The sequence below is a fragment of the Streptomyces sp. Z423-1 genome, from assembly GCF_013009255.1.
Taxonomy (GTDB): Bacteria; Actinomycetota; Actinomycetes; order Streptomycetales; family Streptomycetaceae; genus Streptomyces; species Streptomyces gossypiisoli.
In genome coordinates this window covers 2,729,734-2,787,404 of the sequence record NZ_CP053109.1, presented here as the reverse complement: position 1 = coordinate 2,787,404, position 57,671 = coordinate 2,729,734, and the positions used below count along the sequence as shown (strand labels likewise).

General features: G+C 69.3%; 49 protein-coding genes, 1 tRNA gene and 5 pseudogenes (2 of these 55 only partly in view). 41 read left to right on the top strand and 14 right to left on the bottom strand.

Features of this window, described 5'->3' with window-relative positions; genetic code table 11:
- From HJD23_RS12450 to HJD23_RS12415, 8 genes are all read left to right on the top strand, one after another.
- Window positions 1-41, top strand: partial view of an LLM class flavin-dependent oxidoreductase gene (locus HJD23_RS12450; RefSeq protein WP_171118145.1) — the 3' portion only. 1,045 nt of this gene lie to the left of the window's left edge; 41 of the gene's 1,086 nt are visible here — the last part of the coding sequence; its start codon lies beyond the left edge, outside the window; it ends in the stop codon at window positions 39-41.
- A complete protein-coding gene (locus HJD23_RS12445; protein WP_171118143.1) occupies window positions 38-655 on the top strand; it encodes an FMN reductase in 618 nt (205 codons plus the stop codon). The genes HJD23_RS12450 and HJD23_RS12445 overlap by 4 nt, the downstream gene beginning before the upstream one ends.
- Window positions 656-838: 183 nt before the next feature.
- Window positions 839-3,679, top strand: coding sequence for a LuxR family transcriptional regulator (locus HJD23_RS12440; RefSeq protein ID WP_171118141.1), 2,841 nt, complete (start codon window positions 839-841; stop codon window positions 3,677-3,679).
- 82 nt (window positions 3,680-3,761) lie between these two features.
- Window positions 3,762-4,838, top strand: a complete 1,077-nt coding sequence (locus tag HJD23_RS12435; protein WP_240980693.1) for a helix-turn-helix domain-containing protein — start codon at window positions 3,762-3,764, stop codon at window positions 4,836-4,838.
- Window positions 4,839-4,898: 60 nt separating this feature from the next.
- Window positions 4,899-5,342 (top strand): SsgA family sporulation/cell division regulator, encoded by a 444-nt coding sequence (locus HJD23_RS12430; protein ID WP_171118139.1) that lies wholly within the window; start codon window positions 4,899-4,901, stop codon window positions 5,340-5,342.
- A 43-nt stretch (window positions 5,343-5,385) separates the two neighbouring features.
- Complete coding sequence (locus HJD23_RS12425; RefSeq protein ID WP_240980692.1) at window positions 5,386-8,205, top strand: LuxR family transcriptional regulator; 2,820 nt, start codon at window positions 5,386-5,388, stop codon at window positions 8,203-8,205.
- Window positions 8,206-8,316: 111 nt separating this feature from the next.
- Window positions 8,317-9,312, top strand: a complete 996-nt coding sequence (locus HJD23_RS12420; protein ID WP_171118137.1) for an alpha/beta hydrolase — start codon at window positions 8,317-8,319, stop codon at window positions 9,310-9,312.
- 155 nt (window positions 9,313-9,467) lie between these two features.
- On the top strand, window positions 9,468-10,316 hold the full coding sequence (locus tag HJD23_RS12415) for an AraC family transcriptional regulator (RefSeq protein WP_171118135.1): 849 nt from the start codon (window positions 9,468-9,470) through the stop codon (window positions 10,314-10,316).
- A 96-nt stretch (window positions 10,317-10,412) separates the two neighbouring features.
- On the opposite strand, the gene HJD23_RS12410 is transcribed toward HJD23_RS12415, so the two are convergent.
- The 7 genes from HJD23_RS12410 to HJD23_RS12380 all read right to left on the bottom strand — a co-directional run bounded on the left by HJD23_RS12410 (window position 10,413) and on the right by HJD23_RS12380 (window position 17,544).
- The gene (locus HJD23_RS12410; RefSeq protein WP_171118133.1) at window positions 10,413-10,751 is read right to left on the bottom strand and encodes a GNAT family N-acetyltransferase; all 339 of its coding nucleotides are present in this window, start codon (window positions 10,749-10,751) and stop codon (window positions 10,413-10,415) included.
- A 30-nt stretch (window positions 10,752-10,781) separates the two neighbouring features.
- A complete protein-coding gene (locus HJD23_RS12405) occupies window positions 10,782-11,771 on the bottom strand; it encodes a pirin family protein (protein ID WP_240980691.1) in 990 nt (329 codons plus the stop codon).
- Window positions 11,768-13,435 (bottom strand): MFS transporter, encoded by a 1,668-nt coding sequence (locus HJD23_RS12400; RefSeq protein ID WP_171118129.1) that lies wholly within the window; start codon window positions 13,433-13,435, stop codon window positions 11,768-11,770. Before HJD23_RS12400 ends, HJD23_RS12405 begins: the two co-directional genes overlap by 4 nt.
- Window positions 13,436-13,574: 139 nt before the next feature.
- The gene (locus tag HJD23_RS12395) at window positions 13,575-14,312 is read right to left on the bottom strand and encodes a YoaK family protein (protein ID WP_171118127.1); all 738 of its coding nucleotides are present in this window, start codon (window positions 14,310-14,312) and stop codon (window positions 13,575-13,577) included.
- Window positions 14,293-14,820: a DoxX family protein gene (locus HJD23_RS12390; RefSeq protein ID WP_171118125.1), complete on the bottom strand. Its 528-nt coding sequence runs from the start codon at window positions 14,818-14,820 to the stop codon at window positions 14,293-14,295. The genes HJD23_RS12395 and HJD23_RS12390 overlap by 20 nt, the downstream gene beginning before the upstream one ends.
- Window positions 14,821-14,863: 43 nt before the next feature.
- The gene (locus HJD23_RS12385; protein ID WP_171118124.1) at window positions 14,864-15,526 is read right to left on the bottom strand and encodes a hydrolase; all 663 of its coding nucleotides are present in this window, start codon (window positions 15,524-15,526) and stop codon (window positions 14,864-14,866) included.
- A 125-nt stretch (window positions 15,527-15,651) separates the two neighbouring features.
- Complete coding sequence (locus HJD23_RS12380) at window positions 15,652-17,544, bottom strand: amidohydrolase (protein ID WP_171118122.1); 1,893 nt, start codon at window positions 17,542-17,544, stop codon at window positions 15,652-15,654.
- Between the two features lie 373 nt (window positions 17,545-17,917).
- Here HJD23_RS12380 and HJD23_RS12375 point away from each other — a divergent pair, with 373 nt between their 5' ends.
- Both HJD23_RS12375 and HJD23_RS12370 read left to right on the top strand, forming a co-directional pair.
- Window positions 17,918-18,889 carry an alpha/beta hydrolase gene (locus HJD23_RS12375; RefSeq protein WP_171118120.1) on the top strand — a complete coding sequence of 324 codons (972 nt, stop codon included), beginning with the start codon at window positions 17,918-17,920 and terminating at the stop codon, window positions 18,887-18,889.
- Window positions 18,890-18,909: 20 nt separating this feature from the next.
- Window positions 18,910-19,628: pseudogene (locus tag HJD23_RS12370) on the top strand (alpha/beta hydrolase).
- 60 nt (window positions 19,629-19,688) lie between these two features.
- Here the strand turns inward: HJD23_RS12370 and HJD23_RS12365 are convergent.
- The 3 genes and pseudogenes from HJD23_RS12365 to HJD23_RS43740 all read right to left on the bottom strand — a co-directional run.
- Complete coding sequence (locus HJD23_RS12365) at window positions 19,689-20,834, bottom strand: low temperature requirement protein A (protein ID WP_171118118.1); 1,146 nt, start codon at window positions 20,832-20,834, stop codon at window positions 19,689-19,691.
- A gap of 74 nt (window positions 20,835-20,908) precedes the next feature.
- On the bottom strand, window positions 20,909-21,325 hold the full coding sequence (locus HJD23_RS43745; protein ID WP_240980984.1) for a hypothetical protein: 417 nt from the start codon (window positions 21,323-21,325) through the stop codon (window positions 20,909-20,911).
- Window positions 21,326-22,276: pseudogene (locus tag HJD23_RS43740) on the bottom strand (NAD(P)/FAD-dependent oxidoreductase); the annotation flags it as partial.
- A gap of 290 nt (window positions 22,277-22,566) precedes the next feature.
- Between HJD23_RS43740 and HJD23_RS12355 the strand changes: the two are divergent.
- From HJD23_RS12355 to HJD23_RS12345, 3 genes are all read left to right on the top strand, one after another.
- Complete coding sequence (locus HJD23_RS12355) at window positions 22,567-22,824, top strand: DUF1876 domain-containing protein (RefSeq protein ID WP_171118116.1); 258 nt, start codon at window positions 22,567-22,569, stop codon at window positions 22,822-22,824.
- Window positions 22,825-23,531: 707 nt separating this feature from the next.
- Window positions 23,532-24,107 carry a DNA starvation/stationary phase protection protein gene (locus HJD23_RS12350; RefSeq protein WP_171118114.1) on the top strand — a complete coding sequence of 192 codons (576 nt, stop codon included), beginning with the start codon at window positions 23,532-23,534 and terminating at the stop codon, window positions 24,105-24,107.
- A gap of 331 nt (window positions 24,108-24,438) precedes the next feature.
- Entirely contained in the window at window positions 24,439-25,155 is a 717-nt protein-coding gene (locus tag HJD23_RS12345) for a GPR1/FUN34/YaaH family transporter (protein ID WP_171118112.1), read from the top strand.
- A gap of 562 nt (window positions 25,156-25,717) precedes the next feature.
- Here HJD23_RS12345 and HJD23_RS12340 read toward each other — a convergent pair.
- Window positions 25,718-26,312 (bottom strand): annotated as a pseudogene (locus HJD23_RS12340) (hypothetical protein); the annotation flags it as partial.
- Window positions 26,313-26,438: 126 nt separating this feature from the next.
- Here HJD23_RS12340 and HJD23_RS12335 point away from each other — a divergent pair.
- Window positions 26,439-27,002 carry a helicase gene (locus HJD23_RS12335; protein WP_232108010.1) on the top strand — a complete coding sequence of 188 codons (564 nt, stop codon included), beginning with the start codon at window positions 26,439-26,441 and terminating at the stop codon, window positions 27,000-27,002.
- A 317-nt stretch (window positions 27,003-27,319) separates the two neighbouring features.
- On the opposite strand, the gene HJD23_RS12330 is transcribed toward HJD23_RS12335, so the two are convergent.
- Entirely contained in the window at window positions 27,320-27,733 is a 414-nt protein-coding gene (locus HJD23_RS12330) for a PIN domain-containing protein (protein ID WP_171118109.1), read from the bottom strand.
- Window positions 27,730-27,992 (bottom strand): annotated as a pseudogene (locus HJD23_RS12325) (CopG family transcriptional regulator). The gene HJD23_RS12330 and the pseudogene HJD23_RS12325 overlap by 4 nt, the downstream one beginning before the upstream one ends.
- Before the next feature lie 183 nt (window positions 27,993-28,175).
- Between HJD23_RS12325 and HJD23_RS12320 the strand changes: the two are divergent.
- Window positions 28,176-29,480, top strand: coding sequence for a site-specific integrase (locus HJD23_RS12320; RefSeq protein WP_197973900.1), 1,305 nt, complete (start codon window positions 28,176-28,178; stop codon window positions 29,478-29,480).
- A 144-nt stretch (window positions 29,481-29,624) separates the two neighbouring features.
- On the top strand, window positions 29,625-30,845 hold the full coding sequence (locus HJD23_RS12315; RefSeq protein ID WP_171118107.1) for a hypothetical protein: 1,221 nt from the start codon (window positions 29,625-29,627) through the stop codon (window positions 30,843-30,845).
- Window positions 30,846-31,202: 357 nt separating this feature from the next.
- Here the strand turns inward: HJD23_RS12315 and HJD23_RS12310 are convergent.
- A tRNA-Arg gene (locus tag HJD23_RS12310) sits at window positions 31,203-31,274 on the bottom strand.
- A gap of 120 nt (window positions 31,275-31,394) precedes the next feature.
- Here HJD23_RS12310 and HJD23_RS12305 point away from each other — a divergent pair.
- The 25 genes and pseudogenes from HJD23_RS12305 to HJD23_RS12185 form a co-directional block, all read left to right on the top strand.
- A pseudogene (locus tag HJD23_RS12305) lies at window positions 31,395-31,914 on the top strand (response regulator).
- 135 nt (window positions 31,915-32,049) lie between these two features.
- On the top strand, window positions 32,050-33,321 hold the full coding sequence (gene nrtL, locus HJD23_RS12300) for an ArgS-related anticodon-binding protein NrtL (RefSeq protein ID WP_171118106.1): 1,272 nt from the start codon (window positions 32,050-32,052) through the stop codon (window positions 33,319-33,321).
- A gap of 16 nt (window positions 33,322-33,337) precedes the next feature.
- On the top strand, window positions 33,338-34,729 hold the full coding sequence (gene lysA, locus HJD23_RS12295) for a diaminopimelate decarboxylase (RefSeq protein ID WP_171118103.1): 1,392 nt from the start codon (window positions 33,338-33,340) through the stop codon (window positions 34,727-34,729).
- A gap of 146 nt (window positions 34,730-34,875) precedes the next feature.
- A complete protein-coding gene (locus tag HJD23_RS12290; RefSeq protein ID WP_171118101.1) occupies window positions 34,876-36,168 on the top strand; it encodes a homoserine dehydrogenase in 1,293 nt (430 codons plus the stop codon).
- A gap of 6 nt (window positions 36,169-36,174) precedes the next feature.
- Window positions 36,175-37,233 carry a threonine synthase gene (gene thrC / locus HJD23_RS12285; RefSeq protein WP_171118099.1) on the top strand — a complete coding sequence of 353 codons (1,059 nt, stop codon included), beginning with the start codon at window positions 36,175-36,177 and terminating at the stop codon, window positions 37,231-37,233.
- A 277-nt stretch (window positions 37,234-37,510) separates the two neighbouring features.
- Entirely contained in the window at window positions 37,511-38,455 is a 945-nt protein-coding gene (gene thrB / locus HJD23_RS12280; protein ID WP_171118097.1) for a homoserine kinase, read from the top strand.
- A gap of 405 nt (window positions 38,456-38,860) precedes the next feature.
- A complete protein-coding gene (gene rho / locus HJD23_RS12275; RefSeq protein ID WP_171118096.1) occupies window positions 38,861-40,885 on the top strand; it encodes a transcription termination factor Rho in 2,025 nt (674 codons plus the stop codon).
- 187 nt (window positions 40,886-41,072) lie between these two features.
- A complete protein-coding gene (locus tag HJD23_RS12270; protein ID WP_171118094.1) occupies window positions 41,073-42,209 on the top strand; it encodes an LCP family protein in 1,137 nt (378 codons plus the stop codon).
- Window positions 42,210-42,373: 164 nt separating this feature from the next.
- Entirely contained in the window at window positions 42,374-42,598 is a 225-nt protein-coding gene (gene rpmE, locus HJD23_RS12265; protein WP_014675000.1) for a 50S ribosomal protein L31, read from the top strand.
- A gap of 108 nt (window positions 42,599-42,706) precedes the next feature.
- Window positions 42,707-43,774, top strand: a complete 1,068-nt coding sequence (gene prfA, locus HJD23_RS12260) for a peptide chain release factor 1 (RefSeq protein ID WP_171118092.1) — start codon at window positions 42,707-42,709, stop codon at window positions 43,772-43,774.
- Between the two features lie 71 nt (window positions 43,775-43,845).
- Window positions 43,846-44,685 (top strand): peptide chain release factor N(5)-glutamine methyltransferase, encoded by an 840-nt coding sequence (gene prmC, locus HJD23_RS12255; protein WP_171119212.1) that lies wholly within the window; start codon window positions 43,846-43,848, stop codon window positions 44,683-44,685.
- A 51-nt stretch (window positions 44,686-44,736) separates the two neighbouring features.
- Window positions 44,737-45,384: an L-threonylcarbamoyladenylate synthase gene (locus HJD23_RS12250; RefSeq protein ID WP_141313226.1), complete on the top strand. Its 648-nt coding sequence runs from the start codon at window positions 44,737-44,739 to the stop codon at window positions 45,382-45,384.
- Window positions 45,381-46,061, top strand: a complete 681-nt coding sequence (locus tag HJD23_RS12245) for a protein-tyrosine-phosphatase (protein ID WP_141313225.1) — start codon at window positions 45,381-45,383, stop codon at window positions 46,059-46,061. Before HJD23_RS12250 ends, HJD23_RS12245 begins: the two co-directional genes overlap by 4 nt.
- A 309-nt stretch (window positions 46,062-46,370) precedes the next feature.
- Window positions 46,371-47,618, top strand: a complete 1,248-nt coding sequence (glyA, locus tag HJD23_RS12240) for a serine hydroxymethyltransferase (protein ID WP_171118090.1) — start codon at window positions 46,371-46,373, stop codon at window positions 47,616-47,618.
- 129 nt (window positions 47,619-47,747) lie between these two features.
- Window positions 47,748-49,055, top strand: coding sequence for an MraY family glycosyltransferase (locus tag HJD23_RS12235; protein WP_171118088.1), 1,308 nt, complete (start codon window positions 47,748-47,750; stop codon window positions 49,053-49,055).
- Window positions 49,056-49,340: 285 nt separating this feature from the next.
- Complete coding sequence (locus HJD23_RS12230) at window positions 49,341-49,778, top strand: hypothetical protein (RefSeq protein ID WP_171118087.1); 438 nt, start codon at window positions 49,341-49,343, stop codon at window positions 49,776-49,778.
- A 273-nt stretch (window positions 49,779-50,051) separates the two neighbouring features.
- A complete protein-coding gene (gene atpB / locus HJD23_RS12225; RefSeq protein WP_171119210.1) occupies window positions 50,052-50,822 on the top strand; it encodes a F0F1 ATP synthase subunit A in 771 nt (256 codons plus the stop codon).
- Between the two features lie 75 nt (window positions 50,823-50,897).
- Window positions 50,898-51,134, top strand: a complete 237-nt coding sequence (atpE, locus tag HJD23_RS12220; RefSeq protein ID WP_171118085.1) for an ATP synthase F0 subunit C — start codon at window positions 50,898-50,900, stop codon at window positions 51,132-51,134.
- A gap of 38 nt (window positions 51,135-51,172) precedes the next feature.
- Window positions 51,173-51,721, top strand: coding sequence for a F0F1 ATP synthase subunit B (locus tag HJD23_RS12215; RefSeq protein ID WP_171118083.1), 549 nt, complete (start codon window positions 51,173-51,175; stop codon window positions 51,719-51,721).
- The gene (locus HJD23_RS12210) at window positions 51,718-52,533 is read left to right on the top strand and encodes a F0F1 ATP synthase subunit delta (protein WP_171118081.1); all 816 of its coding nucleotides are present in this window, start codon (window positions 51,718-51,720) and stop codon (window positions 52,531-52,533) included. The genes HJD23_RS12215 and HJD23_RS12210 overlap by 4 nt, the downstream gene beginning before the upstream one ends.
- Before the next feature lie 131 nt (window positions 52,534-52,664).
- Complete coding sequence (gene atpA / locus HJD23_RS12205; RefSeq protein ID WP_171118079.1) at window positions 52,665-54,257, top strand: F0F1 ATP synthase subunit alpha; 1,593 nt, start codon at window positions 52,665-52,667, stop codon at window positions 54,255-54,257.
- 21 nt (window positions 54,258-54,278) lie between these two features.
- Complete coding sequence (locus HJD23_RS12200; protein ID WP_171118077.1) at window positions 54,279-55,196, top strand: F0F1 ATP synthase subunit gamma; 918 nt, start codon at window positions 54,279-54,281, stop codon at window positions 55,194-55,196.
- On the top strand, window positions 55,196-56,632 hold the full coding sequence (gene atpD / locus HJD23_RS12195; protein WP_171118074.1) for a F0F1 ATP synthase subunit beta: 1,437 nt from the start codon (window positions 55,196-55,198) through the stop codon (window positions 56,630-56,632). Before HJD23_RS12200 ends, atpD begins: the two co-directional genes overlap by 1 nt.
- Window positions 56,633-56,750: 118 nt before the next feature.
- Window positions 56,751-57,128 carry a F0F1 ATP synthase subunit epsilon gene (locus HJD23_RS12190; protein ID WP_171118072.1) on the top strand — a complete coding sequence of 126 codons (378 nt, stop codon included), beginning with the start codon at window positions 56,751-56,753 and terminating at the stop codon, window positions 57,126-57,128.
- Between the two features lie 129 nt (window positions 57,129-57,257).
- Window positions 57,258-57,671, top strand: partial view of a DUF2550 domain-containing protein gene (locus tag HJD23_RS12185; protein ID WP_171118070.1) — the 5' portion only. Its footprint extends 33 nt past the window's final position; only the first 414 of its 447 coding nucleotides appear in the window; the start codon lies at window positions 57,258-57,260; its stop codon lies beyond the right edge, outside the window.

The following is a 57,671-nucleotide window of genomic DNA, read 5'->3' as shown; positions in this document are numbered from 1 at the left end:
ACGAGTCGCTGCGAGCCGTTCGCGAGGTGTCCGCCGCATGAAGCTCGTCGCTGTGTCCGCGGGGCTGAGCACCCCGTCCTCCACTCGCCTGCTCGCCGACCGTCTCGCCGAGTCGGCCCGCGGCGAGCTCGCTGCTCGCGGCCAGGACGTGGAGGCCGGGGTCATCGAGCTGCGGGAGCTGGCCGTCGCCGTCGCCAACAACCTCGTGACCGGATTCCCTCCGCTGCCGCTGGCCGCCGCGATCGACGCGGTGACGGGCGCCCACGGCCTGATCGTCGTGACCCCCGTGTTCACCGCCTCCTACAGCGGGCTGTTCAAGTCCTTCTTCGACCTGATCGACCCGGACGCTCTCACCGGTAAGCCGGTCCTCGTCGCGGCGACGGGAGGCACGGCCCGCCACTCCCTGGTCCTGGAACACGCCCTGCGGCCGCTCTTCGCCTACCTGCGCGCCACCGTCGTACCCACCGCTGTGTACGCGGCGTCCGAGGACTGGGGATCCGACGGCGACGAGTACACGGCGGGGCTGCCCGCGCGCATACGGCGGGCGGGCGGGGAGCTGGCCGCCCTGCTGGCCGCGCGACCGGCCGAGGAGGCGACGCCCGAGGACGACATCACCGCGCTTGAGCGGCAGCTCTCCGACCTGCGGTTCGACTGAAGCCGACCCCGGCGGGCCGCACCACTCCGAGGGCCGCCTCCGGCTCTGAGGAGGCGAGCACCTGGGTGAGGGAGGACATACTCACCCGCTCCGACGCGCATATGGCATGCTTCCTGCAGATTCACCCCGTCGCACGCCTGCCACAGATGCATTCCGTGCGGCCATGGCTTGTGAGGATGGCGCGTGGACCGGTTCAGCAAGCGGCCCCTTGTCGGCGGAACGGGTGCCGCGCAGGCACCGGTGCGAGGCCGGGACGAGGAACTGGCATTCCTCGACGCACGACTCGACGCCCTCGCCCGTGGCCACGGCGGGGTCGTGTGCGTCGAGGGTGCTCCGGGCAGCGGCAAGAGCCGGCTCCTGGCGGAGGGACACTCCGCAGCGGTGCGGCACGGCTTCCGCACGTTCCTGGGCGGCGCGGATCCCGACGAACACTTCGTGCCGCTCGGCCCGCTGCTGGACGGGCTGCAGTCCGGCGTCGAACCCCTGCTCGACGCCGACAAGCTGCGGGAGCTCTCCACGGCCCCTGACCAGCGGTTCTGGCTGCTTCAGGAACTGCAGGACCGGCTGGAGCAGATGGCCCTGGACCGGCCGCTGCTCATCGTCCTCGACGACCTTCAGTGGTGCGACGACCTGACACTTCTCGCTGTCCGCGCCCTCTCGGCCAGGCTGTCGTCGCACGCGATCCTTTGGCTGGTGGCCGTTCGCAGCGGGACCGCGACCCCGTTGGTGCGGGGGGCACTGGACCGACTGCGCCAGGCCGGCGGGTACGAGTTGCGCCTCGGGCCGCTCACGGACGAGGCGGTGGCGGAGATCGCCGAGGACGTCCTGGGCGCGGCGCCCGACTCCGAGGTCCTGAAGGTCGCCCGTCGCGCCGAGGGCCTGCCGCTGCTGCTGGTCGAGATGCTCGGCGGGCTGCGGGACGAGGACTTCGTCACGGTCGCGGGCGATGTGGCCCGGCTGTCGGGCCGAGCCATCCCGGCCCGACTGCTGTCCACCGTCGGGCGCCGACTCGATCTGCTGTCCGAACCGGCCCGCGACATTGTGCAGACCGCGTCCGCCGTGGGCCGCTCGGTCACCGTAGACCTGCTGGCCGAGCTGCTCGGGAGACCGGCAGCCGCACTGCTCACCGCGGTGCGGGAGTCCCTCGACTCCGAGATCCTGGTCGAACGGGACGGCCGTCTGTACTTCCGCCACGACCTGATCCGCGAGGCGGTCGAAGCCGGCCTGCCGATCTCCGTACGCCGGGCCCTGCGCCGCCATGCCGCCGACGTGCTGCTGGCACAAGGCGCGCCCGCGGTCGAGACCGCCACGCTTCTGGCCGACAGCGCGGAGGTCGGTGACCGCCTGGCCATCGAGCGGCTGCGCACCGCTGCGGCGGAACTCTCGGCCACCGCGTCCACACCGGCGGCCGAACTCAGCTGTCGGGCCCTGGAGCTCATCCCCGAGGACGCGCCGGAACGGCCCGCGATCGTCGCAGAAACAATCCTTCTGCTCTGGCAGAGCGGGCAGGCCGCGCGTGCCAAAGAGCTGGGCGCCTCGACCCTGCCCGGCATCCTCCGACCTGAGGACGAGGCACAGGTACGCATGGGGCTGGCGCGCCTGTCCAGCCAGTTCGACTTCACTGAAGCGGTGCGGCACGCCCGCACCGGGGCGGCGCTCCCCGGTATCCCGGCCACGCTGCGGGCCCAGCTGCTGGGGCTGCTGTGTCTCAACCTGTCGATGGTGGGTGACATCGAGGCGACCGCCCAGGCCGTGACCGAGGCACTCGAGACCGCCGGCCAGGCAGGGGACCGGGCCGCCGAGGCCACCGCGCTGGCCGTCGACTCGGTCGTGCTGTTCTACCGAATGGACTGGAAGGCGGCGTTCCGGCTGGCGGACCGGGCCGCCGCACTGGCGGCCGACCTCGGCATCGCCCACTCGCTGTGGGTGCCGGAAGCACTGTGGCAGGCGTTCCTGCTGAACGCCGCAGGCCGGGCCGGTGACGCGCTCGCGGAGTCCGAGGCCGGCGTCCGGGACACCCGGCGTCAGGGCCAGGCCGCCGCGATGCTCCTGTGGCTCATGAACCGCTCGCGCGTGCTCCTGGACGCCGGGCGGCTGGCGGACGCCCGGGCCGAGGCGGAAGCCGCGTCGGCGATGGTCGACGAGCTGGGCATGGGCAATTTCGCCGACGCCACGCTCCTGTACACGCTGGTGCGTGTCGCCGTCCACACCAACGATCAGGAGGCCGCACGCATGTACGCGGCCCAGGCGGAGCGGATGCTCAGCGACGAGGCGCCGCTCGTCCGCAATGTCGGCTCCTGGATGACGGCACTGGTGGCGGACTTCGAGGGCCGGCCCGACCAGGCCATGCAGGTACTCGACGAAGCGGCCGTGGCGCTCCCCGAGGAGAGACCCTCTCTCGCCAGCCCCGACGATCCCGCTGACGCTCCTGTCTTCGTCCGCATGGCACTGCGGGCCGGTGCCCACGAAAAGGCCGAAGTGGCCGTCTGTGTGGCGGAGCGACGCGCGAAGCTCAACCCCGACTTCACGGTTCTGGCAGCATCGGCCGCTCACGCTCGCGGTCTGCTCGACAACGACCTCGCTCACTTGCTGCGTGCCGTCCGCCTGTACGACGCCTGTCCCCGGCTCCTGCCCCGCGCGTCGGCGCTGGAGGACGCCGGGCGCAAGCTGGCCGCCACCCGTGCGTCCGAGGCCGTGCCCTACCTCGACACCGCCCTGGCCCTCTACACGGAAGCGGGCGCCGAGCGCGACGTCGCGCGTGTCCGCAGCCGCCTGCGGGCCGCGGGCGTCCGGCGGCGAACCACGTCCACAGGAACCGTGAAGGGGTGGCCCGAGCTGACGGTCTCGGAAGTCGGTGTGGTGCGGCTCGTCGCACAGGGACTGACCAACCGGCAGGTCGCCGAGCGTCTCTCCCTCTCACCGCACACGGTGAGCTCGCACCTGCGTCGCGCCTTCACCAAGCTCGACATCACCTCGCGCGTGGAGCTGGCCCAACTGGTCGCCGCCCGCGACAGCGGAGAGTAACCGCTTCATATCACACAGGGCCCGCCTCGCATCGCACGATCCGTGTGATGTCCGGACACCGGTTTGTCGTGATGCTGGAGTGGTGGCTCAGAAACTTGAAGGACTGGGGGAGGTGCCGGGCACCCCGGCACCCGACGAGGGAAGCTTCGTCGGCGACGTGCTCACCACGGCTACGGTGCCCGCCCACCAACGACGCGCCTACTGGCGTGAGGCCCTGTCCCGGACCTTCGGCGCCGTGGACATGTCGGTCCCCCGAGAGGTGAACTCGGGATCGATCCGCACGGCGCCGCTCGGCCGGCTCCAGGTCACCACGGTCGACGGTGATCCGCTGGAGGACCGGCGCATCCCGCGGCTCATCGTCCAGGGCGACGAGGAGCAGTACGTCGTAGTGACGCTGTTGAGCAAGGGCGACGCCCGGCTCGAGCAGGACACCCGCGATGTCGCCCTGCGGCAAGGGGAAGTCTTCATCTACGACATGGCGCGCCCGGTCCGGCTGATCTTCGGTGATTGCTTCCAGACCAAGTCCCTCGTGGTACCCCGGCAGATCCTGGGCCTGAGCGAGTCGGACCTGCGGCACCTCACGGCGTCTCCCGTCCGCTCCGGCACGACGCTGGGAGGGCTGCTGTCCACCTGCCTGGCGCGGCTCGCGGACGAGGCCGGGACGTACCCTGCCCACACCGGCGAGTCGATCGCCCGCAATGTCGTGGACATCCTGACCGTCCTGGCCGACGAGCGGCTCGGCAGGATCTCCACCGGGACCCCGAGCGGCGACGCGGCGCTACTGCTGCGGATCCGGGCGTTCATCGGGCGCCACCTCGAAGATCCGGATCTCACTCCGAAGAGCATCGCCCACGCCCACCACATTTCCGTGCGCTACCTGCACAAACTGTTCGAGCGCGAGGACACCACGGTCAGCCGGTGGATCCAGAGCCGCCGACTGGAGGCGTGCCTACGGGATCTGGGCCGCCGGGAGAATACGGGTCTCACCGTCGCTGCGGTGGCACACCGGTGGGGCTTTACCAGTGCCGCCCATTTCAGCCGAGTATTCCGGGCCGCTTATGGGATGTCCCCCAGCGAATGGCGGGACGCCCATCGACCGGAATCTGCTCTTCCTTCTCAGGTAACACCCCGTACGTTCCCGGAGAAGGTATTCGTATGAGCCGATTTAGGTTCTCTGCAGAGGAATCGCCTCTGAGGAAGCCCATGATCGGGGTACGAAATGAGCAAGCCGTTTTCCGATGCCGCCGACGAGATATCGGTCACCCACGACGTGGTGGTGCACGTCGCCGTCGCGGGTCAGCCTCCTGCATCACTGCCCGCGGAGCTGCGCTATGACAGGACCGATCCCTACGCGGTGTGCCTTTCCCTCGGAGCGACGTCGACGGGCACGGTCGACTGGGTGTTCGCCCGCAGCCTGCTGTCGGAGGGCCTGCACAAACCGGTGGGCGTCGGAGACGTCCTCGTCATACCCCGGCACCGCTGCCACCGGTACTCGGTGCGCGTGGTCGTCAGGTCCACCGCGGGAGCCGCGCTGCTGGACATCTCGGCCCCGGCGGTCACCGCGTTCCTGCGGCAGACCGACCTGCTCGTGCCACCGGGCACGGAGGGGCTTCACGTGGACTTGGACCGCGTCATAGCCGAGCTCATGGCGGGAAGCGAATGATCGCCCTCCGGGCAGGCCCGGACGAAACGAAGAAGGAGCCGTCGTGGCCGAACTGACCGTGGTCGAGCCGGGAGTCAGGCGCGGCACCACGCACTCCCCGGTATCCGGTATACGGCTGGTGGGCCGGCAGGCCGAGGTCGCCCAGGTCCTGAGCATCGTCGAAGGGGGGCGGACCGAACCACGGACGCTGCTCCTGCTCGGCGACCCCGGCACGGGCAAGTCGAGGCTGCTGGCGGACGCCGTGGACCACGCACGGGACAGGGGGACGCTCGTCCTGGCGTCTCAGGGCATCGAGGCCGAGTCGCCTCAGTCCTTCGCGTCCCTGCACCAGCTGCTCCTCCCCGTTCTGTCCGATGCCGCCGCGCTGCCCGACCATCTGCGGGGGGCACTCGAGACGGCGTTCGGTATCGCTCTCGAGGAGGGACCGCCCGACTCCATGCTGCTGCGCACGGCCGTCCTGGCGCTGTTGAGCGATGTCTCGAAGCGGCAGCGCGTCCTGCTGGCCCTCGACGACGTCCAGTACTTCGACCGGGATTCTCTCGACGTGTGCGGTTTCGTGATGCGCCGCATCACGGCCCAGGACGTGTCAGTGCTGCTGACCGCACGTGGCCACACGGCCCCCGCCGGGGTGCCGGCAGACCTGCCCACTGTGCTGTTGGGGCCGTTGACCGAACCGGCCGCGGCCGAACTTCTGGACGCCCAGCCGCACGCACCCACAGGCTGGACGCGGATCGAGCTGCTGCGGCAGGCCGGTGGAAACCCACTGGCCATCATCGAGCTGTGCCGCGCGGCCGGAACGGGCGGCGTGGGCGTGCTGCCCGGCAGCGGACTGCCGCGGACGGAGCGCATCCAGGAGCTGTACGCCGCCCGGCTTCGCGGTCTGCCGGAGATGACTCAGCGGTTGATCCTGTATGCCGCGGCGTCGCAGGGCGAAGACCTCGCCACCATCATGGCTGCCGTCGGCGCAGGGTCCGAGCTGTCGGCGTGGGCCCCGGCCGAGGAGATCGGCCTCGTCTCCGTCATGGACGGGCAGGTGCTCTTCCGGCATCCGCTGGTCCGCGCGGGCTCCTATCACGCGGCACCGGCACACATCCGGCAACAGGTTCACCGGGATCTGGCGGCCGCCCTCACGACCGACCCGGCCCGCCGCGCCTGGCACCTGGCCGCAGCATGCGTCGGCCACGACGAGTCCGTGGCGGCGGCTCTGGAGGACACCGCCGAACTCGCCGCGCGGCGCGGCGGTTTCTACGCGGCGGGCCAGGCGTTGCAACGTTCCGCCGAGTGCAGCCCCGCGATCGCCGACCGGGCCCGCCGGTACACGAAGGCACTGAGAGCCGCCCAGAGGGTCGGCGATCCCTTGTGGGTATGCGAATTGTTCGTCAAGGTCACCGCGCTGACCGAGGACCGGGAACTGCTGGGCGTGGCGGCCTGCGGCGTTGGCATGGGCATGTCCCTGTTCGGTCATCAGCGGCACGCGTTCCGGATACTGATGAGTGCGCTGGAGCCGAATCCACCCAGGAACGGCATGACGGTGGTCGCTCTGGCCAGCGTCCTCGCGGCAGTCGGCTACCAGTCCGGCCTGCCCGAAGTCAGGATCCCGGTCGCGGCTGTGCTGGACGGTGTGGATAGCGGGAACTCCGAAGCCCCCTACGCCGAGCTGGCGACGAGCGACAGCTGTGACGCGGTGCAGGCCGCCTCCCTGGCCGGAGCCGACCCCACCCGGGCCCCCGAGTTGCTGCGACGAATCCTTCGAGAGCCGGGGGCTTCCGAGGAGTCGGCCGACGTCGCGGCGACGACCCGTCTCCTGGGCCTGGGTGCGGTTGCCTGGTACGCCGACGAATCCGACCTGTGCATCGACGCCCACCGGCAGGGGTACGCCAAGCTCAGTGCGTGCGGTGCCCTGGGCTCGGCCGCAGCCTCGCTCGCGGCGGTGGCGGCGTCGCTGATCGACACCGGCCGATGGGCGGAGGCCGACGAGCATTTGGACAAGTCCGCGGCGTTGGCGGCTGTTCACCAGTGGCGGCATCTGCAGATCGACGTCGAGGCGTTGCGGGCAACCCTGCGGGCCCTGCGTGGTGCGACCGACGACATGCCGGCGGACCCGGCCTGGACGGCGGTCGGCCTGGAGGAGAACCGCGCCACCCACGCCCGCCTCCTGCGGGCCGCGGGTACCGCTGCCGCGGTGGCTGGCGACTTCGACGGCGCGTTCCGGCATTTCCGTCAGCTGTTCGGTGAGGACGGCACGCCTCTGCACTATTTCCTGTCACCCCGGTCGATCGCAGATCTCGCCGTGGCCGCCCAGCGGACGGGCCGGGAGAAGGAGGCAGCGCGCATCGTCGAGGCGGTGCGCGCCGCCATGGGGCCGCAGCCGACGATGCGGATGACCCTGCTGCTGCACCATGCCGCCGCGCTGACCGGCGAACCCAAGGACGCCGAGCACCACTTCCGGCTCGCCACGGTGAACCCGGCGGCCGATCAGTGGCCGTTGGCGCGTGCGCAGGCAAGGCTGCACTACGCGCAGTGGCTGCGCAGGCGACGGCGCCCTCTGGACGCCCGCCCGCTCCTGGCCACGGCGCTGGAGTCGTTCACTCGGCTCGGTGCGGCGGGCCTGGCAGAGGAGGCACGGGTGGAGCTGCGGGCCAGCGGCGTGGCCACCGAGCCCGCCAAGGCCGACCCACTGGCGGAGCTGACCGCCCAGCAGCGGGAGATCGTCCGGCTGGCGGCGCGGGGGCTGCGCAATCGGGAAATCGCCGAGCAGCTGATGCTGTCCCCACGCACGGTCAGTTCCCACCTTTACAACGTGTATCCGAAGCTGGGCGTCAGCAGCCGCAACCAGCTCCGCGGTCTTTTCGAGGATCTATGAGGCCGCAACGGTGAGCAGTACGGTAGAGGCACTCCTGCGGTTCGGCCTCACATGCCATGGCCTTCGGCATGAGGCCCAACAGCGAGCAACAGTGACGTTGCAGGGAGATGTGTGAACTTCGATCCCCCCACGGATGCCGGCGGACGCGACCGTCCTGCCGTCGTCCTCGATCCCGTCGTTCAGCGGCTCGTCGACGCCTGTGCCGCACCGCCGTACCTGCACCAGCTCGGTCCCGTCGACGGTCGGCAGGCACTGCTGGAGATGCAGGGCCACATGCCGGACGACTTCGCCGTGGGCGCCGAGTTCAGGGTGGCGCCGGTGGGTCCCTCCGGGCTCGTCGGCTTCTGGCTTTTCCGGCCGACGCGGCCGACCGGTCCCCTTCCCGTGGTCGTGTACCTGCACGGCGGCCGATGGATGCTCGGCGACGGCCGGACGCATGCGCGAATGATCAGCGAGTTGGCAGCCATCAGCGGCGCCGCCTTCGTGGTGCCCGAATACACCCGTACTCCGGAGGCCCGCTACCCGGTCCCGCTGGAGGAGTCGTACGCGGTACTGGCATGGGTGGTCGAGCAGGCGGCCGAACTGGCCCTGGACGACCGGCGGATGGCGGTGGCCGGCGACTGCGCCGGCGCGACCATGGCCACGGCCCTCACCATGATGGCCAAGCAGCGTGGCGGCCCCCGCATCCGCGCGCAGCTGCTCTACTACCCGATGACCGACCCGGACAGCGACACCGAGTCGGGAGAACAGTTCGAGTACGGTTACCTCCTGACGCGCGCGGCTGTCCAGTGGTACTGGCAGCAATACGTCGACGACGAGCGCGAGCTCGCGGAGCCGACGGCCGCGCCACTGCGGGCCACCCTCGAGGATCTCGCAGGACTGCCCCCTGCTCTGGTCGTGTCGGCGGAGGCGGATGTCGTACGGGATGAGGGCGAACAGTACGCTCGCTCGCTGCGGCTGGCGGGCGTGCCAGTGACCTCCGTTCGCTATCTGGGGACGGTGCACGACTTCGTCTCCCTGCACCCTTTGCGGAACAGCCCTCCCACGAGGGCCGCGATCGGCCAGGGCGGCCGCTTCCTCGGGGACGCCCTGGCCGACCGGCGCTGACGGCCGGCTCCGCCTCCGGCGGTGGTGACACGCCTGTCCGCGGGCCGTCAGAAATCGACCGTCAACTTACTGATGCCTGCGGAACAGGCTGTTGCCAGGCTGAAGAACGTGAGGCCGCCTACGGCGGCACGTCCTTCAGCCAAGGGAAGAGCAGCATGTCCACCGCCGAACCCGTGTCATCAGGAGGCATCCAGATCGTTTCCGCTGTGCCCGACGAGGAGGATGAGGAATTCCTCTACCTGGGAATGATCGACCGTCGCTCGGTCGCGATCACCCGGGAAGGGGACGAGGTTTTCCTGGATCCGAGTGACCTCCTTTTCTGCGATCCAAGTCGGCGGAATTCCCTGCGGTTCCGCGACGACTGCCAGATGACGGTCTTCCGTATACCCCGCTGCTATCTGGGAGTTTCGGAATCGGATCTGGACCGCGTCGTGGGGGTGACCGTGCGAGGCTGCCGGGGCTTGGGTGCGATGGTGTCGGACCTTCTCTCCGCGCTCGCCGCCGAGGCGGAGTTCCAGACGTCCATGATCGGTGACCGGCTCGCCCGCAGTGCCATGGATCTCGTCACTGTCCTTGTCATGGAACTCCTTGAGACGGAGACCGCAGCCGAGGCGTCGAGTGTGTCGAAGGCCGGCGACGAGATGCTGTCCCGGATCCGGGCCTATATCGAAGAGCACCTGATGGAGCCGGACCTGTCACCGGAATCGATCGCAAGCGCGCACCACATCTCGGTCCGCTACCTGCACAAGCTCTTCCAGAACGACGGCACCACGGTGAGCCAGTGGGTGCGGCGGAGGAGACTTGACGCCTGCAGGCGCGAGCTGAGCCGGACGCCGAACCGACGGATCACTGTGGCCGCTGTGGCGCACCGCTGGGGTTTCAGCAGCCCAGCGCATTTCAGCCGCACCTTCCGCGACGCGTACGGCATGTCCCCCAGCGAATGGCAGGCGCTGGCAGCGTCGCGCGTCGGCTCTCCGGTCACCGATGCACGGGTTACCGGCTGATTGCGCTGCACGACGGAGGGCCCGGCAGCCGACGCTGCCGGGCCCTTTCCCATCGGGCTCGGGACACCCGTAGGCGGGTGAGTACCAACCCGGCCGTCAGCCCAGCTCCGTGTCCAGCCACTCCAGGACCGCAGAGGTCACCGGATCGGTGATGTCGTTGAACTCCTTATGGCGGATGAGGTACTTGGCCACATACGGGCAGACCGGCACGATGCGCTTGCCCGACCTGCGCACGTCGGTGAGTGCCTCATGGACGAGCTGCGCTGCGAGCCCCTGGCCGGTGAAGGCGCCGTCGACTTCGGTGTGGTGAAAGATTCGTTGCTCACCACGATCGCGGTACGCGGTCAGGCCGACGCGCTTGCCGTCGACCCGGATTTCGTAACGGTGCCGGGTGTCCACCCGCTCGACGGTCGGGGCGCCGGGGGGCTGGCTCATGGGGATCGGGATCCTTTCGGTCGGTGCGGGTCAGCGGCGCGGGGGGTTTCCTCGCGGTGCGATGACGGCGTTCGGCAGGGCCGGCGCGGGAAGGCGGTCGCCGTCGTATCCATTGACCGCGCCGAAGCGGTCGGAGGCGTTCTGCCAGTCGTCGCGAGCCCGGACGATCTCTTGGTGGCTGCGGCCGATGAAGTTCCACCACATGACGATCTGTTCGCCGAAGGGCGTTCCCCCGAGCAGGACGGTCCGTGCCGTGTTGTCCGACTCGTTCGTCAGCGTCAATGTGTGATTCCCGGTGTCGGAGTAGCCCAACTCCGCAGGACGCAGAAGGGCGTTGGCCACGCGGACAGGTCCGCGGTCGACGAGGAGGCCGTGCTCGAAGGCGGGATCGACGGCGAGCGTGACAGTCGCCCGGGGGTCCAGGAGGATTTCGGCGCCGAGCAGGGGCGTGAACGTCGGTACGGGGGAGGCAGCGCCGGCGAGGGAGCCCAGGAACACCCTGATTTCGGCTCCCGTGATCCGTACGAGGTCGGGCACGTAGTGCTGGAAGTCGCGTTCCGCGTACCTGTGCTGGTCGGGCAGCGCCACCCACAGCTGCACGCCGTGCAGGATCGTGGTCCGCGCCGTCGAGACCTCCGAGTGGCTGATGCCGTACCCGCCCGTCATGAGGTTCAACTCGCCCGGTCGTACCAACGCGTGGCTGCCGAGACTGTCGCGGTGCTCGATCTCTCCGCTGAACAGCCAGCTCACCGTCTGCAGTCCGGTGTGCGGATGAGGGGCGACGTCCATGCCGCCCGTGTCGGCGACGTCGTCGGGGCCGTAGTGATCGACGAAGCACCAGGCTCCGATCAACGTCCGGGCACGCTGCGGCAGTGTGCGCCGCACCTTCATCGCCCGTGGGCCGCCGAGAGGGACGTCCCTTGGGGCGAGTACGTCGACGCGTGGAGCTCTCGCGTTACGGTCGCTATCGGCCGGCGTCGTGCCGTGCGACTCGGTTGGTTCTGTCTCGACGTTGCTCACTGTGCACCGTCTCCCTTCCACGATGGATGTGTTGTCGCCGGCGCGACGGGTCCCGAGGACGTGTCGAAGGCATGGGTCACCTCCGGCCGGGTGCCGGGGACCAGGAGACGGCGTGCCCGCTCCTCGTAGCGGCGGTCGGTGCGGGTGAGCCGGTCGCTGTGCTGGGCGAGATGCTCGGACCAGGAGGCGACGAGGTAGTTCTCGATGAAGTGCCCGGGATCCTGTCCGTCCTGGTACAGACCCCAGGTGAGGGCTCCGGTGCGCCGCCGGGAACGGGCGACGTGGTCCATGCAGTTGCTGAAGGCTGTTTCGTTTCCCGGGGCGACGCGGTAGGAGACGGTGATCAGCACCGGGCCGACGGTCGGGCCCGGCTCGAACACCAGGGGCGGGACCGGCCAGTGCTCGGAGGGGGAGGGGTCGATGCCCTCCGCCCCATGCATCGGCCAGCGACGCACGCTGATGGCGCTGAGCAGCAGCAACGCGCTGCCTGTCAGGAGAGGGACGGCGAGCCCCAGCCGGTCGGCGAGGGCACCCCACAGCGGCGCCACCAGCGCCTGGCCGCCCTGGAAGACAAGAAGATATACGGCGAGGCCCCGGGCCCTGACCCAGCCCGGGAGCTGCGTCTGCATGGCCGCGTTGAGGGTGGACAGGACGCCGATCCACGCCAGTCCGGCGAACAGCAGTGACACTGTCACCAGCCACGGAATCCGTACGGTGGCCAGGACCACGAGGACACCTGCGAAGATCAGAGCGCCGCTGCTCAGAGTGCCGTTGGCGCCGAGCGCCCTGTTGCTGCGAGGCAGTACGAAGGCGCCCGCCACCGCTCCCACCCCGACCGCGCCGAGCAGCAGTCCGTAGCCGCCGGAGCCCAGGTGCAGGGAGCGGCTCGCGACCAGCGGCAGCAGCGCCCACAGAGCGGCGCCGCCGGGGATGAACAAGGCCATCCGCAGGAGGACCCGGCGGACGGCAGGTGCGTACCAGACAAAGCGGCGGCCTGCGTCAAGGGCGCTCAGGAGCTTCTCGCCTCCGGCGTCGGCGCCGACGGTCCGGGGGCGCCGCCAGAGCATCAGCACGACGGCGATGCCGAGGTAGGAAGCGGCGTTGAAGGCGAACACCCACCCCGCACCCGCCGTCGCCACGACCACTCCGCCGACGGCCGGCCCGACGGCGCGGGCAAGATTCATGTTCACGCCGCCGAGCGCGGCGGCCTGTCCCAGTTGGCGTCGTTCCACCAGCTCGGGCTGGATCGCTTGCCAGGCCGGGCCCATTAACGCGGTGCCGCATCCCAGCAGGAACGTGAGGACCAGCAGCAGCATGGGAGTGAGCGCGTCCGCGAACGCCAGCGCGGTCAGCGCGCCGGAGATCGCGAGCATGGCCAGCTGCGCGGTCAGGAGCACCACGCGACGGTCGTAGCGGTCTGCGACCACGCCCGAGGGCAGGGCCAGGAGCACGACGGGCAGGCTGGAGGCCGTCTGTACCAGCGTCACCAGTGCCGCGTCGTGCCCGATCAGCAGCCACTGGGCGCCCACCATCTGCATCCAGCTGCCGATGTTGGAGACCAACTGGGCGATCCACAGGGCCCGGAAGAGGCGTGCCGCGAGCGGCGCCCATGCCGAATCCGGCTTCGGCGGCTGTGTCGGTGTGGCGGGTGGTGCGGGGCTCATGCTGGTCCAAGCGGGGGGTGCGGGCGGGTTGACTCCGGCGAACCGATTGAAACTAGGACCGGCCCACCGGTCGTGGTTGACCGTCAGCGCACGGGGTGTGTTCCCTCGGCGCACTGCCACCGGTGGGCCGGTGTGTCGTTCAGGGCCGTGGCCGGATCCAGGCGGCATCGGCGGTCGAGAGACGATGGGTGGTCACGGTGGTGACCGCGAGCAATACCAGCGTCATGACCAGAACGAGGACAAGATGGCCGTGCAGTAGGAGCAGGGCTCCGACGATGGCGCCGAGGAACATCGCGAGCACGGAGAGGATCCGCCGGCCGGGGCGCGGCGCCTCGCCGCCGGCCGGAGTGGAGTCCGCTGCCAGGCCCGTCAGGGTCAGGGTCAGGACGGTCGTGGTGAGATCCGGGACGCCCAGGCGCCGGGCGACCGCGTTCTGCAGACCCATGGCGAGCCCCAGGAACACGATCAGCGTGTACTGGACGCCGGGGGTGACCCGGCCGTCCGACACAGCGGCGGCCACCACCGTGACCGAGACCAGGACGGTCTGCACAGCCGTGGCCGAGCTCAGCAGGTGGCCTCGGTGCGTGGCGAACCGTGTGCCGAGCTTGCCCCCTGCGAGCGCGCCGATGAGGAAGGAGCCCATCGCGACGACGGACGCGAGCGCGGACAGGCTGTCGTCGCCTGCCAGGGCGAACCCCAGGAAGACCACGTTTCCGGTCATGTTGGCGACGAAGACGTGCCCGAGCGCCAGGTAGCTCACGGCGTCGACCAGACCGGTGACCACCGTCAGGACCAGCATCAGGGGAGGCAGCGGGCCGTGCCGTTCCTCGCCGCGCGGTGCCAGGGTGCGGAACGCGTCACTCAGCAGCCTGCGCATGCCGCGCCCTCTCCGGTGCGGCGGTAGCCGGCCGGTGCAGCACCACGCGCGTGAGCAAGCCGCTCGCCGGACCCGTCACGATCGCGGCGACGGAGACCCACACCGGCCAGGAGGTGACGGCCAGCGCGTGATCCACGGACCACCGTCCGGGCCCGGTCAGGGCCAGCACGGCGGATACGACGACCAGGACGAGGGGGTATTCGTAGCCGTCGTTCTGGACCCACAGCCCTTTGGGCCACTTCACGGTGCCCGCAACGGTCATCACACCCATCGCGGCCATCGCGGCCAAGGGCGTGAGCAGCCCCGCCGCCAGGAACAGGCCGGAACCGATCTGACTGGCTCCCGCGACGAGCGCGGTCAGCCGACCGCCGCGGAATCCGTCACGGCGGAACTCCTCGGTCCCGCCCGCGAATCCGTTGCCTCCGAGCCGGAAGCTCACCTTCTGCACCCCGTGCGCGGCGATGAGCAGCCCCACCACCAGCCGGAGGATCAACAGTCCAGCGTCCATCGTGTTCCTGCCTGTTCCTGGCGTTCTTGTTCCGGCGCGGGGATCAGCCGGCGGCGTGGGCGCCAAGGATGGCCTGCGCGTAGACCATCCCGAGGCCGTAGGTGCCGCCGTGCTCCTTGACCACGTCGCCCACGGCGGCGTACGTCTCGGTGCGAGCCCAGTCGCGCTGGAGCTCCAGCAGCACCTGCACCCAGGTCACCGGGACGGCCCCGCCCTGCACCATGCGCTGGATCGCGTGCTCGTGGGCCTGCGGGCTGACACCACCGGACGCGTCGGTGACCACGTAGACCTCGTAGCCCTGGGCGATGGCGGACAGCACCGGCAGGACGACGCAGACCTCGGTCCACAGGCCGGCGATGACCAGCTTCTTGCGGCCGGTGGCCTTGACGGCCTCGACGAAGTTCACGTCCTCCCAGGCGTTCATCGTGCTGCGGTCGATGATCTTCTGGTCGGGGAAGACGTCCGCGAGCTGCGGCATGAGCGGGCCGGAGAAGGACTCGGCGGCCACGGTGCTCAGCACGACGGGCACATCGAACACCTTCGCGGACTTCGCCAGGCCCACGGTGGAGTTGATGATGGCGGTGCGGTCGCCGCTGCCGGTGCCGAAGAACATCTGCGGCTGGTGGTCCACGAAGAGAACCGCGCAGTTGTCCGGAGTGAGCAGGTCGGGGCTGGGAGCCGCGGTGACCTCGGCGATGTTGACCATGATTGAGCCTTTCTCGGCAAGAGGTGGCGCGGACTGCTGTCCGTGCCGTGGGAAAACCGTCCTGTTGGACGGAGCTCGTGGGTGTCCCGGAAGGGGCGGCTCAGGGCCAGGCCCCTTCCGGGAGCTCAGAGGTCGAAGCAGGGATCGAAGGGCGTGCTCGCGGAGTCCACGGCGAGGCCGCGCGCGATGCGCCACTGGCGGTGCTGCTCCGACTCGGCGACGGCCTGGCCGAGCAACTCCGCTTGGCGGGCGCCGGGAAGGGGTGCCCGGTGGGACGCCTGGTAGCCGCCGAAGTGCGCCACCGGGCTCCAGGCCGGGCTGACGGGGGGCAGTTCCTCGTCGAGCCCTTCGTATTCGGCAGCGGCGTAGACGATCCGGCCGCCGGTCACCGTCAGCAGCGACTCGATGTGGGCGATGTCCGGCTCGGGCACGGTGAAGTAGTCCTCGGAGAGGACCGCCAGGTCCGCGTAACACCCTGGCTGCAGCACGCCCTTGACCTTCTCCTCGCCGGTCAGTGCGGCGCCGGCGCGCGTGAACATCGCCAGTGCCGTCTGCCGGTCGACGCGGTTCGCCGGCGGGCGCAGCGCCAGATCGCCGACGGTGCGGCCGCTGACGAGCCAGTGCAGGGCGACCCAGGGGTTGTAGGTGGAGACGCGGGTGGCGTCAGTGCCGGCGCCCACGGTCAGGCCGCGGTCCAGCATGGCCCGGATCGGCGGGGCGTCCGCGGCCGCTCCGGGGCCGTAGCGCCGTACGAACGCCTCGCCCTGGAACGACAGACGGTTCTGCACGGACATCGCGCCGCCGAGGGCGGCGATGCGGTCGAGGCTTTCGGTGGAGACGGTCTCCGCGTGGTCGAACAGCCACCGGTTCCCGGCGGGGAAGAGCCCCTCCGCGGCGAGCTTCTCGAACACCGCGAGGTCACGGCGGATGGTCTCGTCGTAGGTGGCGTGCAGCCGGAATCCCCACCCGCTCTCCATGAGGAGACGTACGGCTTTCTCGAATTCCGCCTCGTAGTCGGCCGTGAGTTCCGGACGCGGCTGGGTGAAGTTCTCGAAGTCGGCGGCCGACCAGGTAAGGTTCTCACCCGCGCCGTTCAGCCGCAGCCACGCGTCCCCGTCCTCGGGGCGGACCATTTCGATCCAGCGGGCCAGGTCGTCGATCTCCTGGCCGGGCGTCTGGGGGAAGAGGTGATAGGCGATGCGCAACGACAGCTGGCCGGCCTTCGCCAGTTCGATGACCGTGGCGTAGTTGTCGGGGAAATTCTGGAATCCGCCGGCGGCGTCTATCGCCGACGTCAGTCCGAATCTGTTCAACTCGCGCAGAAAATGCCGGGTGGAGGTCTTCTTCTCCTCCTCGCTCTGCAGCACCGGCGCCTTGGCCAGGGTCGAGTAGAGGATGAGGGCGCTGGGAGCGGCCAGCAGCATGCCGGTCGGTTCACCGTCCCGGCCGCGCACGATCTGGCCGCCCTTGGGGTCGGGCGTGTCCTTGGTGAACCCGGCGGCCTTGAGCGCCGCGCGGTTGAGCACGGCCGACTGGTACAGGTGCAGGACGAACACCGGGGTGTCCGGCGCGGCGGCGTTCAGTTCGGCGACGGTCGGCAGCCGGCGTTCGGCGAACTGCTCGGCCGACCAGCCCCCGACCACCCGCACCCACTGGCCCTTCGGGGTGCGGGCGGCCTGCTCACGCAGCATCGCCAGGCCCTGACGCAGGCTGCGCACTCCGTCCCAGCGCAGCTCCAGTACGTAGTTCAGGCCCCCGCGGATCACGTGCAGGTGTGAGTCGTTGAGGCCCGGTATCACCCGTCGCCCGAGCGCGTCGACCACCTTCGTGCCGGTGCCGATGTGGGGAGCCACGTCCTTGTCGTCACCGACGACCGTGATGACGCCGTCGCGGATGGCGACCGCCTCCGCCTGCGGGCGGGCCGGGTCCCCGGTGTGGATCTTGGCGTTGCGGACGACGACGTCCGCGGCTTCGTCGATGGCGCGCGGAACCAGCCCGCCGACGGGCATCGTTGACATCTCTTGAACCCCTCTGGGAAAACGACTTCAATCCAAGTCATGGCCGGCAACGGCGGACTTCGGTGACGCAGTCCTACTCGAATACCCGTCTGCTGGAATCGAACCGAGCCCTGTGTGGAAGGGCGGGGGACCGCTGTTGCTTCGCCAACACGATAGACACGACAAACACATCTCCATGTCCTGCCAGTGCACAGCGGTTTGCCTCACCGCGCACTGTCGCGCCCTTCTCCGAATGTCATGGCGGAGGCGTGAAGGAAGCCCTGCACTGTAAGGACAGAAGCAGTGCGCTCAAGGACAATTGCCGCACGTCCGAAGGCTTTAACGTGCCATTGCCGGAAGAGTCGGCGTCCCTATGAAGACCCAGGAGATTCCCATGCCCGATGCCATCGAGCCGGTACAGCCGGTGCTGGAACCTGCGGCAGCCTCCTTCGCGGAGGCGACCGCCAACCCGCCCTACCTGTTCGACCTGCCCCCGGCGGAAGGGCGCAAGGCCGTCGACGAGGCGCAGTCCGGCGACATCGAAAAGCCCGCGGTCGACGAGGAGTGGATCACCGTCTCGGGCGGGCCCACGGGCAGCGTCCGCGTACGCATCGTCAAGCCCGCCGGCGCCGAGGGCACCCTCCCCGTGATCATCTACATCCACGGGGCGGGCTGGGTCTTCGGCAACGCCCACACTCACGACCGTCTGGTGCGGGAACTCGCCGTCGGCGCGGGCGCCGCCGTGGTCTTCCCCGAGTACGACCTGTCACCCGAGGCCCGCTACCCGGTCGCCATCGAGCAGAACTTTACGGTCGCGCAGTGGGTCGTCCAGCAGGGCGCGACCAAGGGCCTGGACCCCGCCCGCATCGCCGTCGCCGGTGACTCGGTCGGCGGCAACATGACCGCCGCGCTGACGCTGATGGCCAAGGAGCGCGGCGGGATCCCGCTGGTGCAGCAGGTGCTGTTCTACCCGGTCACCGACGCGAGCTTCGACACCGGCTCCTACCACCAGTTCGCCACCGGCTACTTCCTGCGCCGCGACGGCATGCAGTGGTTCTGGAACCAGTACACGACCGACGAGGCCGAGCGCACCCAGATCACCGCCTCCCCGCTGCGCGCCACCACCGAGCAACTCACCGGACTGCCCCCGGCCCTGGTCATCACCGCCGAGGCCGACGTGCTGCGCGACGAAGGCGAGGCGTACGCCGGCAAGCTCCGCGAGGCCGGGGTCCCCGTCACCGCGATCCGCTTCCAGGGCATCATCCACGACTTCGTGATGCTCAACGCCCTGCGTGAGACCAACGCCGCCGAGGCCGCCATCACGCTGGCCGCCGACACCCTGCGCTCCGCCCTGCACGCCGCCTGAGCGACAAGGAGAAACCGGACATGACCACGTCCACCTCCACCGTCGTCCTCGTCCACGGCGCGTTCGCCGACGCGGCAAGCTGGTCCGGGGATATAGGGAACTGCAGCGTCACGGCATCCCGGTGATCGCCGCGCCCAACCCACTGCGGTGACTTGCCGCCGACGCCGCCTACATCGCCTCCGTGACCTCCCAGATCGACGGCCCCGTCATCCTGGTCGGCCACTCCTACGGCGGCGCGCTGATCACCGTGGCCGGCACCACCGAGAACGTCGTCGGGCTCGTCTACGTGGCCGCCTACGTCCTGGAGGAGGGCGAGAGCCTCGGCGAGCTGCAGGGACGCTTCCCCCTCTCCCCACTGGTGAGCAACCTGAAGCAGTGGACGTACCCCGTTGAGGGCGGTGCCCCCGCGATCGAGGTCACCATCGCTGCCGACGCGTTCCCGTCCGTCTTCGCCGCCGACGTGCCCGCCGACGTCACCAAGGTCCTGGCCATGGCCCAGCGGCCGCTGGCCGCTGCCGCGTTCGAGGAGACGGCCTCGGCGGCGGCGTGGAAGACCAAGCCGTCGTGGGCCCTCGTGGCCGGAGCGGACCAGGCGATCAACCCCGAGGTCCAGCGGTTCGGGGCCAAGCGCGCCGGGGCGACCGTCGTCGAGATCGCGGGGGCGTCGCACGCGGTCGCCGTCTCCCAGCCGAAGGAAGTCGCCGACCTGATCCGCGACGCGGTTCGGGCGACGAGCTGACCTGGGGTACACCGCGCTGCGCGGACGAACTCGTTCGTCCGCGCAGCTGTGTTTTCCACCTCAGTGCCGCTCCCGTCCGGTCCGGTCGGCCACCGTGACCACGGCGACCAGAGCCGCCCCCAGCAGACCGGCGATCAGGGCCGGCGCCGGGGAATGAGCGGCCGCCACGACAGTGATCGCGACAGCGGGATACGCGAACTGCTCGACGCCGCTGTGTTGGTGCGGCCGAATGTGTACGGCCCACACGGTGATCAGGAAGATCGCCACCGGCAGGGTGACCGCGGTACCCGCTGCCGCCGAGGGCACCTCGGTGCTGCGCGTGACCAGCTCGGCGTACGCCGCCAGGCCAGCGCCCGCGGCAGCTGCGGAGGCGAAGATCAGGTAGTGGCCGTACGCCCAGGTGAACCTCTTGCGATGGGCCTGGTGCGTCGTGGCGAGCAGCGTGTGCGCCGGTCTGGCGAAGTACAGCCACCACATGGCAAACACCATGAGTAGCCCACCCGTTGCCAGCATGTACAGCGCACCGGCGTCGTGGCTCCGATCGAAGGCACTGCGCACCGCTGCCGCGGCGGCTGCGACGGACTCACCGAGCACGATGAGGGTGAACAGCTCGTAGCGCTCGGCGATGTGGTGCGGATGCCACGGGGTCATCCCGGCGGACTGCGCCCACACCGGGACGGAAACCTCGGCAACGATCAACACGAGGATGGCCGGCAGCTGTACCCGGGCCGGAAGGACGAGCATCCCGGCCCAGCCGATCTGGCAGCCCGTCACTCCGGCGGCGAAGCGGAGAGACGTTCGACGCCGATCGGGGTCCGATCGCGCGGCGCGCAACCACAGGACGGCCAGGGCCGTACGGAGGACTGCGTATCCCAGGGTGATGACGCGCAGGTCGCCTTCCTCGAACGCCCGCGGGACGCCGGCGGCGAGAATGAGGGACCCCGTGATCTGGACCAGCACCGCCAACCGGTACGGGACGTCGTCAGGGTCGTAGGCGGAAGCGAACCACGTGAAGTTCATCCACGCCCACCAGATGGTGAAGAACACCAGCGCGAAGCGCAGGGAACCGGCGAAGTAGTGCCCGCCGGTCACCGCTGTACTCAGGCTCGCGGATGCCTGCGCCACCGCGATGACGAAGCACAGATCGAACAGGAGCTCCAGCGAGGTGGCGGTCCTGTGCGGTTCACCGGGGTCCCGGCCCAGCATGGTGCCGTGGGGTTCCCCGTGCCGTCCCCCCGGCCATCGCCCGGCTCGCTGCGTACGCACCGGGGACAAGCGGCTCAGCGCAGGGCTCCCAGAGCGGCTTCCACGGTCCGGTGGAAGGTGGGGTAGGTGTAGATCATGTGCCGGAGGCGTTCGACGGGCACTTCCGCGTGGACGGCGACGTTCAGCCCGTACAACACCTCTCCTCCCGCCGGTCCCGCCGACGTCGCCCCGATCAGCACGCCCCGGTCGGCATCCTCGACCAGCTTGATGAACCCCTCGTTGCCCGGCCCGTGGATCCAGCCACGCGTAGAGGAGGCGATCGGCAGCAGGCTGGTGCGCACCCGCAGGCGTCGGTCGCGCGCCTGCCGCTCGGTCAGTCCCACGGCCGCGATCTCGGGGTCGGTGAAGGTGACCCGGGGCAGCGCACGGTAGTCGGCGTCGGGGCCGGGCCACCCGAGGATGTCCCGTACGGCGATCTCCGCCTGATACATGGACACATGCGTGAAATCGCCGTGGCCGGTGATGTCACCGATAGCCCAGAGCCCGTCCCCGGCCCGCATCTGCCCGTCCGTGGGCACGGTCTGTGCCGAAGAGTCGAGCCCGGCCGCGTCGACGCCCAGCGCGGCGAGGTCGGCGCGGCGCCCGGTGGCGACGAGAAGCCGTTCGGCGCGCAGCGGCTCCAGCTCGCCCTCGACGTGGACGATGAAGCCGGTGCCGTCATGACCGACCTGCCGGGCCCGGGCCGAGGTGAGAATGGTGACGCCGTCCTCCCGAAGAACCTTCTCGGCCAGCTCACCGGCTTCCGGTTCCTCCTGCGCCAGCAGCCGGTCCTGCCCCTCCACCACGGTGACCGCGCACCGGAAGCGGGCGAAGACCTGGGCGAGTTCCACGCCGATGGCGCCTCCTCCGAGCACGATCATCGAGGCCGGCAGCTCCTTGGCCGCCATCGCGTCCCGGTTGGTTCAGTACGGCGTCGAGGCCAGGCCCCGGACCGGGGGAATCCGCGGCCGGGTGCCGGTGGCCAGGACCACACCCTGCCGGGCCTGGAACGTGCGTCCGCCGACCGTTACCTGCCGTGGCCCGGTGAGTCGTCCCGTTCCGCGCACGAGCCGGACGCCCTTCGCCGCGAGCCGGTCGGCGGCCACCTGGTCGTTCCAGTCATCGGTGGCCTCGCCCCGGATACGTCTGGCAACGCGGCTCCAGTCGGGAGTCACCTTCACTTCACCGGCGAGGAACGGCACGCGGCCTGCCTCAGCGAGCAGGTTCGCGGCCCGGATCATCATCTTGCTGGGCACACACCCCCAGCACGGGCACTCGCCCCCGACGAGCTCCGTCTCGATCTCCACCACATCCAGCCCGGCCTCCGCCAGACAGCCCGCGACGTACTCGCCGCCGGGCCCCAGCCCCAGCACGACCACATCGGCCTGCTCGCTCACGCTCATGCCTCTTCTCGCCGCTCGTCGGCTCACCCCGCCAGCGAGAAGTTAGAGAGAGCGAGGCACAGGGACGCGCCCGCCAGCGCACGGGGACTTGCCCGAGAACGAACACCAGGCACCGGACCTTCGCTCAGTGCGCTGCCGAGCAGTCCGCGTGCGCTGTTGGGCAATGCGTCTTCCGCGTGGGCGCCTAGCGTCACTTGTGCACAGATTTTCCGGAACTTCTGGACCGTCAAGCAGTCTCCTCTTGGTCTGTCCTACGAAACGCCTATGAAGTCCCCACGGGAGTGATCACCATGGCGAGCAAGCGCTGGACCGTTGAGATCGACATCACAGAGGAAGGTGACGACACCCGTGCCCGCGCGGTGCTGGCCATCTCGGAGGACGCCACGATCAGCGGCACCGGCGTGGCCCGCCGGAACCCGATTGACCGACCGGTTCCGGAGATCGGCGACGAACTCGCCGTGAGCCGTGCGCTGGAGGATCTCGCGATCAGGCTGCATGACGTCGCCTCTGACGACATTGTGGACCTTGCCGGACCGGTGCAGCCGTAAGTTCGGCCGCGACCTGTGCGTAGGGGTGTGGCCCGAACACCACAGGGGCAGGTGCCGTGCCCGCGGAGGGCGTGGACGCCACCACGTACCGGCGTCCTCCGGGCACGGGCCGCCGCAGACCTGGCTCGAGTCCGCAGCCACCGGCCGAGGCTGTCCCCTCGAACGGTCGCTCGGTGGTGCGGAGCTGTCCGGATCAGCTTTGAGCGGCGACCGGGCCTCCAGCTGCGCCTGCTTGGCACACAGGCGCCGACCGAGTCCGTTCGTGCCCGAGGACCGCAGGGTCCAGTGGCTTGCCTCAGGTGACACTGCGCCACGTTGAGCTGCAGCTTGATCGGGTGGCCGCCCTGATCTCCGGCGATGACCGTGACGACGAACGGCTGGCCTTGCGCGGTCTGCCGAGAACTTCCGTGCGAAGGCCGGGTCTTCGTGGCACTTCCACCTTTCGGGCAGCCGGTTCCTTTGATGGCAAGCCACGCATCACAGGTGAGGAGAAGGGCGAGCAGGTTCCCGTCCCCGATCACCACAGGGCGAGGCATAGGACCGTGCCCGTCGGCGCACAGGGCTTGCCCGAGAACGAAACGCCGGGCAGGGACTTCTCGCTCAGTGCGCTGCCGAGCAGTTCGGTATGCGCTCCTGGGCAATACGTCCTGCTTGCAGGCGCTTAGCGTCACTCGTGCGCACAAAGCCCACACCGCAGGAGGCGGATCATGACCACCAGCACCCAGCACGTGAGCAGCCAGCCGTGGCTGCATCAGAAGGGCGAGATCATCCAGGAGTTCGGGACGGTCAAGCAGTTCCCGCTCGGCCTCTCCTACGAGGCACGTATGTACTCCTGCCAGCGCCTCAACAAGGTCCTGGCGGACACCCAGATCCTCTACAGCCTCTACAAGAAGCACCACTGGCTGGTGCGCGGTGCGACCTTCTACCAACTGCACCTCGTGCTGGACAAGCACGCCGGGGAACAGCTCGCGCTCGTCGACACTCTTGCCGAGCGGGTGCAGACCCTGGGCGGTGTCGCGGTGAGTGATCCCCGGCACGTCGCCGAGATCACGTCGATCCCGCGCCCTCCGGACGGCGTGGAGGAAGTGCCCGTCATGCTCTCGCGGTTGCTGGCGGCACACGAGACGATTCTCGCCGACGCCCATGACTCGGCGTCCCGCACCGGAGAGTTGGGTGACGACGGCACCAACGACCTGCTTGTCTCACAGGTGATCCGGACTGGCGAACTGCAGGCGTGGTTCCTGGCCGAGCATCTGGTCGACACACCCCTGGTCCGTGCCTGAACAGGTGTGAGCCGCCGGCGCTCGCGGCAGCGGCTCGGCGCAAGCAACGCCGCGTCGCGCCGTTACGCGGCGTGGGTCGGCGGTCTGCGTGGCGCGGGCTCCTTGGCGGGAACCGGGCGCCCGCCCTTCTACGACCGCGCCACGCAGGCATCACTGGCGATCAGCAACTTCCACGTCACACGGAGCGGGCTCGACTGCGTGCTGGAACGGCGTGCTGGAACGGCGTGCCCATGGTGGGGCAGACACTGGAGACGCCCCGAGTGTCGCATGCCGACTGTCGCGATAATCAGCCCTCGCTCCCTTGTGAATACGACTTACAGGAGAGTTCACCATGACGAGCAGTCCCCAACCGGCTGGCGAACGGGCCGAGCCGACAGGCAGACATTTCGAACCGGACCTGCGGCCGATGACCCGCATCAACCTCCACCCCATCGCCTCCCCCATGCCTGTCGGATTCTTCGCGGTGGCGATCGCCTCCGTCATCGTCGGAAGCTTGCAACTGGGCTTTCTGGGCGACGACGCTCATCGGGCGGTCGCCCTGACGATCCTTCCGGCCTTCATCTTGCAACTGATCGTCAGCATCCTGGCGTTCGGGGCGAGGGACGTCCTCGCGGCGACGCTCATGGCGTGCTTCTCGGGAACCTGGCTGGCGAGCTCCCTGGTGCTGGCCATCAATCCGCCGGCGGGTACCGAGGTGCTCGGCGTGCTCAATCTCGTGTTCGCTGTTTTCGCCCTGATGATGGCGACCGTCGCGAACCGCAAGCGTGCGATGTGGTTCGTGCTGTGTGTGGCTGTGCCGCGCTTCGCAGTGGCCTCGCTCTTCAACTTCACCGGTGCCACCTGGCTTGGCTACATTTCCGGAGCTTTCGGACTGCTCCTCGCGGGTGTGGCCATGTATGCCGCGTTTGCTCTCATGCTGGAGGACATGAGAGGCGAGGAGGTTCTGCCCGTAGGACGTCGGGGCCCGGCGCACGACGCCGTGGAAGGGGATCTGGCTGTGCAGCTGCGCAACCTCGAACGTCAGGCGGGCGTGCGACGGACGCTGTGAGTCGTTAAGTAGATTCAGCGGACGGATCGAACAGGCGGGGCAAAGGGCTGAGCTTTCAGTGGGCGTTTGATGTTGATCCGAGTCGGCCCTTTCAATCCAATTTGCCGTATTCGTCACCGGCGGGCATTTCTAAACCAGACGGAATTCGAGCGGCAGGTGCGAACTAAACGGGCGGTCCGATCGTCGCCTCGTTGTGCGCGAATGTGCTCCTATGGAGCGAAATACGTCGAAAGCCGCCGACCTCAAAGGCGGCACATAACTGCTTGACCTCCCTAAACACTCACTGAGTGGGTGTTTAGGGATGTTCAGAGGGATGTGTCACCTTTGAGGCCGGCGGCTTTCGTGACGCTTCGCCCTGTAGGAGCGCATTCGCGCACTCCGAGGTGCTGATCGGACCGCCCGTTTAGTTCGCACCTGCCGCTCGAATTCCGTCTGGTTTAGCAATGGGATGGAAGCTCCCTACTGGTAGGGAGCTTCCAGGTATTTCAGGCCATGCACGTTGGTAATAAAACCAGGCAAAGCATGTTGAAACGGTCGGTGCGAATCAACATCAAACGCCCACTCAGAGGGTGTTAAGTCCGTTTCTGGTAGCGGCCTCCCGCACACGAGGCGCCGCACCAGGGGAATGAACCGTGGGCGGCGTCCCGCGATCATGGACCGGGTCCACGCGGAAGGTCCACGACAGCTCCGGCTCGGTCACCGACCGGAGAGCGCGGCGGACCGGCGGGGCACACATCAGGGTGACGGCCGCCGCGGTTGCCAGTGACAGGACGACCTTGCCCGCGGGGTCGTGCAGCCAGAGGTGGGTCTCGAAGACGCCCACATATTCGGCCCCCTTGATGAGGAAGCCGTACAGCAGGTAGCCGCAGATCGTGCCGGCGCCCAGCACCGTGAACCACATACGCCGGCCAGGCACCAAGGACAGGAACGCGGCCGTCAGCAGCAACGCGCTGACGAACGTCACGACCGTCATGACCGACCCGCCCACGAAGGCTCTCCGAGGTCTTGGGCGCTGTCGCTGTGCGCGAACCAGGCCACCCGCGCGTGGTGGCCGCCCAGTACGCCAAGACGAGAGCGCCTACGAACACCGGCACGGCCAGCAGTCGGACTTCACGGCGCCACACCAGTGCCACATGTGCCGGCCTCAGGCACAGGCCGCTGCGCGCGCTGTTCTCCTGCAAGATGACGATCCTCGGGGACGCCAACCAGTCGGTGAACCCGTTCAGCTCCTCCTCCCTGCCGGTGATCCGTGACCTCTTCCCGGAGGCGGACTGTCTGGAGCTGTGCAGGAGTTACCGCTCCACGTCCGAGATCACGGATTTCGCCCAGCACATCTCGCGCAACGACAACCTCGTCCCGATCGAGCGGCACGGGCTGCCGCCGCAGGTCGTTGCCGCGCTGACCGCAAGGCGCAGGAGGCGGAGATCCTGGCGCGCATCGAGCGGCACCGGCGAAGCGAGTACCGCTCCCTCGGCATCGTCTGCAAGACCGTCGCGCAGGAGCTGTACCGGACCCTGTCGGCGGCGGGCGTCGACCTGACCTTCCTCGACTACGACAGCACGGAGTTCAGCGCCGGCACCATCATCACCTCGGCGCACATCGCCAAGGGACTGGAGTTCGACGCCGTGATCGTCCCGGACGGGGACGACACGAACTACGCCACCGAAATGGACAAGTGCATGCTCTGCATCGCCTGCACCAGGGCCATGCACGAACTCCACCTGACCCACGCCGGACCGGTCTCGCGCTTTTTGGAGTTCACCAAGGAGCCTGGGAGTCGTCTCGGCGTTGTCGATCCCGAGACGGCGGAGATGCCCGATTACGCGACCGCCGCACGAGTGGGCTGACCCCGGCAAAGAGCAGCACCGGCATGTCGTACCCCGTCTCAGGTGATGCTCGGTGAGCGTCTCCAGCGACTCCGGGATGATCTGGCGGTTCACTCACTCGGCGCTGTCCAGGTGGCTGTGTGCCGGGTCGGACCCGGCCGAGGTTGCCCGCGGACAGCGTCGAATTCCTGCTGAGCCAGTACGCCAAATGCCTGCACGACCCGCAGTCCATCAACAATCAGCGTATCGAAGGGCTCCCGAGCGCCTACGACCAGTCGCTCGAGCTCGATCAGCAGCGGCTGGGCCGAAGGCGCTGCCCAATCGGCGAGAGGACCGGATCAGACCTTGATCACGGTGGCTCGTCGGCCGCACAGCGCGGTCAGGTCCTCGGGATCCGAGGTGAGGATCGTGACCGGGCCCGGGGCGGCGAGGGCGGTCGCGGCGAGCATGGCGTCGATGGCGTACTTGTGGCCGTGCAGGCCGGCGTCGGCGAGGAGGGCGGCGGCGTGGCGGGCGATCGGCTCGGTGACCGGTTCGACGACGAGGCGGGACAGGGTCCACTCCAGGGCCGGGCGGTTGATCCGAGGGTGGACCACCTCTACGAGGGTGGCTGAAGACGTGATGACCCGGAGGTCGTCGGCTCGGGACAGCGCGAGCCATCCCGTGACGGACCGGTCACGCAGCACGGCCTTGGCGAGCCCTTCGCTGTCGAGGACCATGGTGCCGCTGGGAAGGGCGGGGGAGCGGGTCACGCGGCGTTCGACCCGCCCTGTGTCTGCTGCCGGCGGGCCTGGTTGAGATGGTCGCGCAGCGCCTGGATCTCCTCGTCCGTGACGGACCCGTGCTCGGCCTCGGCGACGGAGATCAGTTCGTTGAGGTTGTCGCGTTCGATCTGCCGGGCCACGGCGGCGGCGACGTAGGCGGACAGGCCGGAGGGGCCGCTGCGGGCCTTGGCGGCTTCGGCGATGTCGCGCGGCATGGTGATCGAGTACTGCCGGTAGGCTCACTCATGCTACTTATCCTACCCCTTGTCCTCCCAGGTCTGGGCTTCTTGACTTGACCATCGATGCTGCTGAGGGCGCCAATGCTCCCTGGGCCTGATGCGTTCACCTGCTCAGAGAGGTGGTGGATGTTATGAGGAGTCCGGTATTTCAGGGGCGCGGAGTCCCCGTGAGGAGGCGCGGGGCAGGGACCGTGATTGCCGTGCGGCCTGGCGGAAGCCGGTCTGCGGGAGGTGCGACGGACATCAGCGCTCTGGCCGACGAACTCGGTACCGCGCTGGTCCGGGCCGTCAGGCGGAGCGCTGCCGATGAGTCGGCCTCCGGGGGAACGGGGCACGGCTCGGTCTCAACCAGCTGGTACGCCTTTGCGCTCGACTATCTGGAGATGCGCTGGCCGCAGGTCGCAGCGAAGACCCGCAACGAGACCAGTGACGCACTGTGCGCGATCACCCTGGCGATGCTCCGGGACGTGCGAGGCCGCCCAAATGACGAGCTGCTGCGGCAGGCGCTTCGAAACTGGGCGTTCGTCGTTCCCCGGCCGGAGTTGCGGACGGCGCCTGCCGACGTGCGGCTTGCGCTGCGCTGGGCGGAGAGGGCGTCACGCCCGCTGGCCGACCTGATGGATCCGGCCGTGACACGGGCCCTGCTGCAGACCCTGCGGCTGAAACAGGACGGCACGGTCGCAGCAGCCGAGACCCAGCGGCACAAGCGTATGACCCTCGTGAACGCCGTACGGTATGCGATCGAGCAAAGCAAGCTCGGCAGTGATCCGATCGCTAATGTCAACTGGCGGATCGCCGAGACCGTCAAGCAGGTTGACCCGCGGGTGGTCGCCAACCCCGCCCAGGCTCGCTCCCTGCTCTGCGCCGTTGCCTACGTCGGAAGCTACCGGCGGGCCCGTGGACGGCGGCTGGTGGGGCTGTTCGCCGGCATGTACTTTGCCGGGCTGCGTCCCGAGGAGGTGGTCGCGGTGACCCTGCCGGATTGCGTCCTGCCTGCGGAGGGCTGGGGCAGGGTGATTCTGCACATCACTCGGCCCCAGGCAGGCAAGAAGTGGACCGACACAGGGAAGCTTCACGATGAGCGCGGGCTGAAGAGCCGCCCACCCGGAGATACCCGTCCGGTGCCGCTGCCGCCCGAGCTGGTGGCGCTGTGGCGAGATGCCCTCGACGCCTTCGGCACCGCCGATGACGGCCGCCTGTTCTTCAACGAGCATGGCGGCATCGTCGGCTCCTCCACGTACGACGGTGTCTGGCACGAGGCCCGTGAACTCGCCCTCCCACCCGATCTGGTCAGCTCGCCACTCGCGGCCCGCCCTTACGACCTGCGCCACTCGGCCCTGTCCACCTGGCTGAACGCAGGCGTCGATCCCACCGAGGTCGCTGACCGCGCCGGCAACAGCGTCGAGGTCCTCATGACCCGCTACGCCAAGTGCCTGTACGGGCGGGCGGCCATCGCCAACCAGCGCATCGAAAGGCTGCTGCTCGAATACGACTGAGCAGACCCCTGGCCGCTGTGGGCAGGACACACCCCAGCAACGCAACTGCCATTCGTCGTGGCAGGGTGCCATACCGTTCCGCACGCGGGGTCGCCGGTTTCGCTGCGGCCCCGTGGGCAACGGCCGTGGATTAATGTCGAGCGCATGACCGTCCCAGAGACCGGAACGCTGTCCGTCGCGCTCGGCCGCTGCATCAGCGCGGGCACGCCACTGGGCCCTTTCGAGGGCACCAGATTCCCGGGCCTGACGACGGCTTCGGACACAGGGCTCATTCACGCAGTGGAGGACTGCCCCCACCTGCGCAAGGCATCTTCGGTGCGCGCCGTCGGCTTCAGCCTCGACGCTTTCTCGCTGGAACGGCTCTGCACGAACTGGAGCTGCCGCTGGGCGGTGCCCGACGACGGACGCTGGCCGGTCTTCCTCGACGCCCTTGATGCTCTGTCGCGGCTGTGGTCCAAAGAAGAGGAGGAAGACACCCTTCCGAGCGAGGCGGACGTCGTCGCCGCGGCGGGTCTGCTGTCGCTGGGCGAGTTCCCGGAGGACGAGGACGACGCGGACGCATGGGAGCGCCACGTGGAGGCCAGGGTGTGCAGAGACGACCTGCTGGCCTTGTGGCGGAAAACGCAGCATCGACTGATCACGGCCGGCGACGGCCTGGCAGCGTGCCCCTGGCTGCGATCCCGGGCCGAGGTCCGGATGATGGCCTGGGCCGAGCGCGCCGAGGAGGAGCGGCGGCTGCTCACGCGGTTCTTCGCTCCTCGGACGCTCGCCGACGGCGCGGCGGTCGCGTCCCTCGCTGCCCCCGCGCTGACCGCTGACACCGACTTCGGGGTCTTCGGCTCCGAAGCTCCTCAAGTGCTGCGGAGGATTTGGCGGGCGTGGTTGGCCGGAGCCCGGGGAAACGCCAAGCCGCTTGCCGAGGCCGCGATGGCGGCCGAACAAGAGCTGCACGAAGCCCTGGGGCGCCGCCGCAAGGGGCGCGACGAGGCCGAGGAATCGCTTGCCCGGCTGACCACGGCCTGGGCCGAACAGGCCCGCCTCGCGGCGGCCGAGCGGTCAGCGGGGCGCCCGTGGCGACTGATCGCCGTACGGATCCCGCCCCAGCAAAGGTCCCCGCATGGCAGGGGCGTGTACGACCCGCTCACCTCATGGGATCTGGCGGTCGTCGCGGTGTACCAGGTGGCCGTGGACTGGTACCGGGGAACCGCCGCCCTGTGGGTTCCTCAGGGCATCGGCGAACAACTCCTTGCAGCGGAGGGTTCGATGAAGGCCGTCGACCTCCTCCTAGACGCCGAGGACTGGGCCGCACCGGCTTTCGCTCTTCTGGCGGCCTGGGAGCCGGAACAGCGCGACGTCGTGGCGTGAGGACGACCTTGTCCTACGACACTGTGCCGCTCGGCAAAAGACACACGGCCATCCACCATGTTTGCCCGCACGGCACGACTTTCCGGTAAGCCGCAGGTCGCAGGGGGTATGACCAGCGTCCGAGCGATCCGTCACGGACTTTCGTCCCATGCATGTCCCACACATGTTCCTTCACTCCGCTTGTGGGACGGCTGATGCGTGTTCCTTCCTGCCCTGGTCGTCACAAAACCCCTGGTCAACGCGTTGAAGACAGTCACCTGCGCACAATTGCTCACGGTCAGGTAGGCCGTTGCAGTTTTGGCATGCACAGAAAAGGCCCTGACCGGCGTTTTCGCTGGTCAGGGCCTTGATGGGATGTGCCCCCGGCAGGATTCGAACCTGCGCACACGGCTCCGGAGGCCGTTGCTCTATCCCCTGAGCTACGGGGGCGTGTCGGTCGCGGTGGTCGCGGCGACGGGTAGAACACTACCAGCTCCTTCGGGGTGTTCATGAACGGGTTTGCTGGGGGGCCGCCCCGAGGTCACGGAGAGTGCGGGTCGCCCGCAGGGGGTGGAAGTGGGGAAAACCCGGACGCGGTGGCCGGTCCGGACCTACTCTCGAAGTTGTGCCAGGCGCGTCGGGCCGGGTGCTTGTTGTGGACGACAACAAGGTCATCCGGCAGTTGATCAGGGTCAACCTCGAGCTGGAGGGCTTCGAGGTCGTGACCGCGGCCGATGGTGTCGAGTGTCTGGATGTCGTTCATCAGGTGCGGCCCGACGTCGTCACGCTCGACGTCGTGATGCCGCGGCTGGACGGACTGCGTACGGCCGCCCGGCTGCGGGCGGATCCCCGGACCCGGCAACTGCCCCTCGCCATCGTCAGCGCCTGTACACAGTACGAGGTCGAGAGCGGCCTCGACGTCGGTGTCGACGCCTTCCTCGCCAAGCCGTTCGAGCCCGGCGAACTGGTGCAGCTGGTGCGGCAGTTGATCGAGCGAGGGGCAGACAGGCGTCCTGACGGCGGTGATGCCGGGCGGGGTGAGTTGTTCGGGGCCGCCGAGGCCGAGCGGGCCGGGCGTGCCGGTGGTTGAGCGGCGGGCGGTCGGCCGGTGGCGCCGGGTGCCGGCGGTCACGTACACGTGACGTACTTCTGACGTCGTCCATATCCCGGACCAGCGCCCAAACCGGCTCGCATACCCACCCCCCTCCTCCCATACGCTTGTCCCGTGACCCCCGTCGAGCTCTCCCGCACCGTGCTGCACGCCGTGCGTCGCGCTGTCGACGAGGGGGAGCTGAGCGTGACCGTGCCTGCGCGCGCCGTGGTCACGCCGCCCGGCCCCGGCGGTTGGGGCGACTACGCCACCAACATCGCCCTCCAGCTCGCCCGCCCCGCCGGCCGACCGCCCCTGCGAGTCGCCGAGGTGCTGCGGCCGTATCTCGCGAGCGCGGAGGGTGTCGTCGGCGTCGAGATCACCGGGCCCGGCTTTCTGAACATCGCCCTGGAAAGCGCCGCCTCCGCCGAGGTCGTCCGCCGCATCCTTCGTGATGGGCCCCGCTACGGGCACAGCGACGCCCTCGCCGGGCAGGTCGTGCACCTGCACGCCCCCTGCGAGGTGCGCGCCCTCGTCGTCCTGGACGCCACCGCCCGCCTCCTGCGCTCCCAGGGCGCCCACGTCCGCACCAGCTGCGACGCCCGGCCCGAGCAGGAGTGGGAGGCCGTGCTCGGCGTCCACGTCGATGCCTACGGCGACCTCATCGACCTCAACAATGCCAATGGCAGCAACGGCAACGTTCCCAAGAGCAGCGCCGACAGCCACGGCAGCGACGGCAGCCACAACAGCGACCGCAGGGACAGCAGCGACAACCCCGTCACCCTCCGCCTCACCGCCGCCCCCACCACCCCCCTCCTCCTCTCCCGCGCCCTCTCCCGCGACGCCGCCCGCTGGGCCCTCCTCCACCCCGCCCCGCACGACCGCCCCCGCATCACCCCCGAGCACCTGGTCCAGCGCGAGAGCAACCCCCTCTTCCGCGTCCGTTACGCCCACGCCCGCATCCGCGCCCTCACCCGCAACGCCGCCGACCTCGGCTTCACCGCTGACCCCGGCATCACCGCCGACCCCGGCATCACCGCCAACCCCAGCACCAACGCCGACGACCCCAGCATCAATGCCAACCCCAGCACCAACGCCGACCCCAGCATCACCGCCCACCCATGCACCATCGACGTACCGCCCACCACCGAGCACCTGCTCCCCACCCTCGCCGACCACCCCCGCATCCTCACCACCGCCGCCACCCACCACGCCCCCGACCGACTCGCCCGGCACCTCGTCAGCGTCGCCGATGCAGTTCTCCCCCTGCTGCCCACCGTGCTTCCGCGCGGTGCGGAGAAACCCTCGGCCGCCCACCGGGCCCGGCTCGCGCTCGCCGAAGCCGCCGGGACGGTGCTGGCCGGCGGCCTGTCCCTGCTCGGCATCGACGCACCCGAACACCTCTGAGAGAGCCCAAAGAGAAATGAGCCGTTCCGCACACCCCGCCGGGCCCCGTCACGCCGACGTCCTCCCCGAGGGTCACTACAGCGCCCCGCCCGCCGACCTCAACGCCCTCGACGGCAAGGTGTGGGCACAGACCGTCACCCGCGACGCCCACGGCGTCGTCACGGTCGGCGGTGTCCCCGTGACGCGGCTCGCCGAGGAGTTCGGCACCCCCGCCTACATCCTCGACGAGGCCGATTTCCGCGCCCGTGCCCGCGCCTGGCGTACCGCCTTCGGGCACGACGCCGACGTCTTCTACGCGGGCAAGGCGTTCCTGTCGCGGGCCGTCGTGCGGTGGCTGCACGAGGAGGGGCTGAACCTGGACGTGTGTTCCGGCGGTGAGCTGGCCACCGCGCTCTCCGCCGGGATGCCCGCCGACCGCATCGCCTTCCACGGAAACAACAAGTCCAAGGACGAGATCCGGCGGGCCATGGAGGCCGGCGTGGGGCGGATCGTGCTCGACTCCTTCCAGGAGATCGTCCGCGTCGCCCACATCGCGCAGGAACTCGGCAGGCGGCAGCGGGTGCAGATCCGTGTCACCGTCGGGGTGGAGGCGCACACCCACGAGTTCATCGCCACCGCCCACGAGGACCAGAAGTTCGGCATCCCGCTGGCCGGGGGACAGGCCGCCGAGGCCGTACGACGGGCCCTTCAGCTCGACGGGGTCGAGCTCATCGGGATTCACAGCCACATCGGCTCGCAGATCTTCGACATGTCCGGCTTCGAGGTCGCCGCCCACCGCGTCGTCGGGCTGCTCAAGGACATCCGGGACGAGCACGGCGTCGAGCTGCCCGAGATCGACCTCGGCGGTGGCCTCGGGATCGCGTACACGAGCGACGACGATCCGCGCGAGCCGCATGAGATCGCCAAGGCCCTGACCGAGATCGTCACGCGCGAGTGCGAGGCCGCCAAGCTGCGGACTCCGCGCATCTCCGTCGAGCCGGGGCGGGCCATCGTCGGGCCCACCGCCTTCACGCTCTACGAGGTCGGCACCATCAAGCCCCTCGACGGGCTGCGGACGTACATCTCCGTCGACGGCGGCATGTCGGACAATATCCGTACCGCGCTGTACGACGCCGAGTACAGCGTCGCGCTCGTCTCCCGCAGCTCCGACGCCGAGCCGATGCTGGCCCGCGTCGTCGGCAAGCACTGCGAGAGCGGCGACATCGTGGTGAAGGACGCGTTCCTGCCCGCCGACCTGGCACCGGGTGACCTGATCGCCGTACCGGCCACGGGTGCCTACTGCCGGTCCATGGCCAGCAACTACAACCACGTCACCCGCCCGCCGGTCGTGGCCGTGCGGGACGGCGAGGCGCGTGTGATCGTTCGCCGGGAGACGGAGGAGGACCTCCTGCGTCTCGACGTCGGCTGAGCCGGACAAAACGCCGGGTGGAAGATCTCCTGTCTTCCACCCCCGGAAAAATGAAATAGACGTCTCACGATCCGGACGAGGGATAGAAACTCCCGTCCGGTGCGTGAGACTGGTCCCACCGTAGACGGTAAGAGAAACGAGGTCGGATGATGCGTACGCGTCCGCTGAAGGTGGCGCTGCTGGGCTGTGGAGTGGTCGGCTCAGAGGTGGCGCGCATCATGACGACGCACGCCGACGACCTCGCCGCCCGCATCGGCGCCCCGGTGGAGCTCGCGGGGGTGGCCGTACGGCGTCCCTCCAAGGTTCGTGAGGGCATCGACCCCGCGCTCATCACCACCGACGCCACCGCCCTCGTCAAACGCGGCGACCTCGACGTCGTGGTCGAGGTCATCGGCGGTATCGAGCCCGCCCGTACGCTCATCACCACCGCCTTCGAGCACGGCGCGTCCGTCGTCTCCGCCAACAAGGCCCTCCTCGCCCAGGACGGCGCCGCCCTGCACGCGGCCGCGGAGGAGCACGACAAGGACCTCTACTACGAGGCCGCCGTCGCCGGTGCCATCCCGCTGATCCGCCCGCTGCGCGAGTCCCTGGCCGGTGACAAGGTCAACCGGGTGCTCGGGATCGTCAACGGGACCACGAACTTCATCCTCGACAAGATGGACTCGACCGGCGCCGGCTACCAGGAGGCCCTCGACGAGGCCACCGCCCTGGGGTACGCGGAAGCCGATCCCACCGCCGACGTCGAGGGCTTCGACGCCGCCGCCAAGGCCGCCATCCTCGCCGGTATCGCCTTCCACACGCGCGTGCGCCTCGACGACGTCTACCGCGAGGGCATGACCGAGGTGACGGCAGCAGACTTCGCCTCCGCCAAGGAGATGGGCTGCACCATCAAACTGCTCGCCATCTGTGAGCGTTCGAAAGACGGAGCCTCCGTCACCGCGCGCGTGCACCCGGCGATGATTCCGCTGACCCACCCGCTCGCCTCCGTGCGCGGCGCGTACAACGCCGTGTTCGTGGAGTCGGACGCGGCGGGGCAGCTGATGTTCTACGGCCCCGGTGCCGGTGGCTCCCCGACCGCCTCCGCCGTCCTCGGCGACCTCGTCGCCGTCTGCCGCAACCGGCTGAGCAACGCCACCGGCCCCGGCGAGTCCGCGTACGCCGCGCTGCCCGTCTCGCCCATGGGCGAGGTCGTCACGCGCTACCACATCAGCCTCGACGTCGCCGACAAACCGGGTGTTCTCGCCCAGGTGGCCACCGTGTTCGCGGAGCACGGGGTGTCCATCGATACGGTTCGGCAGCAGGGGAAGGACGGCGAGGCCTCCCTCGTCGTCGTCACGCACCGCGCCTCCGACGCCTCCCTCAACGGGACCGTCGAGGCGCTGCGCAAGCTCGACACCGTGCGGGGTGTCGCCAGCATCATGCGGGTTGAAGGAGAGTAACCAGCAATGACCCACCAGTGGCGCGGAATCATCGAGGAGTACCGGGACCGGCTGCCCGTCTCCGACACCACGCCGGTCGTGACGCTCCGCGAGGGCGGCACGCCCCTCGTGCCCGCGCAGGTGCTCTCCGAGCGCACGGGCTGCGAGGTTCACCTCAAGGTGGAGGGCGCCAACCCGACCGGGTCCTTCAAGGACCGCGGCATGACCATGGCCATCAGCAAGGCCAAGGAGGAGGGGGCCAAGGCTGTCATCTGTGCCTCCACGGGCAACACGTCCGCCTCCGCCGCCGCGTACGCCGTGCGTGCCGGGATGGTCTCCGCCGTGCTCGTGCCGCAGGGCAAGATCGCCCTCGGCAAGATGGGCCAGGCCCTGGTGCACGGCGCGAAGATACTCCAGGTCGACGGCAACTTCGACGACTGCCTCACGCTTGCCCGCGCGCTGAGCGACAACTACCCCGTCGCGCTGGTCAATTCGGTCAACCCGGTACGTATCGAGGGCCAGAAGACCGCCGCGTTCGAGATTGTCGACATGCTCGGCGACGCCCCCGACATCCACGTCCTGCCGGTGGGCAACGCGGGCAACATCACGGCGTACTGGAAGGGGTACACGGAGTACGCCGCCGACGGCGTCGCCGCCGGGACGCCCCGCATGTGGGGCTTCCAGGCCTCCGGTTCCGCGCCCATCGTGCGCGGCGAGGTCGTCAAGGACCCCTCGACCATCGCCACCGCGATCCGGATCGGCAACCCCGCCTCCTGGCAGCACGCGCTCAACGCGCGGGACGAGTCCGGCGGTCTCATCGACGAGGTGACGGACCGTGAAATCCTGCGCGCCTACCGCCTGTTGGCCGCGCAGGAGGGCGTCTTCGTGGAGCCCGCCTCCGCCGCCTCCGTGGCCGGTCTGCTGAAGGCCGCCGAACTCGGCAAGGTCGACCCGGGCCAGCGCATCGTGTGCACGGTCACCGGAAACGGCCTCAAGGACCCCGACTGGGCCGTCGCCGGCGCACCGCAGCCGGTCACCGTTCCGGTGGACGCGGCCACCGCTGCCGAGCGCCTCGGGCTGGTCTGACGTACCGCTTGACCCAGGGCTTCCCCTGGAAGGGGGGCACAGGGGGCTTACGACACGCATCGTGCGCCTCCTGTGCGCCCTATGTCGCCACAGAACCTTCCTTCGATAGGCTGTACTGAACCCGTCCCCCGCATATGCCTCGCATAGGCAGGGCGCCGCGCCGTCGTCGTGGTCTCCGGAGTGCATCCCCGGAGTGATCGGACAACGGCCCGAAGGGTTCGTCGTACGTCATCGAATGTCTTCGACAGTCACGCAGCTCAAGGAGAGTCATCGAGCGATGGCCGGTCCAGCGTTCCGCGCCGCCGCCGTACGGGTGCGCGTCCCCGCCACCAGCGCCAACCTCGGCCCGGGCTTCGACGCCCTCGGCCTCGCGCTGGGGCTCTACGACGACGTGGTCGTCCGGGTGGCCGACTCCGGGCTGCACATCGACATCGCGGGTGAGGGCAGCGAGACGCTGCCGCGTGACGAAAACCACCTTCTCGTACGCTCTCTCCGCACTGCCTTCGATTCCCTGGGCGGACAGCCGCGTGGCCTGGAAATCGTCTGCGCGAACCGCATTCCGCACGGCCGTGGCCTGGGCTCCTCCTCGGCCGCCATCTGCGCCGGAATCGTCGCCGCCCGGGCCGTGACCATAGGCGGCGAGGCCCGCCTGGACGACACGCGTCTGCTGGAGCTGGCCACCGAGATCGAGGGGCACCCGGACAACGTCGCGGCCTGTCTGCTCGGCGGTTTCACGCTCTCCTGGATGGAGGCCGGAGCCGCGCGGGCGATCAGGATGGATCCCGCCGATTCCATCGTTCCGGTGGTTTTCGTGCCCGGGAAGCCGGTCCTGACGGAGACCGCGCGCGGCCTGCTCCCGCGCACCGTGCCGCACGTCGACGCCGCCACCAACGCGGGCCGTGCCGCGCTGCTCGTCGAGGCCCTGACCAGGCGCCCCGAGCTGCTGCTGCCCGCCACCGAGGACCGGCTGCACCAGGAGTACCGCGCGCCCGCCATGCCCGAGAGCGCGGCCCTGGTGGAGCGGCTGCGGGCCGACGGCATCCCCGCGGTCATCTCCGGCGCCGGACCCACCGTGCTCGCGCTGGCCGACCAGGGCACGGCCGACAAGGTGGAACAGCTGGCCGGCCCGGACTGGGCGGCGAACCGGCTGGCCCTGGACGTGCCGGGAGCGAGCGTGCTGCCGCTCGCGACCAGCGGCGCCGACGCGACGAGCGCCGATTAAAAGCACGCGATTGCCGGATTTCGAGAGGGGGAATGTTTGTTGGATCCGGTAGTGTTAACCTCAAGTCTGCACCCGACCCCACCATGGCGAGGTGCCTCGTGTCCCAGTCCGGGACAGACATTCTTCCGGGAGCTCCCCAAGCCGCCCTGTGTTTCGTACCTCGTACGCGGGCAGTACGTCGTACGTCGACACTGAGCGGTCCGACGGGCACGCTCCGGAACCGGTGCGACCACGCCACGTGACACTGGGTGCCACGGCTCAAGGAAGCGCCATCACCAGATATTTCCTCCGCCGTTCAGGCGGACCACCGCCCCGGCACGGTTCAGTCAGCAAGGACCGAAGCCGGACAGCACAACCGGTCGCCGAGCCAGACAGGCCGACGTCCGCTCCAGGGAAGGACCCTTCGTGAGCGACACCACCGATCTGATGGGCGCACGTGTCGAGGAGACCGCTGCCGCGCCCGCCACGGACGCCTCCGCGCCTGCCACCGGTGCCGGCTCCCGGCGGCGCCGCGGTACCGGCCTCGAGGGCATGGTGCTGGCCGAGCTGCAGCAGGTCGCATCCGGCCTCGGCATCAGGGGCACCGCGCGCATGCGCAAGAGCCAGCTGATCGAGGTCATCAAGGAGGCGCAGGCAGGAGGGGGAGCCCCGGCGAAGACCGCCGAGGCCGCCACCGAGACCAAGCCGAAGCGCCGCGCCACGTCCAAGGCGCGCACCGGCGAGGAGGCCCCCGCCGAGAAGGCCGGGAAGAAGGCCGAGGCGCCGGCCGAGAAGGCCGTGGCCCAGCAGCAGATCGAGATCCCCGGCCAGCCGGCCGGTGGCACGGGCCGCGATGGGGGCACCGCCGGCGCGAGCGAAGCCGAGCGTGGGGGAGAGGCCGAGCGTGGGGGAGATGACGCCCCCGCGGAGCGCCGCCGTCGCCGCGCCACCGCCGAGGCAGGCAGCCCCGAGACCGTCACCGCAGAGGCCAAGAGCGAGCCCAAGGCCGAGACACCCGCGCCGCAGCAGCAGCCGCAGGGCGAGGCCAAGGGCGACGCCGGTGAGGGCGGCGAGGGCCGCCGCCGCGACCGCCGCGAGCGCGGCCGGGACCGTGACCGCCGTACCAAGGGCGACGACCAGCAGCAGAACCAGGGCCAGGGCCAGCAGCAGCGTCAGCAGCAGGGCGGCGGCCAGGGTCAGAGCGACGACGACTTCGAGGGCGGCCGGCGCGGCCGTCGCGGCCGCTACCGGGACCGCCGGGGCCGCCGGGGCCGTGACGAGATGGGCAGCGAGCCGCAGATCGCCGAGGACGACGTCCTGATCCCGGTCGCGGGCATCCTGGACATCCTCGACAACTACGCCTTCATCCGTACGTCGGGCTACCTGCCCGGGCCGAACGACGTGTACGTCTCCCTCGCCCAGGTCCGCAAGAACGGCCTGCGCAAGGGCGACCACATCACCGGCGCGGTCCGTCAGCCCAAGGAAGGCGAGCGGCGCGAGAAGTTCAACGCCCTCGTCCGGCTGGACTCCGTCAACGGCATGGCGCCCGAACACGGCCGCGGCCGCCCGGAGTTCAACAAGCTGACGCCGCTGTACCCGCAGGACCGCCTCCGCCTGGAGACGGACCCCGGCGTCCTCACCACCCGCATCATCGACCTGGTCTCGCCGATCGGTAAGGGCCAGCGCGGTCTGATCGTGGCCCCGCCGAAGACCGGCAAGACCATGATCATGCAGGCGATCGCCAACGCGATCACGCACAACAACCCCGAGTGCCACCTGATGGTCGTCCTCGTCGACGAGCGTCCGGAAGAGGTCACCGACATGCAGCGGTCGGTCAAGGGCGAGGTCATCTCCTCGACCTTCGACCGCCCGGCCGAGGACCACACCACGGTCGCCGAGCTCGCCATCGAGCGCGCCAAGCGGCTGGTGGAGCTGGGTCACGACGTGGTCGTGCTGCTGGACTCGATCACCCGCCTGGGCCGTGCGTACAACCTCGCCGCCCCGGCCTCCGGCCGCATCCTGTCCGGTGGTGTCGACTCGACGGCCCTGTACCCGCCGAAGCGCTTCTTCGGTGCGGCCCGCAACATCGAGGACGGCGGCTCGCTGACCATCCTCGCCACCGCCCTGGTGGACACCGGGTCCCGCATGGACGAGGTGATCTTCGAGGAGTTCAAGGGCACCGGCAACGCGGAGCTCAAGCTCGACCGGAAGCTCGCCGACAAGCGCATCTTCCCGGCGGTGGACGTCGACGCGTCCGGCACCCGCAAGGAAGAGATCCTGCTCGGCGCCGAGGAGCTGAACATCGTCTGGAAGCTGCGCCGGGTGCTGCACGCGCTCGACCAGCAGCAGGCGGTCGAGCTGCTCCTCGACAAGATGAAGCAGACGAAGTCGAACGCCGAGTTCCTGATGCAGATCCAGAAGACGACGCCCACCCCGGGCAACGGCGACTGAGCCTGCTCGCGACCGGTCTCCTGAAGGGCCGCATCCGTCACCTCGGTGACCGGATGCGGCCCTTCACAGTCTTCTGTGCAACCCTGCCCCGAGTTTCCCCGTCTGACCGGACAGAGCGACGATGGTGTGGTGCATGCCCATTCCTGACCGCAGGGGGTAAACCGATCCGACGAGAGCTGAGGAGCACATGCCTGCCGACAGCACGCCGGAGCCCGGCATACCGGGTGAGCCCGGCACGAGGGGCCCGCGCCACCGGGCCAAGGGCCGCCGCCGCAAGCCTCGGGCCAAGGGCCACAGAGGGCTGCTGATCACGGCCTGGACCGCGGCGGGCATCGTCGTCCTCGGCGGCACCGGAGTCGGATACGTGTACTTCAAGCTCAACGGCAACATCAAGAGCGTCGACATCGACCACGCCCTGGGTGCCGGTCGGCCCGGCAAGGTCGACAACGGCTCCGAGAACATCCTGGTCCTCGGCTCGGACACCCGCTCCGGCAGCAACCAGAAGCTGGGCGGCGGCGCCGACGACGGCAGCGCCCGCTCGGACACGGCGATGATCGTGCACGTCTACGAGGGCCGGAAGAAGGCCGGAGTGGTCTCCATCCCGCGCGACACCCTGATCGACCGCCCCGAGTGCACGGACACCGACGGCACCACCCACGACGCGGCCTCCGGCGTGATGTTCAACTCCGCGTACAGCACCGGTGGCGCCGCGTGCGCCGTGAAGACGGTGGAGTCCCTCACCGGCATCCGGATGGACCACTACCTGGAGGTCGACTTCACCGGTTTCCAGAGGCTCGTCGACGAGCTGGGCGGCGTCGAGGTCACCACCACGAAGGACATCAACGACCCCGACAGCCACCTCAACCTCAGGGCCGGGACGCACCAGCTCACCGGCGAGCAGGCCCTCGGCCTGGTCCGCACCCGGCACGGCGTGGGCGACGGCTCCGACCTCGGCCGCATCCAGCTCCAGCAGGCCTTCATCAAGGCGCTGGTCGAGCAGGTCAAGGACATCGGCCTCTTCACCAACCCGAAGAAGCTGTACGACCTCGCCGACACCGCCACCAACGCGGTCACGACCGACTCCTCCCTCGGCTCGGTCGACGCCCTGATGTCCTTCGCGAGCGGCCTCAAGGACATCAGCGCATCGAAGATGACCATGGTCACGATGCCGGTCCAGTACGACCCCGCCGACCCCAACCGAGTCCTCCTGGACGAGGCGAAGGCCCAGCAGGTCTGGACGGCCCTGAAGAACGACAGGCCGATCCCCAGGGCGGCCACGGAGGGCACGGCAACAGGCGAAGCCAAGGGCGTGATCACGCCCTAGACCCGACCCGCGCACCCACCCCTCACCCGCAGGGAATACCTGACAGCAACCCCCGGTTTTGGGGGATGGCCCCAGTCCTGGCAGACTGGTACGTCGGCTCCGGTTCACGCCTCTCGCATCCCGCGGCAGGCGACCCGGCGCCCTCCCGAAACCTAGGAGACACCTTGAAGCGCGACATCCACCCCGCGTACGTCGAGACGCAGGTCAGCTGCACCTGCGGCGCGTCGTTCACCACCCGTAGCACGATCGAGAGCGGCACCATCCGTGCCGAGGTCTGCTCCGAGTGCCACCCGTTCTACACGGGCAAGCAGAAGATCCTCGACACCGGTGGCCGTGTGGCCCGCTTCGAGGCCCGCTTCGGCAAGGCTGCTGCCGGCTCCAAGAAGTAGCGAGCTCCAATTCGCCGGTCCACGGCCGCGCCCCACCACAGGCGTGCCGGGACCGGCGTTTTTGGTCGCCGCCCACTTCACCCCCGTACGCACCAACAGGAGCCAGAGATGTTCGAGGCCGTCGAGGAGCTCGTCGCCGAGCACGCCGACCTGGAGAAGAAGCTCGCCGATCCGTCGGTCCACGCGGACCAGGCGAACGCGCGCAAGCTGAACAAGCGCTACGCCGAGCTGACCCCGATCGTCGCCACGTACCGCTCCTGGAAGCAGTCCGGCGACGACATCGAGACGGCCCGCGAACTGGGCGCCGACGACCCGGAGTTCGCCGCCGAGGTCAAGGAGCTGGAGCAGCAGCGCGAGGAGCTGACGGAGAAGCTGCGTCTGCTGCTCGTCCCGCGCGACCCCAGCGACGACAAGGACGTGATCCTGGAGATCAAGGCGGGCGCGGGCGGCGACGAGTCGGCGCTGTTCGCCGGGGACCTGCTGCGCATGTATCTGCGGTACGCCGAGCGGGTCGGCTGGAAGACCGAGATCATCGACGCCACCGAGTCCGAGCTGGGCGGCTACAAGGACGTCCAGGTCGCGGTGAAGGCGCGCGGGCAGATCGAGCCCGGGCAGGGGGTCTGGGCGCGGCTGAAGTACGAGGGCGGCGTGCACCGCGTGCAGCGCGTGCCCGCCACCGAGTCCCAGGGCCGTATCCACACCTCCGCGGCCGGTGTCCTCGTCACCCCCGAGGCGGAGGAGGTCGACGTCGAGATCAACCCGAACGACCTGCGGATCGACGTCTACCGGTCCTCCGGCCCCGGCGGCCAGTCGGTCAACACGACCGACTCGGCCGTGCGCATCACGCACATTCCGACCGGAGTCGTCGCCTCCTGCCAGAACGAGAAGAGCCAGCTGCAGAACAAGGAGCAGGCACTGCGTATCCTGCGCTCCAGGCTGCTCGCCATGGCGCAGGAGGAGGCGGAGAGGGAGGCCGCCGACGCCCGCCGCAGCCAGGTCCGTACCGTCGACCGCTCCGAGAAGATCCGTACCTACAACTTCCCGGAGAATCGCATCTCGGACCACCGCGTCGGCTTCAAGGCGTACAACCTGGACCAGGTCCTGGACGGCGAACTCGACGCGGTGATCCAGGCCTGTGTCGACGCGGACTCGGCCGCCAAGCTCGCAGCCGCGTAAGGCACTTACGAGTACGACGGAGGACGAGCGTGCAGCCATCTTTTGGGGGGCGGCCCCCAAGCCCCCGCAGTCTGCTGCTCGCGGAGGTGGCCCAGGCCACCCAGCGGCTGGCCGACGCCGGCGTGCCCTCGCCGCGCACCGACGCGGAGGAGCTCGCCGCGTTCGTGCACGGCGTGAAGCGGGGCGAGTTGCACTCCGTGCAGGACTCCGACTTCGACGCCCGCTACTGGGAGGTCGTCGCGCGCCGTGAGCAGCGCGAGCCGCTCCAGCACATCACCGGGCGGGCCTTCTTCCGCTACCTGGAACTCCACGTGGGGCCGGGCGTGTTCGTGCCGCGCCCGGAGACGGAGTCCGTGGTCGGCTGGGCCATAGACGCCGTGCGCGCCATGGACGTGGTCGAGCCGCTGATCGTCGACCTGTGCACCGGCTCCGGCGCCATCGCGCTCGCGCTCGCCCAGGAGGTGCCGCGCTCCCGCGTGCACGCCGTGGAGCTGTCCGAGGAGGCGCTGCGGTGGACCCGTAAGAACGTCGAGGGGTCGCGGGTCGACTTGCGGCAGGGTGACGCCCTGACCGCGTTCCCCGATCTCGACGGGCAGGTCGACCTGGTGATCTCCAACCCGCCGTACATCCCGCTCACCGAATGGGAGTACGTCGCTCCCGAGGCCCGGGACTACGACCCCGAGATGGCACTGTTCTCCGGCGAGGACGGCCTCGACCTCATCCGCGGCCTGGAACGCACCGCGCACCGGCTGCTGCGCCCCGGCGGCGTCGTCGTCATCGAGCACGCCGACACCCAGGGCGGCCAGGTGCCGTGGATCTTCACCGAGGAGCGGGGCTGGGCCGACGCGGCCGACCACCCCGACCTCAACAACCGCCCGCGCTTCGCCACCGCCCGTAAGGCGTTGCCGTGAGCACCCACCAGACTTCACACCGGCAGTACGTGTACGAGGAGGACCGCTGAAATGGCACGGCGATACGACACCAACGACGCCACCGACCGCGTGACCGGTCTGCGTGAGGCCGCGTCCGCCGTCCGCCGTGGCGAGCTGGTGGTCCTCCCCACCGACACCGTGTACGGCATCGGCGCGGACGCGTTCTCCGCGGAGGCCGTCTCCGACCTGCTGGAGGCCAAGGGGCGCGGCCGCAACATGCCCACGCCCGTCCTCATCGGCTCCCCGAACACCCTGCACGGCCTGGTCACCGACTTCTCCGAGCTGGCCTGGGAGCTGGTCGACGCGTTCTGGCCGGGCGCGCTGACGCTGGTCGCCAAGCACCAGCCGTCGCTGCAGTGGGACCTGGGCGACACCCGGGGCACGGTTGCCGTGCGCATGCCACTGCACCCGGTCGCCATCGAGCTGCTCACCGAGGTCGGCCCCATGGCCGTGTCGTCGGCGAACCTCACCGGCCACCCGGCGCCGGAGGACTGCGACGCCGCCCAGCAGATGCTCGGCGACTCCGTCTCCGTCTACCTCGACGGCGGCCCGACCCCCGGCAACGTGCCGTCCTCCATCGTCGACGTCACCGGCCCGGTGCCCGTCCTGCTGCGCGAGGGCGCCCTCTCGCCGGACGAGCTGCGCAAGGTCGTACCCGACCTTGAGGTGGCCAATTGACAGCCCCTGACGCGGGGCGTGGCATAGGCAACGGGGAAAGCGCGGCGGAGATCACGACGACGTTCGTGGGGCTTCCGCGCGACAGCTTCCGCATCCTCCACGTCAGCACCGGAAACGTGTGCCGCTCGCCCATCACCGAGCGGCTGACCCGGCATTTCGTGTCGCAGCGGCTCGGTGTCCTGGGCGGCGGGCTGATCGTGGAGAGCGCCGGCACCTGGGGCCACGAGGGCGCGCCCATGGAGGCCAACGCCGAGGCGGTGCTGGCCGACTTCGGCGCGGACGCCTCCGGCTTCGTGGGGCGGGAACTGCTGGACGAGCATGTGATCCGTGCCGACCTGGTGCTCACCGCCACCCGTGACCACCGCGCCCAGGTGATCTCGATGGGCCACTCGGCGGGGCTGCGCACCTTCACGCTGAAGGAGTTCACCCGGCTGGTGAAGGCCATCGACCCGGCGACCCTGCCTCCGCTGGAGGACGGGGTGGTGGCGCGGGCCCGCGCGCTGGTGCGGGCCGCCGCCGCGCTGCGGGGCTGGCTGCTGGCGCCCACCGCCGAGGCCGACGAGGTGTACGACCCGTACGGGGCGCCGCTGACGTTCTTCCGGTCGGTCGGCGACGAGATACATCAGGCGCTGGACCCCGTGGTGACGGCGCTGACGGGAGTGGCGGCGCGGACCTGACTCCCCGCCCGCCCCACGACAGCGGGCGCCCGGGACCGCCCAGGCCTACATTGGACCTAGGGCCTGTCGTTTGGATCAGGTCGGCTGAGAGGGACTGCGCCTTTCGGCCGACCCGAGCGGGGTCTGGTGCGTGCAGCTGCAAGGCGGAGGAGGGAGTCGACGCGATGGGGGTCCCCCCGCGCGAGCGCATTCGAGCGTGGGGGAGTCGGCGACCGACGACAACGCGGCAGATGCGCGTGCCAGGGCCCGCGACGCCGGCATGATCCAAACGACAGGCCCTACGTCCCCAGCCGACGCCCGGAGTCCACCATGCCGGTCACCCATGCCCCAGAGGCCGATCTCCTGCGGCGGCAGGATCCCGCGCTCGCCGAGATCCTGCTCGGGGAGCTGGACCGGCAGTCGACCACGCTCCAGCTGATCGCCGCCGAGAACTTCACCTCGCCCGCCGTGCTGGCCGCCCTCGGCTCGCCGCTCGCCAACAAGTACGCGGAAGGCTATCCGGGGGCCCGCTACCACGGCGGCTGCGAGATCGTCGACGTCGCCGAGCGGCTCGCCGTACAGCGCGCCAAGCGGCTGTTCGGCGCCGAGCACGCCAACGTCCAGTCCCACTCGGGCAGTTCGGCCGTCCTCGCCGCCTACGCCGCCCTGCTGCGCCCCGGCGACACCGTCCTCGCGCTCGGCCTGCCGTACGGCGGCCACCTCACCCACGGCTCGCCCGCCAACTTCTCCGGCCGCTGGTTCGACTTCGTGAGCTACGGCGTCGACGAGGAGACCGGCCTGATCTCCTACGACCAGGTCCGCACCCTGGCCCGCACGCACCGGCCCAAGGCGATCGTGTGCGGCTCGATCGCCTACCCACGGCACCTCGACTACGCATACTTCCGCGAGGTCGCCGACGAGGTGGGCGCCTACCTCATCGCCGACGCGGCCCACCCCATCGGACTCGTCGCCGGGGGAGCGGCGCCCAGTCCGGTGCCGTACGCCGATGTGGTGTGCGCCACCACCCACAAGGTGCTGCGCGGACCGCGCGGCGGCATGCTCCTGTGCGGCGCCGAACTCGCCGAACGCGTCGACCGGGCCGTCTTCCCCTTCACCCAGGGCGGCGCCCAGATGCACACCATCGCCGCCAAGGCCGTCGCCTTCGGCGAGGCGGCCACACCGGCCTTCCAGGCGTACGCCCATCAGGTCGTCGCCAACGCCCGGTTCCTGGCCGCCGCGCTCGCCACCGAGGGCCTCGCCGTCACCACCGGCGGCACGGACACCCACCTCATCACCGCCGACCCGGCCCCGCTCGGCGTCGACGGCCGCACCGCACGCGGCCGGCTCGCCGCCGCCGGGATGATCCTGGACTGCTGCGCCCTGCCGCACGACGCCCGCGGCCTGCGCCTGGGCACCGCCGCCGTCACCACCCAGGGGATGGGGGAGGGCGAGATGGCCCGGATCGCCAAGCTGCTCGCGGAGGTGCTGCGGGACCAGGCCGACAGCAGGCAGGTGCGGGAGGAAGTAAGGGACCTGGCAGGCGGATTCCCGCCGTATCCGCCGCCGTATCGGCCGTGAACGGGGGTAGCAGGGAATCCGTACACAGCCACACGTGCAACCATCTTCGCTACCCGGAAGTCCCCACTCATATGCGTCCCTCGCTAGGGTGTGGGGCTGAGATGGCCAGCGAGACCTGTGGGGAAGCCCGTGCGTGAATACCTGCTGACGCTCTGCATCACGGCCGCGGTGACGTACCTGCTGACAGGGCCGGTACGGAAGTTCGCGATCGTGGCCGGAGCGATGCCGGAGATCCGGGCACGTGACGTGCACCGAGAACCCACTCCACGGCTCGGCGGGATCGCGATGTTCTTCGGCCTGTGCGCGGGCCTGCTGGTCGCCGACCATCTCACCAACCTCAGCGAGGTCTTCGAGAAGTCCAACGAGCCGCGCGCACTGCTCTCCGGGGCGGCGCTGATCTGGCTCATCGGCGTGCTGGACGACAAGTTCGAGATCGACGCCCTGATCAAGCTGGGCGGCCAGATGATCGCCGCCGGTGTGATGGTGATGCAGGGTCTGACGATCCTGTGGCTGCCGGTGCCGGGCGTCGGCACGGTGGCGCTGACCCAGTGGCAGGGCACGCTCCTCACCGTCGCCCTGGTCGTCATCACCATCAACGCGGTCAACTTCGTCGACGGGCTGGACGGGCTGGCGGCGGGGATGGTGTGCATCGCGGCGGCCGCGTTCTTCATGTACGCCTACCGGATCTGGTACTCGTACGGCATCGAGGCGGCCGCCCCGGCCACCCTCTTCGCGGCGGTGCTGATGGGCATGTGCCTGGGCTTCCTGCCGCACAACATGCACCCGGCGCGCATCTTCATGGGCGACTCCGGCTCGATGCTGATCGGCCTGGTGCTGGCGGCGGGCGCGATCTCGGTGACCGGGCAGGTCGACCCGGACGTGATGAAGCTGTTCTCCGGCTCCGAGCGCAACGCGGTGCACCAGATGGTGCCGGTCTACATCCCGCTGCTGATGCCGCTGACCATCATCGCGATCCCGGCGGCGGACCTGATCCTCGCGATCGTGCGCCGTACCTGGCGCGGCCAGTCGCCGTTCGCCGCCGACCGGGGGCATCTGCACCACAGGCTGCTGGAGATCGGCCACTCGCACAGCCGGGCCGTGCTGATCATGTACTTCTGGTCGGCGCTGATCGCCTTCGGTGCGCTGGGCTACTCGGTGAACTCGGCGTCCATGTGGATCGTGCTGAGCGTGGTGCTGCTCAGCGCCATCGGCCTGGTCCTGCTGTTGCTGCCCCGCTTCACCCCGCGCGCCCCGCTGTGGGCCGAGCACTTCGTGCCGCCGCGCTACCGCCGGAGCAAGGTCGTCCTGCCGCCCGCGTCCGAGGAGGTCCCGGCCGAGGCTCCCGCCGAGCAGGAGGAGCGCACCCCGGTCGCCGTCGGGGTCTCCGGAGCCAACGGAGCGACCGCCGTCGGCCCCCGCTCGCGCATCACAAGGTAAGAATCTGACTAAAGCATTGCCAAGCCGTGGGGGAGCGAAGGCCCCAATACCAGACAAGTCGGCTCGGTTTCCGCACAGACGCGCACGGTCACTCTCATGTGTGACAGTGCGCACACCTCCAGGTAAAGACCTCATCAAATAGTTTGTGATACCGTTCACGAGAACCCCCCGGAAAGAGCCGAAGGGCCGCGGTGCGACGGTCCAGCGGCATGAGGTTCTCTCTCAACCCGGGACTACGCTCGTCCATGACGACACCTGCCCCCCTGTGAAAGCGGAGTTGCCGCCATGCCGTCCAATGACGCCCGGAACCTTCTGCATGCAGCTGTGCCCACGGCCGCTGTCGGTGTGGTCACGGTCGCTGTCAGTGGTGCGGTGGCCGGCGGCAAGGGTGCGCTCGGTGCGGCCGTCGGTACGGTGCTGGCCATCCTCTTCATGGGAATCGGCCTGTTCGTTCTGCAGTGGACGGCAAAAACGCTCCCGCAGCTGTTCCAGGCCATGGGGCTGATGCTCTACGTCGCCCAGCTTCTGCTGCTTCTGATCTTCGTCGCCCTCTTCAAGGACACCTCTCTCTTCAATCCGAAGACGTTCGCCATCGGCCTCGTCATCGCGACCGTCGTCTGGATGGCCGCGCAGGCTCGTGCGCACATGAAGGCCAAGATCTTCTACGTCGATCCGGAGCCCGCGAAGAGCGAGAAGCCCGAGAAGACAGGGCCGTCGTCGTGAGGGGTAGGGGCGGGATAAAGGCCAATGACAACTCCTGCTATCGTCCGGTGCCAACTGCGGCATCGCGGGCGCGGGCATCTGAGCTGACGCCTGCTCAATCGCGAGGCTTGATGTCCCCCAGCCGCCCCCACATCCGTAACACCAGTCCGGTGCCGACCCGCGGCCGCGTGCCGCGCCGACACAACGAGGTTGCCGTACCCATGCGTCACGCCGAAGGAGCCCGTGGTGAGTGCTGACCAGACCCAGCTCGCCTTTGACTGGAGTTGTCGGATCATGTCCGACAACGGGTGTGGCTTCCCGGCTCCGGGTCTGCACTCGTTCCTCTTCCAGCCGATCGCCACGGTCGGGGGGTTCGAGTTCAACAAGGTGATGCTGCTCGCGCTCATCACCACCGTGCTCGTCATCGGTTTCTTCTGGGCGGCCTTCGGCAAGGCGAAGGTGGTGCCGGGCAAGCTCCAGATGATCGGCGAGGCCGGCTACGACTTCGTGCGCCGCGGCATCGTCTACGAGACCCTCGGCAAGCGGGAGGGTGAGAAGTACGTCCCGCTCATGGTCTCGCTGTTCTTCTTCATCTGGATCATGAACGTCTGGTCCGTGATCCCGCTGGCGCAGTTCCCGGTGTCGTCGATCATCGCGTACCCGATCGTGCTGGCCGCGATCGTCTACATCGTGTGGATGTCGCTGACCTTCAAGAAGCACGGCTTCGTGGGCGGCTTCAAGAACCTCACCGGCTACGACAAGTCGCTCGGCGCGGTGCTGCCGCTCGTCGTGATCATCGAGTTCTTCTCGAACGTCCTGGTCCGGCCGTTCACGCACGCGGTGCGACTGTTCGCCAACATGTTCGCCGGCCACCTGATGCTGGTCATGTTCACCGTCGCCTCCTGGTACCTGCTGAACAGCTGGATGATCCCGGCGGCCGGTGTGTCCTTCCTCATGACCATCGCCATGATCCTCTTCGAGCTTTTCGTGCAGGCCGTCCAGGCATACGTTTTCGTGCTCCTCGCCTGCTCGTACATTCAGGGCGCTCTCGCCGAGCACCACTGAGCACCCCGCCCCGCAAGCCCAGATACGTCCGGTGGCCAACCCCCGCCGGTCCATGAAAGAGAAGGAAGAATCAGCATGGCTGCCACTGAGACCCTCGCCGCTGTCACCGGTTCGCTCGGCTCCATCGGCTACGGCCTCGCCGCCATCGGCCCCGGCATCGGCGTCGGCATCATCTTCGGCAACGGCACCCAGGCCCTGGCCCGCCAGCCCGAGGCCGCCGGCCTGATCCGCGCCAACCAGATCCTGGGCTTCGCCTTCTGTGAGGCGCTCGCCCTCATCGGCATCGTTATGCCGTTCGTGTTCGGTAGGTAATCGCTCCTTACTGGCACGTTTCGACGAAAGGCACTGATGTGATCGCCAACCTGGTGCAGCTGGCGGCCGAGGAGGAGCAGAGCCCGCTCGTCCCGCCGGGCCCCGAGCTGCTCGTCGGCACCATCGCCTTCGCCATCGTGTTCTTCTTCTTCTGGAAGAAGCTGCTTCCGAACATCAACAAGGTTCTGGAGGAGCGCCGCGCGGCGATCGAAGGCGGTATTGAAGAGGCCGAGACCATGAAGGTCGAGGCCCAGAGCGTCCTTGAGCAGTACAAGGCCCAGCTCGCCGAGGCCCGGCACGAGGCCGCGCGGCTGCGCCAGGAGGCGCAGGAGCAGGGTGCCGCGCTCATCGCCGAGATGCGCGCGGAGGGCCAGCGGCAGCGTGAGGAGATCGTCGCCGCCGGTCACGCCCAGATCGAGGCCGACCGCAAGGCCGCCTCGTCCGCGCTGCGGCAGGACGTCGGCAAGCTCGCCACCGAGCTGGCCGGCAAGCTGGTCGGTGAGTCCCTGGAGGACCACGCCCGCCAGAGCCGTGTGATCGACCGCTTCCTCGACGAGCTCGAGGAGAAGGCCGAGGCGTCTCGATGAATGGAGCGAGCCGCGAGGCCCTGGCAGCCGCACGTGAGCGTCTCGACGCGCTGACGGACAACACGTCCGTGGACGCGGCGCGGCTCGCCGACGAGCTGGCCGCGGTGACCGCGCTGCTCGACCGCGAGGTCAGCTTGCGTCGGGTCCTCACCGACCCGGCGCAGGCCGGTGAGGCCAAGGCCGAGCTGGTCCAGCGCCTGCTCGGCGCCCAGGTCGGCGGCGAGACCGCGGACCTGGTGTCCGGCATGGTGCGCTCCCGCTGGTCGCAGTCGCGCGACCTGGTGGACGCCCTGGAGGAGCTGGCCGACACCGCCGACCTCACCGCAGCGCAGCGGGACGGCACGCTCGACAGCGTCGAGGACGAGCTGTTCCGGTTCGGCCGGATCGTCGCGTCCAGCACCGAGCTGCGCGCCGCGCTGACCGACCGCAAGGCCACCGCCTCGGCCAAGGGCGAGCTGCTGCGCAGCCTCCTCGGCGGACGGGCGGCCCCGGTCACCGAGCGTCTGGTGACGCGCCTTGTTACCGCGCCGCGGGGACGTAGCCTGGAGGCGGGACTGGAGTCCCTGTCCAAGCTCGCCGCGGAGCGCCGGGACCGCATGGTCGCGGTCGTCACCTCGGCGGTGCCGCTGAGCGACGTACAGAAGCAGCGCCTCGGCGCCGCCCTGGCGAAGCTCTACGGCCGTCGGATGCACCTCAACATCGACGTGGACCCCGAGGTCCTCGGCGGGATCCGGGTGCAGGTCGGTGACGAGGTCATCAACGGCTCCCTCGCGGACCGCATCGCGGACGCCGAGCGCCGGCTGGCGAGCTAGCCGCAACTGAACAAGCAGTACGTAATTACGGCCCTGGTTGGGCCGTGCAGAGGATTCACCCTTTTCCAGGGGGGAGTCCCCATCCCCCCAAAGTGAAACTTCGGGCCCAACAAGGAGAGCAGGGAACCCAGATGGCGGAGCTCACGATCCGGCCGGAGGAGATCCGGGACGCACTGGAGACCTTCGTCCAGTCGTACAAGCCGGACGCGGCCTCGCGCGAGGAGGTCGGTACGGTCACCCTTGCCGGCGACGGCATCGCGAAGGTCGAGGGTCTGCCCTCGGCCATGGCCAACGAACTGCTGAAGTTCGAGGACGGCACTCTCGGCCTCGCCCTCAACCTCGAGGAGCGCGAGATCGGTGCCATCGTCCTCGGTGAGTTCAGCGGCATCGAGGAGGGTCAGCCGGTCACCCGCACCGGTGAGGTCCTCTCCGTGGCGGTCGGCGAGGGCTACCTCGGCCGCGTCGTCGACCCGCTCGGCAACCCGATCGACGGCCTCGGCGAGATCGAGACCAGCGGTCGCCGTGCCCTTGAGCTGCAGGCCCCCACGGTCATGCAGCGCAAGTCGGTGCACGAGCCGATGGAGACCGGCTACAAGGCCGTCGACGCGATGACCCCGATCGGCCGCGGTCAGCGTCAGCTGATCATCGGTGACCGTCAGACCGGCAAGACCGCCCTGGCCGTCGACACGATCATCAACCAGCGCGACAACTGGCGCACCGGCGACCCGAACAAGCAGGTCCGCTGCATCTACGTCGCCATCGGCCAGAAGGGCTCCACCATCGCGTCGGTCCGCCGCGCACTGGAGGAGAACGGCGCGCTGGAGTACACGACCATCGTCGCCGCTCCGGCGTCCGACCCGGCCGGCTTCAAGTACCTGGCGCCGTACACCGGCTCCGCCATCGGCCAGCAGTGGATGTACGAGGGCAAGCACGTCCTGATCATCTTCGACGACCTGTCGAAGCAGGCCGACGCCTACCGTGCCGTGTCCCTGCTGCTGCGCCGCCCGCCGGGCCGCGAGGCCTACCCGGGTGACGTCTTCTACCTGCACTCCCGGCTGCTGGAGCGCTGCGCGAAGCTCTCCGACGACATGGGAGCCGGCTCGATGACCGGTCTGCCGATCGTCGAGACAAAGGCCAACGACGTCTCGGCGTTCATCCCGACCAACGTCATCTCCATCACCGACGGCCAGTGCTTCCTGGAGTCGGACCTGTTCAACGCCGGTCAGCGCCCCGCGCTGAACGTCGGTATCTCCGTCTCCCGAGTCGGTGGTTCCGCGCAGCACAAGGCGATGAAGCAGGTCTCCGGCCGTCTGCGCGTCGACCTCGCCCAGTTCCGTGAGCTGGAGGCGTTCGCCGCCTTCGGTTCCGACCTGGACGCCGCGTCGAAGGCGCAGCTGGAGCGCGGTCAGCGCATGGTCGAGCTGCTGAAGCAGGACCAGTACCAGCCGATGTCCACCGAGGACCAGGTCGTCTCCGTCTGGGCCGGTACCACCGGCAAGATGGACGACGTTCCGGTCGCCGACATCCGCCGCTTCGAGAAGGAGCTGCTGGAGTACCTGCACCGCAAGGAGCAGGGCCTCATGACCTCCATCAAGGAGGGCGGCAAGATGTCGGACGACACCCTCACCGCCGTCGCCGACGCCATCGCGGAGTTCAAGAAGCAGTTCGAGACCTCGGACGGCAAGCTGCTCGGCGAAGAGGCTCCGGCCGCTGCCGCCAAGTGACGTAAGGAAGGGACCTGACTCATGGGAGCCCAGCTCCGGGTCTACAAGCGTCGCATCCGATCCGTCACCGCGACCAAGAAGATCACCAAGGCGATGGAGATGATCGCCGCCTCGCGCGTCGTCAAGGCGCACCGCAAGGTGCGGGCCTCGACGCCGTACGCGCAGGAACTGACCCGCGCGGTCACGGCGGTCGGTACCGGGTCGAACACCAAGCACCCGCTGACCACCCAGGCCGAGACGGTCACCCGGTCCGCGGTGCTGCTGCTGACGAGCGACCGCGGTCTGGCCGGCGCCTTCAACTCCAACGCGATCAAGGCGGCCGAGCAGCTGACCGAGCGGCTGGAGCGCGAAGGCAAGCAGGTCGACACGTACATCGTCGGCCGTCGCGGTGTCGCCCACTACAAGTTCCGTGAGCGCGAGATCGCGGAGTCGTGGACGGGCTTCACGGACGAGCCCGCGTACGCGGACGCCAAGCAGGTCGCGGCGCCCCTGATCGAGGCCATCGAGAAGAACACGGCGGACGGCGGCGTGGACGAACTCCACATCGTCTACACGGAGTTCGTCTCGATGATGACGCAGACGGCGGTCGACTCCCGCCTGCTGCCGCTCAGCCTCGAAGAGGTCGCCGCGGGGGCCGCGCCCAAGGGCGAGATCCTGCCGCTGTACGACTTCGAGCCGTCGGCGGAGGACGTCCTCGACGCCCTGCTGCCACGCTATGTGGAGAGCCGTATCTACAACGCGCTGCTCCAGTCGGCCGCCTCCAAGCACGCCGCCACGCGGCGCGCGATGAAGTCGGCCACTGACAACGCCGGTGAGCTCATCGAGAACCTCACCCGGCTTGCCAACGCGGCCCGCCAGGCCGAAATCACCCAGGAAATCAGCGAGATCGTCGGTGGCGCGAGCGCCCTGGCCGACGCGACCGCGGGGAGTGACTACTAATGACCACCACTGTTGAGACGGCCACGGCGACGGGCCGCGTCGCGCGGGTCATCGGCCCGGTCGTCGACGTGGAGTTCCCCGTCGACGCGATGCCGGACATCTACAACGCCCTCCACGTCGAGGTCGCCGACCCGGCGAACCAGGGCGAGAGGAAGACGCTGACCCTTGAGGTCGCCCAGCACCTGGGTGAAGGCCTGGTCCGCGCGATCTCCATGCAGCCCACCGACGGTCTGGTCCGCCAGTCCCCGGTCGTGGACACCGGCGACGGCATCACCGTCCCGGTCGGCGACTTCACCAAGGGCAAGGTGTTCAACACCCTCGGTGAGGTGCTGAACGTCGACGAGGCCTACGAGGGTGAGCGCTGGTCCATCCACCGCAAGGCGCCGAACTTCGACGAGCTCGAGTCGAAGACCGAGATGTTCGAGACCGGCGTCAAGGTCATCGACCTTCTCACCCCGTACGTCAAGGGTGGAAAGATCGGTCTGTTCGGTGGTGCCGGCGTCGGCAAGACGGTGCTCATCCAGGAGATGATCTACCGCGTCGCCAACAACCACGACGGTGTGTCGGTGTTCGCGGGCGTCGGTGAGCGCACCCGTGAGGGCAACGACCTCATCGACGAGATGAGCGAGTCCGGTGTCATCGACAAGACCGCGCTGGTCTTCGGTCAGATGGACGAGCCCCCGGGCACCCGTCTGCGCGTGGCCCTGGCCGGTCTGACCATGGCGGAGTACTTCCGCGATGTGCAGAAGCAGGACGTGCTGTTCTTCATCGACAACATCTTCCGCTTCACCCAGGCCGGTTCCGAGGTGTCGACCCTGCTCGGCCGTATGCCCTCCGCGGTGGGCTACCAGCCGAACCTGGCCGACGAGATGGGTCTCCTCCAGGAGCGCATCACCTCGACCCGTGGTCACTCGATCACCTCGATGCAGGCGATCTACGTCCCCGCGGACGACCTGACCGACCCGGCCCCGGCCACCACCTTCGCCCACCTCGACGCGACGACGGTGCTCTCCCGTCCGATCTCCGAGAAGGGCATCTACCCGGCCGTGGACCCGCTGGACTCCACGTCCCGGATCCTGGACCCGCGCTACATCTCGCAGGACCACTACAGCGCGGCCATGCGCGTGAAGAACATCCTGCAGAAGTACAAGGACCTCCAGGACATCATCGCGATCCTCGGTATCGACGAGCTCGGCGAGGAGGACAAGCTCGTCGTCCACCGCGCCCGTCGCGTGGAGCGCTTCCTGTCCCAGAACACCCACGTCGCCAAGCAGTTCACCGGCGTGGACGGTTCGGACGTGCCGCTGGACGAGTCGATCGCCGCGTTCAACGCGATCTGCGACGGTGAGTACGACCACTTCCCCGAGCAGGCGTTCTTCATGTGCGGCGGTATCGAGGACCTGAAGAAGAACGCGAAGGAGCTGGGCGTCTCCTGACCCGGGCCTCGTGCTCGTGTCGTGAGGGGGCGGGGTCGTCCCGCCCCCTCAGCCACGCCTATTAGACTTGTAACCAACACCCGGCAGAACCGCCGGGTGGTGACCCGAGGAGCCACCCTTGGCTGCTGAGCTGCACGTCGCGCTGGTCGCGGCCGACCGAGAGGTCTGGTCCGGCGAGGCCACCCTGGTCGTCGCGCGCACCACGTCCGGCGACATCGGCGTCATGCCCGGTCACCAGCCGCTGCTCGGTGTGCTGGAGTCGGGCCCGGTGACCATCCGTACGAGTGAAGGTGGGACGGTCGTCGCCGCGGTGCACGGCGGTTTCATCTCGTTCGCCGACAACAAGCTGTCGCTGCTGGCCGAGGTCGCCGAGCTGGCCGACGAGATCGACGTCAAGCGCGTCGAGCAGGACCTGGAGCGCGCGAAGGCGGAGGACGACGCCGAGGCCCAGCGCCGCGCGGACGTCCGACTTCGTGCGGCGTCGGTGGCGCGTTGACCGACACCGCCGTGCGATGACGTCACTCAGCCGCGGTCGGCACCGGAGCAATCCGGAGCTGACCGCGGCTGAGGCAGATATGGGTGTTTTTTCCGTTCCGTTACCTAGGAGACGAGGAGGTCGGTGTCGATGGTCCTCGCTCTGACTGTGTGCGGAATTGTCGTCGCCCTGGTGGTGCTGGGGCTGTTCGTCTTCGGCCTGCGCCGCAGACTCATCCAGCGCTCCGGCGGCACCTTCGACTGCTCCCTGCGCTGGGACGTCCCCGAGAAACCCGACACCGGCGGCAAAGGCTGGGCCTACGGCGTGGCCCGCTACAACGGCGACCGCGTGGAATGGTTCCGCGTCTTCTCCTACGCCCCCCGCCCGCGCCGCATCCTGGAGCGCTCCGCGATCGAGGTGGCCGGCCGCCGCCTCCCCGAGGGCGAGGAGGAGCTGGCGCTGCTCTCCGACTCGGTGATCCTCACCTGCCTGCACCGGGGCACGCGTCTCGAACTCGCCATGAGCGAAGACGCGCTGACCGGTTTTCTCGCGTGGCTTGAGGCA

What these genes read in the sequence shown, in the direction of transcription:
- HJD23_RS12270 (WP_171118094.1), top strand. Translation starts at nt 41,073, where the DNA reads ATGCCTGCCGACAGCACGCCGGAGCCCGGCATACCGGGTGAGCCCGGC.
- HJD23_RS12250 (WP_141313226.1), top strand. Translation starts at nt 44,737, where the DNA reads ATGGCACGGCGATACGACACCAACGACGCCACCGACCGCGTGACCGGT.
- HJD23_RS12290 (WP_171118101.1), top strand. Translation starts at nt 34,876, where the DNA reads ATGATGCGTACGCGTCCGCTGAAGGTGGCGCTGCTGGGCTGTGGAGTG.
- HJD23_RS12375 (WP_171118120.1), top strand. Translation starts at nt 17,918, where the DNA reads ATGCCCGATGCCATCGAGCCGGTACAGCCGGTGCTGGAACCTGCGGCA.
- HJD23_RS12365 (WP_171118118.1), bottom strand. Translation starts at nt 20,834, where the DNA reads ATGCTGGGCCGGGACCCCGGTGAACCGCACAGGACCGCCACCTCGCTG.
- HJD23_RS12395 (WP_171118127.1), bottom strand. Translation starts at nt 14,312, where the DNA reads ATGCGCAGGCTGCTGAGTGACGCGTTCCGCACCCTGGCACCGCGCGGC.
- atpE (WP_171118085.1), top strand. Translation starts at nt 50,898, where the DNA reads ATGGCTGCCACTGAGACCCTCGCCGCTGTCACCGGTTCGCTCGGCTCC.
- glyA (WP_171118090.1), top strand. Translation starts at nt 46,371, where the DNA reads ATGCCGGTCACCCATGCCCCAGAGGCCGATCTCCTGCGGCGGCAGGAT.
- HJD23_RS12350 (WP_171118114.1), top strand. Translation starts at nt 23,532, where the DNA reads ATGACCACCAGCACCCAGCACGTGAGCAGCCAGCCGTGGCTGCATCAG.
- HJD23_RS12230 (WP_171118087.1), top strand. Translation starts at nt 49,341, where the DNA reads ATGCCGTCCAATGACGCCCGGAACCTTCTGCATGCAGCTGTGCCCACG.
- HJD23_RS12315 (WP_171118107.1), top strand. Translation starts at nt 29,625, where the DNA reads ATGACCGTCCCAGAGACCGGAACGCTGTCCGTCGCGCTCGGCCGCTGC.
- HJD23_RS12385 (WP_171118124.1), bottom strand. Translation starts at nt 15,526, where the DNA reads ATGGTCAACATCGCCGAGGTCACCGCGGCTCCCAGCCCCGACCTGCTC.
- thrC (WP_171118099.1), top strand. Translation starts at nt 36,175, where the DNA reads ATGACCCACCAGTGGCGCGGAATCATCGAGGAGTACCGGGACCGGCTG.
- HJD23_RS12355 (WP_171118116.1), top strand. Translation starts at nt 22,567, where the DNA reads ATGGCGAGCAAGCGCTGGACCGTTGAGATCGACATCACAGAGGAAGGT.
- HJD23_RS12345 (WP_171118112.1), top strand. Translation starts at nt 24,439, where the DNA reads ATGACGAGCAGTCCCCAACCGGCTGGCGAACGGGCCGAGCCGACAGGC.
- HJD23_RS43745 (WP_240980984.1), bottom strand. Translation starts at nt 21,325, where the DNA reads ATGTATCAGGCGGAGATCGCCGTACGGGACATCCTCGGGTGGCCCGGC.
- HJD23_RS12390 (WP_171118125.1), bottom strand. Translation starts at nt 14,820, where the DNA reads ATGGACGCTGGACTGTTGATCCTCCGGCTGGTGGTGGGGCTGCTCATC.
- HJD23_RS12410 (WP_171118133.1), bottom strand. Translation starts at nt 10,751, where the DNA reads ATGAGCCAGCCCCCCGGCGCCCCGACCGTCGAGCGGGTGGACACCCGG.
- HJD23_RS12400 (WP_171118129.1), bottom strand. Translation starts at nt 13,435, where the DNA reads ATGAGCCCCGCACCACCCGCCACACCGACACAGCCGCCGAAGCCGGAT.
- HJD23_RS12445 (WP_171118143.1), top strand. Translation starts at nt 38, where the DNA reads ATGAAGCTCGTCGCTGTGTCCGCGGGGCTGAGCACCCCGTCCTCCACT.
- HJD23_RS12380 (WP_171118122.1), bottom strand. Translation starts at nt 17,544, where the DNA reads ATGTCAACGATGCCCGTCGGCGGGCTGGTTCCGCGCGCCATCGACGAA.
- HJD23_RS12415 (WP_171118135.1), top strand. Translation starts at nt 9,468, where the DNA reads ATGTCCACCGCCGAACCCGTGTCATCAGGAGGCATCCAGATCGTTTCC.
- atpB (WP_171119210.1), top strand. Translation starts at nt 50,052, where the DNA reads ATGTCCGACAACGGGTGTGGCTTCCCGGCTCCGGGTCTGCACTCGTTC.
- HJD23_RS12430 (WP_171118139.1), top strand. Translation starts at nt 4,899, where the DNA reads ATGAGCAAGCCGTTTTCCGATGCCGCCGACGAGATATCGGTCACCCAC.
- prfA (WP_171118092.1), top strand. Translation starts at nt 42,707, where the DNA reads ATGTTCGAGGCCGTCGAGGAGCTCGTCGCCGAGCACGCCGACCTGGAG.
- HJD23_RS12200 (WP_171118077.1), top strand. Translation starts at nt 54,279, where the DNA reads ATGGGAGCCCAGCTCCGGGTCTACAAGCGTCGCATCCGATCCGTCACC.
- atpA (WP_171118079.1), top strand. Translation starts at nt 52,665, where the DNA reads ATGGCGGAGCTCACGATCCGGCCGGAGGAGATCCGGGACGCACTGGAG.
- thrB (WP_171118097.1), top strand. Translation starts at nt 37,511, where the DNA reads ATGGCCGGTCCAGCGTTCCGCGCCGCCGCCGTACGGGTGCGCGTCCCC.
- lysA (WP_171118103.1), top strand. Translation starts at nt 33,338, where the DNA reads ATGAGCCGTTCCGCACACCCCGCCGGGCCCCGTCACGCCGACGTCCTC.
- HJD23_RS12210 (WP_171118081.1), top strand. Translation starts at nt 51,718, where the DNA reads ATGAATGGAGCGAGCCGCGAGGCCCTGGCAGCCGCACGTGAGCGTCTC.
- atpD (WP_171118074.1), top strand. Translation starts at nt 55,196, where the DNA reads ATGACCACCACTGTTGAGACGGCCACGGCGACGGGCCGCGTCGCGCGG.